A 57671-nucleotide genomic window follows, 5' to 3' on the forward strand; every position below is an offset into this window, starting at 1 on the left:
TGATTTATGGCAATAATTACCAATGATCATCATCTTACCGGCACCATGGGAAATATCACTGCTTATAAGATGAGAGGCTCGGATAAAATCATTGTTCGCCGGAAGGGAGGTGCTTCTAAGGAGCAGATGAAGCATTCCCCTGCCTTTGAACGTACTCGGGAAAACAATACGGAATTCGGTGGCTGCAGTAATGCCGGCAAGGTTATCCGACAAGTACTTTTCTCTGTAAAACATTTGGCCGATTATAATTTCTCATCGACGCTTAACAAATTGATGAAGAATATACAATTGCTGGATACTGTAGGGGAGCGTGGAAAAAGAAGCATACTTTTATCCCGTTACGCTTATTTGCTGGAAGGATTCCAGTTAAATAAAACAAATCCATTTGATAGTGTCATTCGTCATCCTGTAACTTGCTCCATTGAAAGGAAAAAGGGGTGGGCCACTATTGCGCTTCCCGAACTGGTGCGGGGAATAAATTTTATGGTACCCTGGAAATGCGCCTTTTTCCGATTTATTATTACCATGGGGCTGGTTCGCGATATTGTATATAAAGAAGGCAGTTATAGCAGCAGCGAGCAAATACCCCCACCGGAAACTATGTTTACCGATTGGCAGCCCTTGAAGCAAACTTTTGCGGCACAAAACATTTCGTTGCAATTCAATGTGCCGGGTGTAGTTGGCGATACTAGAGCGATTATAGTGGGTATTGGTATTGAAATGGGAGACCCTATTACCAACCTGGTGATAGAACGGGTAAAATATGCCGGTAGTGCGAAGATACTAGCAATAGGATGAGCAGAGAAAGCCTCTGTAAACGAAATGATGTATTATTTTAAGTGTATTCGGACCAATACCTAAGCTTATTGTGCATGCCTTAGGTTTAGCTTGATAGTGCGGATCAAAGAAATGTTAACCTAGGAATGACTCCAAGCCTCAATCTGCTCCTTGATATAGCTTTTTGAGTTCATCCATATTTCTGGAATAAGTATTTTTTATGCCTTGTGAATGTGGTAATATTTCACCCGACTCGCCATAGAAAGTACATAAAAAGTATATGTTGGTATGGGAGAGCGATCTATATTAAAGAATATACATCGGTTGAAAAAAGGTATATCATCCCTGTCAAGCGGTTGATCTCATTATGGACGAGCGATGCGCCAATAGCTTTTAATACCTTCAAGTCATTTAAAAGAATTGAACGGGCAAGTTGCCTTTGTTCACTCAGCTGAAGCTCGCAAAGGTTTTCTTATTCAATTCCGTTATAATCGCTTAGCGCTATCTTTTTAACCATCTAAGGAAATTACCTGCTAGTTTCCGAAGCCGGCAAATCACATTAACTGCTCCATTAAATGGCGTAGAAACAAGGTCTTTAAATTCATGACGCAATGAATTTGATTCTCGGTATGAGACGAATCTATCATGCTGTAAACAATATAAATCATTTGACAATGAAATATGGGAATAATAGCTGGTCAGCCAGGACAAATGCTGATTGAAAAACTGTTGATAAAGACAATAACGAAAGCTAACAGATCAGGCCCACTGGCAATGCAGGCGCTATTTTTAGGTAAATCATCCAGACTGAATAAGAGGAATAATCTTGATAGTAATTACGTTACATATTTAGGATGCCAATTTAATAATCATTCCCTATATGCCTTTGAGCAGAAATAAAGTACTGCTGGCGGCATATCAATAATTTTCAATTCCGTAATAACGTCATCAAATATGCCCTTGAAATATCGTGGAAAGAACAAAAAAGATAATTGTTTATAGGTACCTTCCAATTTTAGGGCCCGATAACAATCGGTCAGCAGCTTTCCTCTTTCCTCCTTGTCAAAAAAAGATAGCGGTAAAGTCGATACAATTACATCCACGGAGTTTTTCTCCAAATGATTTAGAATATTAGCGGCCGAATCATTGATAAGGTGAAAACGCTTATCTTCTATTTTTTTTAGTTCTTCAATAAAGTGTGGCTGAATTTCAAAGCAGTATAAGGTTCCACTGCAACTCATCTTATCAAGAATTTTCCTTGTAATTTTTCCTGTTCCTCCTCCTAGTTCCACAATAATTTGAGGTTGGTCTGGAATGATTTCTTTAATTAGTTTATTTATTGCAGAAGTAGATGAACTCATAATAGTTCCGGATGCTGCGAAATTCCTGAGATAATTAAATAATTCCATTGCTAAATAATTTCTGATATTATCAAAAGCAGCCTTTAGGGGTTAAATTATAGTTAACATAAGATTGGATGGCTTTATTTAAGTCCAATAATGTATCTATTTCATACCAGTCCTCAGAACAGACTTCATGAATTTTAATAAAAAAGCTTTCCATATTCTCGTAAATTAAATAATCCCAGTATTGACATTCATATTGTTGGATTACAAATGTACTGTTCTGTCTTATTACTTTTTCAAGTAGTTTTTTAATAATGGCGGAATCGCTTTTGTTCCAAAATGAGAAGCCAGACATTATAAAGCCATCCAAGCTATCATTAGAGCTAAAATTTCTATTGTCACAAATTATAATTTTTTGTAAAATTTTATTTTCAAATTCAAGTATCCACTCATTCAAAATCCCATGTTTCTTACCCGTAAAATAAGTAGATTCGGTCGGTGATTCCAAGAAAAAATTCCTAGTGGGAAATGAATCACCTTCAATAATGTAACTATCATTAAGTATTTCTTTGCAAAGAAATAGAGAGAAAATATTATTATACTTTTCATAATATGGGTTATGAATTAATTGCACATCATGCTTTCTTGTTAAATATTCAAAGTATTCAGATTTGTATCCAACAACAACAAAAATTTCAGAAATTCCTTTTTCTTTTAGAAAAGATATTTGTTGTTCAATAATTGGGGTGCCATTTATTGATATTAAAGGTTTAGGAATATCTTTTGTTAGTTGGTGAAGCCTATTTCCCTTTCCTGCGGCAAGTATGATCGCGTTCATTTGATACGTTTTATTAACCTTGCATTAAAATAAATAATTGAATGTCTGTAATCCAATGGAACCTCTTTCGAAACGTCTTTTACCATACATGGAGAAATCAGTACCAAAGAAAGACTTTATCGAAGCCCAGAGGGACCATAATATATCTTGGGATATCTTATGTATAAGGAGCCTTTGCTCTATTAATGGATCGATCGCCCCCTGGTAATACAACGAAATGAAATATTGCTCTGAAATAGTATCGAAATTATTCTCAAGGCTAAATGCCGCTAAATCCCAAAGACAATCATTCATACCGGCGTATTCCCAATCAATTAAGTATGATCTGCCATGTATATCCAGTATAATATTTTCTGGAACCGGGTCATTATGACAAGGGACTGAACTAATTTTTCCTATTTGTTCTAGGTAACCGTTTAGAATTTGCAACCTTCGTTTTATAATCGAATAATCATTGTGAAAAGGAATTCGATTATTAATCATCAACGTTTCGTAGAAATCAATTTTTTCCATCACACAAAATTTATTCTCAAATATAATCCCCGAACCATGAAGCCGTTTAAGTAAATTACAGGCAATGATTGCTTTATGCCTGTTATCCGAGATGTCGCAATAATAGTTGTCTATTAGCTTAGTAATTTTCTCCCCCGACGCGAAATTGAAATAAATAGTATCAACATCAATATCGACGTCCCTTATTTTTTGTAATATAAGTCCCTCGTTATACCTGTTAACGAGTAAATTGGAGGCATTTCCTGGAAGTCTATAGACGTAACCGCAGTGATTCGTAAAAATTTTGTAGTTCCAATTAGTCATGCCACTGAGAATATTCTCAAATCTATTCACTTTTTCTCCAAGTATTTCCTCAACGTGAGATATGATATCAGTAGTGCTATATAAATCGGTATACATATTCATCAATTAGTGTTGCCATTAATAATACCTGCAACAGATCGCTTGGGAACTAAATGGATAACTGGATTGTACAGAAGGACATGCCAAATAGTAGTTAATTCGATTTCCAACCTAAAAGAAACCTTTCTATTTCTGATAATGGCGCGTTTTTAAACAAAATATTCCCTTCAGGATCCAATAGGAACGTTGAGGGAATGCTCTCCACATTCAGTAGTCGCGCTGCCTTGTTATTACTACCTTGTAGATCGGAGAGGTTAAGCCAGGCAATCTTATTTTTTTTAATGAATTCACGCCATAATTTTCCATCGGTATCCATTGAGATGCCCAATATTTGTAATCCCTTTGAGCTATAAAGGCTATCGATCTTTTTTAACTTTGGCATTTCATCTATGCAGGGGCCGCACCAGCTCGCCCAAAAATCAATCAGAATATATTTTCCCCGGAGTTCGGAAGTATTTATTATGATCCCAGCTGTATCTGGCATAGAAAAATTTGGCATTGGCTTTTTTAAGTGAATTAATTTAGTGTATTCAAAAAGCCTATATTTAAGCATTTTACCAAGTGATGTATTTTTCAGTTCCTCGGAGAATTTCAGGTAATACTTCCTTGTACTATCAATATTTATTAAGTCCGATATTTCTGATAATTCGTACAAGGCTCCATAATTGGTTGGATTTTCTTCGATGAACCGATATAAATTATCTTCGCTTTTTCTATTGTATGGGCCAAGGTATTTTTTTTCTAGTTGTGTGATCTCAATGGTATCATTCAATTTTGAGAGGCTATCAATAACCTTATAGATTATCCTCTTTTTCATCAATAGAGGATATTCTATTTTCGTCTTATAGGAATTATATACGTCGTTTTGTGGGGAGCCAGTTATTCTTGATCGATATATTGAATCTTTTATGCCAGTTATTTCTATTTTCTTGTTCTCAAGAATAATACTTATCCAGCCATTTGCGGAGTCTGGTACTTCAATTGAATAGAAGGCCAGCTCGTTGGTGTAACCTCGGAACGTGAAATGGTCATTCTTACTATAACATGAGTCGAAATATTGTACTTTGAATGCCGATGAATAGCCATTCTTTGGTTTATTTCCTAATAGTACCTTGGTATTGCCAATGCCATTAATTCTTCCTGAAATTATATATTCATTATTTTTTTGTGCCAATCCTGGTAGGCTAATTATTAGCATTAACGCTATAAAAAAATGTCTCAAATTCATAGCTTTAGTATTATTCAAACAAAAGGTAGGTTTGATTATTCTCATTGGTAAGCCAATAAGAATAATCAAACCTACAATACTAGCCTTGACATTGCTCTTTGTACTCTCCGTCTCCACATTTAATCTTTGTTCCACTTGTTTGGCATATTACATTATAACCACAATTTACAGTTTTGACCTCTTTGTTAGAACATGTAACACTACATGATGCAGCACCTGAACCATCAACCCCGCCGAAGACATTTTTCAATTGGGTACGTGTAAGAATTTCTTTCGCCCCAAAATCTAAGGCGGATAATTTTAATTTCTTCATAACTTGCTTTTAAGAGTTAAAAACATTTGGTTGTCGTAGGGTTTCCTGCTCCATCCGAGCATGTTACAGAATGACCATCTCGTCCATAACAATAGTCAACACCAGTGCAGCTGATGGTGCCTCGGGAGCCACCACAATCTGCTGAAGCGGAACAAGAAGTTCCGCCAGAACCGTCAACTCCGCCAAAGATGTTCTTAAGCTGGCTTCTGGAGAGTAATTCGTTTGCCCCAAAGCCTAGGGCTTTTAGTTTAAGTTTTTTCATTTTTCATTTTTTTTGTGAAAGATAAGCCAAAGAGTTTCTCTGGCTCCTGAATGACCTTCCCAGGTATCGTTTATCACCTGTTGCTCAGCCTTCAAGTAGTTTTTGAATATATGTAATATTATTTTTTAAGTAATATATATTTAGGCGATCAGAAAATTTCTCAGATCGTGTATGCTGTATATCTCCGGTATCTCATAGTCATTAATGAAAATTGTGGGAGTATGTAGTATGTCATTAACCTTACACCAGTTATGCATGGCCGCTATATTAAGATCATGTACAGATGGCTCTTCCTGCATTGGATATTTTAAAGCGAACGGCTCATAGTTTTTTTCCTCTGCTAAGTACCAATCAGAAAGTGCCTGTAGCAACGCGGATTCATCTTTGTTTGCGGCAATGGACAAAAAATGTCGGACGGGTAGACGCTTCTTGTCATTTTCTTCCGTGCTGGCTGTAAAAATTATTTGAAGCTGAATATCGGGATTCGCTTTTAATAACTCCTCAATTGGAGTGTGTGCTTTTGCACATGGGGCACAGTATGGGTTGCATACTTTTAGTATCTTATTCTTAGCATTGTGGTTCCCGATTGTGATCCCAATTCCGGTGGAGCTGTTATGTATGTTCTTTTGTTTCTTCAACAAGGCATCGAACACAATTGGGTCAAATTTTAAACGATTCAGGTCGCGACTATAACGTTTTGCATTTTTGGCAGTTCTCAGTACCGGTAAAAGCAAAATCAATGTAAGTAATGGTAAAGCATATACAGTAACTGCTAAAAAAAAGTATTCTAGTGTTAATCCATATGGAAAGTAATTCTGAATCCAGCCACCTAATAATGAGGTTAACAGCTGCGACAACAAAACCACCTGTACTAATAGACAAAGCATACACCATTGCCTAGCTACTTTCCATTGGTAGTACAGTGAGAAAAATACAAACGGTGACGCACATAAGCTCAACCAGCCTAAAATCATCATGGTACCTTTCTCAGTAAAGCCTTGTATAAGCATTAATAATGAAGTTCCAGTGAAATAGGACATACCAATTATACTTAGACTGACGCCACCTACCTTCGCTGCATCTGATTGCAGTATGGCATTACAATTAACATGTTTAGTAGCCTTGCAAATTTGCTGTATTACCGGATTGTAGCGGTCCAACTCGTACCAGACTAAAAGAATGCCTAAAAAGACTCCCACTATAGAAGTCAAGAAAAAAAGCACCGGGAAAAGAGCTGTCCATCCATGTCGAGCTAAGGACTTTTCAATAGAAAAAGCAAATATTGTCAATACAAGACTAGTCAACAGAAGCATTCCATATCGTGTAAGCTTTTCTTCTTGTCGTTTTTGTCTATAGTTTTGCTCACCTGCATCTGCCTTTGCTTCGGCAAAAAGAACTATGCCGCTACTTCTCTTTATCAATTCCTCGAACTGTATCCAATCCCATTTTTGCCTCTCAGGATCAAATATCTTTACACCTTCTCCTGAGACTTCAGCAATTACGGTAAAATAATCGATTTCGGTTCTTTTTCCCTTCAATTGGGTTATATAAGGCGAAGGGATATTTCTTAACTGATCGGGTTTAAAGCTTGCAGTTATATTTTCAATATTATATTTGCTGAGCACATCGCTAATGCTCAATATACTAGGATAGTTAGGGTGAGCTTCAATTTCATCCTGAAGAGTTGTAGCGGACAACTTTATGTCCATTAGTTTCATGAGTTTGTGTGCCATAAGAGGGCCATTAGGCTTAGGCTCAGATAATTTCCAAAACATATGGGAAATTTTTATTTTAGACTACATTATGGAATGATTAGTAATAACTTTTAATTGCCATTTTTCGTATTACATTATCAAATAGCAACTTAGTTGCCTTTATTGTTTGGGGCCTCTAAGAGATAATAAGATATTTAAAATACAACCAAGTCGATCTCAACACCTATATGTAATATTATTTATTCGCTCAAGAGTTTCTTTATTTATTGGTTTAGTTTCGCTAATTGATATGAAGGATCAAGTAATTCTTCCATTTTGGTCAACGGAAATTCCAGCAGATAAAGGAGCAAATGCTAGCTTTTCAAGTCTGTGGGACCATGGGTAGACCTGTATTTTGGTTTTCCATTCCGGGTAGCTGATATCAAGACAACTTATTGGGTCGCCTGGTATCTTCATCAAACTGCCTTCAAAAATCACATCTTTAAATGGATAATATAACTGCTTAGGATAGACAGTTCCACTATCAAAAATAATCAGATCCCTTTCCTCTTTATAAAACCAAATATCTACGAATGGGAATTTGTAAGAATAGCCGAGTATCTTTTCTCCATCCTTTAACCAGATTTTCGCATAACTAATTTCCTTCTCCCCCCAATTAAAGATGTCTATGCATAATGTATCATCCTTAAGTACAGCAGATCGTAGTTCTTCAAATTTATCACTCTTCAAAGCTATATCAATATCATCATCCCAAGGTATAATCCCACCATGTCTTATGTGACCAAGTAAGGAACCGTCGGACAGAACTAAATCAATTGAGTGGCTTGTTGCAATGTGGCTAATCCTGTGCAAAAGTGTTAACGCTTTTGCCCTATTTTCTAGTGACCATACTGTAGACTCAAAAATAGCCTTTCGGATGGCATTATCTCTGCTTCGATGGTGTAAATTATTCTCCGAGTACTCAAAAAAATTCATTTCGAGGTTGAAAACTTCTAATTGATTATTAAACGATAAAGTTAATATCTCCTCATCTAAAGGTTGTCTAATTTCTGAAATAGACAACAGTTTTTCGACTCCTTTCTTACTAAGAAAGTATGCTGCATTACCCCAATGGTAACCAAGTAGATAACCAGGATCTATGGGAGTTGCCCTATCCAAAATTTTCTGTTCAAAAGGAAAAAGAACATCCCATTCTCCATTGCATTCCAATAAATTTATTATTACATTAATGTCTTGAACCTCCGAAGGATTGAAATAAGTATTATGTTCAATAATTAAACAAAAAGCTGCGTCTGTTTGCTTGAATTGGGTCCAAATGTTATAATGTGTAATAAAGGCATTATAATCATATTCAGAGATGCGAAATCCATATTTACTTAGCATGAAATTATCGTCTAGCCGAACATTTTGTGTGCTGTCCGGTTCCTTCAATTGAATAGTTAATAGCTCCATACCTGGAATGAGATTTAGGTCTGGAACATTGGCCAATTTGGGAAGTACCCTATAAACAAGCATAATCGTTTAAAAATATAATTATAGAGATGATATCTTATTGGTATACGACATATATTTAGCACGAATTTCCATCATTGTATTTATCCGATTGGAGCATCTTTCAAAAATATCATGCTTTTCCTGATCACCTTGTTGGCAGGTATCTGAACTGCCAAAGCCCCTTGGAACAGAGATAAAAGGATAAATAATCATTTTATTGCTTATAATTTCGGAAAGAAAATCGTCAACTGAGAAACCATCATCAAACTTTTCCGATAGTATTTTATTAAAACATTTTTTATACAAGACAATAAATTGAGTATGAGAGAAAGAATCCATCCAAAACCGCTCCTCGGTCAGCGGAATGATTTGCGAGAAATGACCTATGCCTCCCGACAGAATATCGGCCCCTTGATAATGGGCTTCTATTATGTTTCGCATTAGGCGTACCTTGGAATATGATTCTGTAAACTGATGATCGTCTTTGCAGATTATGATAACATCATCATCATTATCAACAGCCAGCATTATTATTTTCCTAATGATATGCCATAGCCCTACTGGACCAATTTCCTGCTGGGATATTGGAACTATCGTAATTTCAAATTCAATTTTTCCTTCGAATTCCCTCTTAATATACTCAAGACAGTCAACCCTTGTTTCCAAATTAATTACATAAGTAGGTATCTTTGTCTGATCATAAATTTCAAAACTTAAATCATCAACTTTGACCGGATTTAACTTGTAGTGATGGATAACTTTATTTATCAAACGAATCTTCTCTAAACTGTTACTAAAGAGATGGTCAATTCTTCCAGGAACTTCGTTTTTCTTTGTAGCGTCCGAATATCCGAAATCCTTCTGAGTAGAGATAAAAGGATAGATAAGCATTTTATTACACGATAACTGAGATATCTTTTTGTCAGCTGCCTCATTTTCTAAGAACTCTGCTATTGCAATTGATTTAAAAAATTTCTTAAAAATGACTGTAAACTGCAATCCTGTGAATTTTTCCACCCAATATAAATTCTCAGATACTTGCATTATGTTTTCAAACCAACTAGGTCCTCCCACCAAAATATCCGCGCCTTTATCTTTGGCGACTTCGATACTTTTAAATAGATTTTGGGGCAAATATTCATATGTAAATTTGTGATCGTCTTCACATAGAATAATGTAATCCACTTCTTTATTTATCAAACTGTTGAGGATTTCTACAATCGTACTCCACAAACCGACAGCTCCTATCTCGCGCTCCTCTGCATTGACTATATTTATATCAAACTCACTTCTATCTTCAAATTCCTTTAAGATATAGTTCTTGCGATCAGTTCTTTTCTTTAAATTTATAATATACGTTGGTATTGATTGAAAATTATTCATTTTCTATCGGATTTAAAAGAAAGAGTAACTGCATTAATTTTCAGGCTAAAGATCATCACACTGTATCAACTGGTTTAAGCCAGTGCTCGTGAAATAGAAATTCCTCCAAAAAACTCAATTACAATTTTAGAATGACTAACGACAGTCTGAGCTAACAGAGGTGCTTTAGAGCGCTTATATAAAAGAATATTGCTAGGGTTACAGGGTTGAGGATTTTGCATATTAAATATTTAATATTGAAGATTAAAAGTTTAATAGTTATGAGAAAATAAGTATTTCAATTTGCCACTTACCATACTATTTATCTATTTAAAATTCACATAGGTAAACACACAGTTTTGTGAAAAAGAGAGAATAGAAGGGTTTAAAAACATTATGAAAATACTAAAATAAAATAAATACTCAAACTTTTTACATCTATTTTCAACTTACTTGCAAAAATGTACCCGTTTTGTTTTTTGATTATTATACTATACTGTCAATTAATGTAATAGATTAGGAGTTCCTTATCTATCTCTATTATAGAATTACAAGAGCATTCCTCAATCATATTAGATAGGTTCAACAAAATCTATAAGAATAGTAGATAACGCGGAAGCAATGTTATTATCTAGGTATGGAGTAGTGATCTATTTATAATTATGTGCCAAATAAGTAATTAAGAATCCTAATTTTTTAGTTCATTTATAATTCTTTTAATTTTGCTTATTCTATCATTGGTTTCGTTATAAGTATCAGGGATAACCTTTTTTGCTTGGGTATTTATTTTGCTGTATTCACTAGTGGTTCTCCACTTAGATATAAATGGATGTATAACTACTTTATTACTAGTAATTATTGAGAGGTATTCATCAATATGTTTATAGTCTTCAGTCGGTTCATTAAGTATTTTGGAGAACACATTTCTAAATAAAACGATAAATTGGGAGCCGTGGACCGAATCTATCCAGTATCTGCTCTCTGAGATTGGAACAAGTTGCTTAAAAAATGATATACCACCCATTAATATTTCTGTGCCATGAATATGTGCTTGTAATAGGTTTGATAAGAAAAATTCTTTGGAATAGTTTTCAGTAAACTCATGTTTGTCCCGGCATATAACAATTACATCTTCCTTATCAGCTATTGCTTTAATTATGATTTCGCGAAAATATTCCCAATGTCCTCGTAAATCATTGGAGCGTTCGCTCATATTTACAAATTTTACATCAAATTCTTTCTTTCCCCTGAATTGCTTAGTTATGTTTTCGAGCTCATTTCCTATGGTGTTTGTATAGAGCACAAAAGTAGTTAAAGTAATTTCATTAAGATTATATTGCTGAGAAGCATTTAACTTTTCTTTAGTCAGGGAATAAAATCTATTAACACTTTGGATATTTAGTAAATTTTCCTGGCTTTCCTTAAAGGCGAGTTGCATTCGGCCTGCTACATTATTGCCCTCTGTTACATCTGAATATCCAAAATCCCTTTGAATTGAAATAAAAGGAACCATGAGAAACTTATAATTAGAAATATCTGCAAATTTGAAATCTGCATTATCATAATCGTTGAAGTCTGTATTTAAGATAGTGTCAAAAAATTTCCTGAAAATTATGGTAAATTGTAATCCTGAGAATGTTTCTACCCAAAAAAGGTTGTTCGATAATTCTACTGCCCCAAAGAAACCGCTAACGCCACCAAGAAGTATGTCTGCTTTTGAGTTCTTTGCATTATTAATTGCTTTTACTAATGACTCTGCCGAATAGGCGTCTGTAAATTCATGATCATCTTCACAGAGAAGAATGAAGTTCTCCTCACCGGTTATTAGTTCGGTAATTATGTATTTTATAGTATTCCAAAGTCCTACTGCTCCTATTTCACATTCAATGGCAGTGACAATTTGCACAACAAACTCTTCCTTGTTTAAAAACTGGTTAAGTATATGCACTCTTCGGTCACTGCGGTTCCGCTTATTAATTATGAATGTAGATATGGGGTTTATTTCTGACATGGTTTGATAATGTTAGTAATATGGTAACCTAGCAGCAAAAATCTATAACCACCTGGACATTTTCTAGAAATTTAAACTTCGCAATTAAAATTTATTATTCTTAACTCTATTTTTGATGACACTTGAGATTAATAAATGGTTAAATATTTCTCACAAGATAATTCTATCCGAGTAGTATATGCCGATTATATAGTCAATAATTATCTAGCTAAATCGTTGGGTCATTCTACCCATTGCATCAGGTTTTAATAAATATGCATTAAGGTTTACTAATGGATTATATTAAATATATCTAATCATAGATTCCCTATCAAATGAAGTTAAGAAAAAACAATAATATTAATTGGAGTTCCTTTTTTAGAGTTCGGGAATTGGCGAATGTTTTTTGCCTCTGTACTTATATCCGTAAAGCTATCTAGTCCTGTATCTAAATATTAGTAATACTACAGATTCATTATTGATTGAGTCGATTTATAAGGCGGCCAGTAGTTAATCTCTTACATAAGCGATAGGCCTAGCGAGGATCGAATATCATGTCTATGGGCAAACTTTGTTTGATATGATCTACTTCTTTCCAAGTGAAGTTGACTTGTTTATTGTATACCAAAATCTTTTTAAAAGTCGCATATTCCGAGTAATAACAATTGCCTGCGCTTTCAGACCATTTTTATATGGGATGTGTATATTATTACTAGTTATCAATCCTTTATCCAGTCTAATCGTGGCTAAAAAGCCACTATCCGAAGCCACATTTGAGATATAATTAACTGTACCTTCTACATAGCCTGTCTCTTGATAGGGATAGGCATCAAAGCGAAGTTGAACTTTTAAACCCGTATCTATCTTGCCAAAATTAGTTTGTGGCAAGTAGGTCTCTGTATAAAAATGACTATCATCCGGATTAACATATCCAATTAAACTTCCCTGTTTCAGAAATTGATTTTCCTGTAGTGGAATAATAAAAAAAATCCTCCCGTCAATCGGCGCTCTTAGCATAAATTTATTCTTCCAATCATCGACTGTACTCTTCAATGATTGTAGTGCTTGTTCAAAAAGAGCGTGTTGTTGTGCCATATCATGCCTGATCTGTTCTATTTCTTTTAGTTTTTCCCTTTGTTCAGCCTCATTGGACAATAGAGCTGCATCTAATTGCGGGATAGCCATTTGTTTGTTAACAAATAAACTTTTCTCTTTTCTGAATTCATTCCTAGATAGAACCTTTTCATCTGACAATAATTTATTCATCTCATATGTTTCCCGGGCTAGTCCTACGTCTTCTGTAGTTAATCTCTTTTGAATTTGTATAATTTCGCCCGCCTGCTTTAGGGTTTCAAGGTCTTTCTCTAGCATCATTTTTTTCCTAGAGTAAAAACCTTGGGCTTGGTAGTCATTAAATAGTTGCATTGCGACAGTAAATACCTGGTATTGCTGCTGAATTTCACCTAGACTATAAAAATAGTTATCAAGTAAATAAGATATCCTATCATTTGACCCGTCTCTTAATAGAGCAATGCTACTATCAAGTCTTTGAGAAAGCTCTAATACCTCTTCATGATCAGCAGTACTTTCTATCCAGCCGATGACCTGATTCTTTCTAATCACGTCATTATTGTGAATAAATAACTTTACCAGGCGGCCATCTTGACGAGGAATAATTTCTTTAGGCGCATTTGCAGCCGTAAGTGATGCACGAGCTTCTACAATATCCGGATATTCAACAAACCAAGTAACTGCAAAAAGTATTAATACAATAGCGGCAAATATGAATATTGACCATCTTTCAGTAAAGTCCTGCTTATGTGATATAATCTCCTGTGCAATTTCTGATCGACTATTGTTCCTTATAACAGCAGTTCTGGATGCTATAAACTCTTCGTCGTTTTTTTTATTTACAGTTAAATCCTCCATGATAATGTTATTCTTATTGAAGTCATGAACCTAAGTCTAATTGATTCTTTACCAATTCGTAATACCGACCTTTAATGGACGCTAAATGAGAATGGGATCCCTCCTCTACTATTTTCCCTTCGTGTAATACCACGATTTTATCGGCATCTTTAACTGTGCTAAGCCTATGCGCAATCACAATTACTGTTCTGCCGCGAAAAAATTGCTCTAAATTTTGAATAATGCGTTTCTCATTATTAGCATCCAATGAGTTAGTCGCTTCATCAAAAAATAGATATTTTGGATTTTTGTATACGGCTCGCGCAATCATCAATCGTTGCTTCTGACCTTGGCTGATTCCAACCGCCTCTCCACCCATTCGCGTATTAAATCCATTGGGTAATGATTCTATAAACGTTAGAATATTAGCAATTTGGCAACTGTAAATTAGTCTTTCATGATTAATATACTCGTCTCCAACTGCGATATTTCTAGCGATAGTATCATTAAAGATATATCCATCCTGTAAAACAGCACCACATTGTTGTCTCCAAAATGAGGGACTTATATTCTTGAAATTAGTTTCACCGATTCTAATTTCACCTTCATATTCTGTATAGATCTTTAGTAGCAATTTTAGAAGTGTTGTTTTGCCACTCCCACTTACGCCAACAATTGCCGTGACCTTCCCCTCAGCTGCCTCTAGGGAAATATTCTCAAGGACTGGATCATTGCCAATTCCTGGATATGTAAATGAAATGTTATTAAATTTGATGCCCTTTTGCTCAGGTAAATAAGATAATAAGCTTTTATCAATTGGCTCTTCATCTTTCATAACATGAATTTCATTTAATCGCTCCATACTTATTTTAGCGTCTTGAACACTTTGCGATAATCCTACAAATTGAGTAACTGGACCACTCAATTGCCCGATAATATATTGTATAGCTAACATGGCACCAAAGGAAAGCTGTCCTTGGATAACTAACTTCGCTACCAAAAAACTAATTAGAATATCCTTACCTTGATTAATAAATAAAGCCCCAGCAGACTGCCATTGTTCATAGTTTAGACTTTTAAAATTTAATTTAAATACATTGGCTTGTATATTTTCCCATTCCCAACGCTTCAATTGTTCTGCATTGTTCAATCTTATTTCTTGCATGCCTTGAATCAATTCAAGTGTCGCATTATTTTCTTTAGCGGAGATGTGGAAGGTTTCGTAATTCAGCTTTCTTCTAATACTGAGAAATACACGTACCCAGGCCCAATAGAGAATATTTCCTACCACAAATACGAAAAATACTTGAACATTATATGAAATAAGGATTACTGCATAAAGAAAAAAATTAAGCAAGGAAAAAAGAGTAGTTATAGTTTGGCCAGTAAGGAAAGCCTGTATCTGTTTGTTGTCACCAATTCTTTGTAAAGTGTCTCCTGTTTGATGTGTCTCGAAGTAAGATACTGGCAAACGTGTTAACTTTATTAAGAAATCCGACAATACAGCCATATTAATACTATTAGAGATTCTAAGCTGTAATCGACTTCTAATAAATGCTACAATAGAGCCGCTGAAGGTCAACATTAATTGCGCAAATAAGACAATAGTAACATAGTGTAAATTCTGCGTATTTATCCCAGTATCTACCATACTTTGTGTAAGGAAAGGCAAAATCAATTGAAAGATAGAGGTAACTCCCAAAGAGATAAAAACTCTAAATAATTGTCCTTTACTGTTATGTAGATATTGCAATATTATCCCCCAGTTGAGTTTATGCTCTTTTTCGCCCTCATTCTGATAAAATAACGGTGTGGGCTCTAAAAGCAAAACTGTTCCAATATCTCCTATTGTGTCCGATTTGTTTGAAATCCAATATTTTAAAAACTCATCTTTATTGTATGTAACAATTCCTTTAGCAGGATCAGCAATCTCTATGTATTTTTCTTTTATTGAAATTAATACTACAAAGTGATTCTGATTCCAATGTAAGATAGCGGGGCATTTTACTGTACTTAGCATTCTAAAATTAATTTGCACTCCCCTTGTGCGAAATCCAATACTTTCAGCAGTTTCACTTATAGCCAAAAGTGACACTCCTTGTTTATTAAATCCAGACTTCAGACGCAACGTATCCGCGCTATATTGCTTCCCATAATTTTTAGCAACCATTCGTAAACAGGTTACTCCACAATCCATTGCATTCAATTGTCTATAGAACGTAAAAGCCATAAATTTGACCTCAGCAATTAATTATTAAAAAAGTTTAAGTAATTATCTGGAAATTACATCGATTAATAGGATTTTGAAATTAAGATATATTTCTTACTTATAATGAAATAATCAATATCGTCCGGCAGAATAGCTCTGTAAAATATACATTGAGCATGCGTCTTAATTACTTTTATATTCGATTTACTGGCTATTAAGAAACATCCGTGGACCTTGACAATTAGAAGGCAGGCTTAGATATTATTAAGTCTGAAACATTAAACTGTTTTACAGTATGAAAGAATTTATCTTGCAAATTCAAACGGAAATACATGAATAAACTGACGAAACTATCTGTATTGCTATTGTTTTCTTTTCAGCCGGCTTTGTATGCCCAGCATATTAAAAAGACTGTTTTTGTAATTGCTGATGGAATCCCTGCTGATGTGATTGAGCGTTTAGATCTTCCCAACTTTAAAAAGGTCATAAACAAAGGTAGTTATACCCGCATGCACGTTGGCGGTGATAAAGGCACCTATAACGAAACTCCAACCATTTCGGCCGTTGGGTACAATAGCCTGCTCACAGGTACCTGGGTTAATAAGCATAATGTGCCGGATAACGATATTAAAGCGCCTAACTACAACTATCAGAATATATTCCGCTTGTTCAAAGCACAGTATCCCAATAAAAAAACAGCCATTTTCTCGAGCTGGCAGGATAACCGTACAAAGTTGCTGGGACATGAACTGCCGGCTGCCGGCAATCTGAAAGTTGACTGGTATTACGATGGATACGAGCTGGATACCATTAACTATAAACATGACAGGGAACGTCAGTATATGCATAAGATAGATGAGAAAGTGATAGATGAAGCTTCGGCAACAATCAGGAAGAATGCACCTGATCTGTCATGGGTCTATCTTGAATATACAGACGATATGGGGCACATGCATGGCGACAGCCCGGAATTTGAAAGGGCGGTTAAAATGCTGGATGACCAGATAGGCCGGCTGAATGCAGCGATTGAATACCGGGAAAATAAATTCAAGGAAGACTGGTTGCTGGTTATCACCACTGATCATGGAAGGGATGAAAAGTCCGGAAAGGGGCATGGAGGCCAGTCGTTAAGACAGCGTACCACATGGATGGTAACCAATTACAAACCGCTGAATGCCTACTCAAAACGTTATTACCCGGCCATTGTTGACATCATGCCGATGATCAGCCGGTTCATGGATATAAAGATTCCCCTGGAAGTTCAGCGGGAGCTGGATGGAACGCCTTTGATCGGTAACGTATCCATTGCCCGGGCTGTAGTTAACTATGTGCAGGGGCACCTTGATATCACCTGGAAAGCGCTGGAACCAACTGGTAAGGTTAAAATATGGCTGGCTACCACCAATGATTTTAAAGAGGGAACTGCAGACAAATATCAACTGGTGGGAGATGTACCGGTAGCAGATCAGCATGCCTGGATCGATATTAAGGGATATCCTTTCAACTTTTACAAGGTAGTGCTTGAGGCGCCGGACAATATGCTTAATCAGTGGTTGATGCCGGACGATAAATCCAGGCACTGAAATACCCTGTCAATACACTGATGGCAGAACAAACCAGCGCGCAGCGGCCTGTTGAAGCTCACCGTAATCCGCGCCGTCACCGGAAGCCCAGGCGATAATGCCATCAGGGCGTATCAGTGCGGCGCTTACACCCAGCTGGTTTTTGGCTGCGCCTGAAACATACCTGATTTGGCCGCCATAATCACCAGCCAGGGTTTTAAGTGAATCATTCCCGTCAAAATCAAGCAGTATTCCCTGGCCATCGTGCATCAACTCACCGATTGTTGTACCGTCCAGGAACTCAAAGTTGGGAACGCTGTGGCCTGTTAGAGGGTGTGCACCACCAAGATTGTAGTGTGTGAATATGCCCCATACTCTTCCAGCAATATAAGTGGCGCCATCGCGTGTATTGATAAGGTCGCGGAAAATGGCATTCAGTGCGCGGGCGTGCGGATCCGGGTTCATGATGGCAACCTGGGCGCGGGACCAATCAAGTACCTGTGCGCCAACCGGATGGCGCTCGGTGTAATAGCTGTCCAGCAGTCCTTCCGGAGCTTTCTCCCGGATGGTTGCAGCGAGTTTCCAGCCGAGGTTCATGGCATCGCCTAATCCAAGGTTAAGGCCCTGACCTCCTAAGGGGGAATGAATATGTGCGGCGTCTCCGGCCAGGAGCACCCGTCCGTTACGATAGGAGGAAGCCTGCCGCGCACGGTCGGTCCAGGTGGTAGCTATATGCAGGGCGCTAAGTGTAACATCGGTACCGGATATCCGGCGTAATACTTCCTGCACATGTTCCAGTGTGATGGGCTGGTCTGAGCCATGAAATGCCCCACCATCAAAATCCTGTATTGCCAGGTAGCCTGGCTGGGATTGGAGGTACATACCTCTGGAAGTGACGTTTCTTCCCGGCTTAAGTTTCCCGGGATCTATAATATCGACCTGGACAGAGTAGCCGGTAAATTCCGGTTCCGTACCGGCAAATTCAAAACCTGCTGTTTTGCGGACAATACTGCGGGCTCCATCACAACCCACCAGCCATTTACTTTTAAAAGACCGGTCGCCCGCCTGTACAGTTACCTCATCAGCTGTCTGATGAAAACCGGTAATGGCAAGCCCACGCTTGATTTCAACTCCAAGCGCTACTGCGCGGCGGGTCAGTATGGATTCGATTTCTCCCATTTCAGAAATTAAACTCGGGTCTGTAGAACCGGGCAGGCGATATATCCATTGCGAGGTGTCAATATTGCCTTCAAGAAATGGAATGCCGGCGAAGTGCCCTGCCTGGCGGCCCGGGCCCTGCACGGCATTTTGGTGGGGATTTTTAAGACGCTTATGTACTTCAAGCTCACCTAGCAACCCACGACGGTAAAGCGCTTCAATAGTAGGAGCTGAAAGGCCCCGTATTCCGAAAGGAAATTGTTTTAATGGTGATTGGGGATTATCCGCTTTTTCCAGTATCAGGACCGAACATCCGGTCAGGGCCAGTTCACAGGCAAGGAACAAACCTACAGGGCCTGCGCCGGAAATGATTGTATCGTAAATAGCGTGACTTTGTACGGAATTCTTACTTTCAGGTGTTACATTCATATCTGATGATTGAAACACAAAATTCCGCAATCTTCCAGCGTCAGGCTTGTATAAACGCGACAAAATCGCTGGTTACAGCCTGTTTGCCTTTTTTGGCTTTTCGTGCAAATGCTGCTGGCGTAGCGCCGCTGTAACGTTTGAATTCCCTGCTTAAATGGGCCTGGTCTGTATAGCCCAGCTCAATCGCCAAACCAGCAAGATTGGAATCCGGGGAATGCCATAATTTGTTTCTTACCTGCTCAAAGCGCATCAGGCCAGACACGTCTTTAACAGTGTAGCCGGAAGATTGTTTGAACTTTCTTTCCAGGGTGCGAACGGTTGCATGAGCTGCTGCCGCCACCTGGCTTACCGGGATAGTGCCATTCGTTTTTCTCATTGCAACTCCCGCTTTGAACAGCATACTGTCAATGGCAATCCGTGACCGTGCATCGAGGAAATACTGTTTTACCAGGGCTACCGCTTCTTCTATTTTACCCGCCTCAATCAACTTAGACAGCGGGGATTGAAGCTTGGCAATAGGGTGTTCAAATATGTGCACGCTATCTTTGCCGGATGGCAGTCCGAGTAAATCAAATACTGTCCAGGGAAAGCATCTGACAGCAATAATCTCCAGGCGCTTTTCCGTGTAAAAAACAACCGGCTGATTGAGCAATCCCATCATAAACGGTGATGGCAATGGCTGTAAATCTCCATTGGGGGAAATACTGCTGAGGCTTCCGAAGTAAAAAATAATCTCAGCATAACCATCAGGTATTACCTCAAAATCCGATTGCAGTTCCCCGACTTCTCTCCCGTTGTACCAGAAGCACTTTATGGTGTCCTGTAACTCTTCAGGGGGATCAAATTCCCTGTGCAGCATTTCGAAAGGTAGCATATTGGAGATGTATTGAATACAAGTATTTTGATTTTATAAAATTACAAAAAAGTAAAAGCCTATACACCCGGATATGAAGCTGATATTTCTGTAAGCTACCCTAAATCTGTAAAGTACGTTTGAAATTTATAAATGATCAGATACAAAAAACCTCTTCAAACTATGCTTCCAAAAAGTGCCCGTGCTTTTTGGTGCATTACATTGAGGAGGTTTTTTGTGTTGGGTAGTGGTTAAAATACCCAAATCATGTTTAGCAGAGATGGCTCCCTATATTTTTGCTCCGGTCCTTTCTTTGGCCTCCTGTGTTACAGGCGTAAAGAAGTTAACCAGGTTACCATCTGTGTCCCTGAATAACAGGGAACGATTGCCCCAGGGCATAGTGGTTGGCTTCTGAACCACTTTTTCGCCAAGTATGCCGGTGAGCTGCTGATACGTGCTGTCAACGTCAGCAACCTGGAATTCAATGATAACAGACCTGTTGCTGGCGGCAGCAGCTATTTCCTCGCCTCCAAAGAGGGCTAAGGTACGCGTACTACCTATAGCCAGTGTCCCGAGAGGCGTTCGCAGTTCTGCAAAATCATCAGTATACCATTTGAACGGAGTTCCGGTAACGTTCTCATAAAAGGGAACGAGCTGTTTGATATCAGCTGTAATAATCCGGATAGAAGAAAAATTCATATCAATTGTATTTGTTTAGAATAATCCAAAGCTATTCTGCCCAAGTGACAACCCTATGTCAGCAGTAAAACCGTAAATTTTAAAGTAGTATGTTTTTTGTTAATGCCCGATTACCTGGTGGCGCCAAACTGCAATTACATTTGTATCCGCGTGTTCTTCGTAGGGATTGTTCTGGTAAAGTTTTTCCTTTATTTCATAGGCTTTTTTGTAATCCTCAATAAGGCCAAGGTTATTCAGATCGGCCGGCAAAAAGGTTTCATCAAAACCTCCACAGTTTGTCAAAGCGCTGGTACAATAATATTGATCGAGAAGGTCGTAACCAATAAAACTGAAGTTGTTTAAATTGATAAGTGCGCAGTCATGTTCAGGCTCAACCACCACCGCCAATAAATTCAATCTTATTTTTTCTTTTGTTCTTTTCAATACATAGTCCAGTGTTGAAAAGAAGCCTGTTTCGTAACAACCATTAAAAATGATATGTTTCCAGTCATCCTCATTGTTACGGTCAGGCTCAACTAAAACTTCATTCAGGCCGATGTCAAGTGAAAACCAGTTCTGTTAAATGGGTTAGCCGGCTCCACTCGATATATTCGTCCCATCCCATTTGATCTCCATTACTCTGTTTGTCGTACTTTGCCCGTGCGGTATACAAAAATGTTATCTGACGATTATTCATATTGCAAGTCCGTTATGATCCTTTCGCTAAGTTACGGATGATCCGGGGCATTTACTTCAATCGCCGGATTCCCGCAATTTAAATGCGCCCTGATAGACCAGTACAAAGGTATAACTCAATCACCATGCTCACCAACCGGAGGAGCAATTTTTCTGATCAGTAAAATTACTCCCCATGTGCCTGCAATAAACGCAATGATGGAGAAGAATAATATTGGTTGTTCCCTTAAAGTATTCAAACGGTAAAGGAACAAAAGATGCAGAAGGACAAGCAGGCCCAGGATAAATTTGCCCAGCCATGTTTCAGCTTTAAAGGCCTTAGCAGCCTTGTTCCTTTGTTGCTGAACCACCGCATGTACCAGTTTGTTGGAAAAAAAGTCTGTTGGCTTTATTATTCCTTCTTCTTTTAGAATCTCCCTGAGTTTATCTTCCGGCTCTTTATTGTGTTTCATAGTAAATTCCTTGTTTCCTTGTTTAACAATAGCGCTAATTCCGTTTCCAGTTGTTTCCGTCCTCTTAACAGGCGCATTTTGATAGCAGATTTTCCGGCGCCGAGTATTTCACCTATCTCAGTAATATTCTTTTCTTCAATATAGTGGAGTGTGAGCACCAGCCGGTCCTCTGCTGATAACCTTCCCAGCGCCAGGGCTATATATTTTTTCCTTTCTGTATCTTTCAATAAGTCCCAACCCTGATTTTCGGTGGTTGCATTCTCTTCTGCCACCGACGATTGTTCCATACTAATGGTAGGCATTCTCCTGCTTTTAAGCTTAGTTAAAGCGGTGTTATAAACGATGCGGTATAACCAGGTGGAGAATTTGGAGGCCTGCCTGAATTTATCCAGTGAAGCAAATGCTTTCAGGAAAGCGTCCTGTACCACCTCTTCGGCGTCCTCGTTATTTGCAACAACCGACATGGCAATAGTAAAGGAGAAGTCCTTATAAGTATTAACCAGTTGGGCAATACTGTTTATCTCGCCACGTATGGCTTTGTTCCATAAATCCTGTGCCTGTTTATTTTCTCTCTGGGTTGCCATGTAATGATTTAGACTACATGTGAGTGAAAGTGGTCACATTCCGGTGACCACTTTCACTTTTTTGGAGTCTTATTATAGGAACTCAAAAATATTTAAAAAAGTAATCATGGAAATAACGTCCGCCTCCTTGTTCATTGCCATAGCACTTGTTGTTTTTGGAATAAGTTATTACTATTTCACAACAAGATATAAAGAACGAATGACCATTATTGAAAAGGGGCTGCCTCCCGATTTTTTTAGAGGAAGTACCAATTACCTTTTATTTATTCTGTTGCTTGGTATTGTGAGTATCGGGATCGCAGTGGGAGTAGTAGCAGGAACCTTTTTGAGATCGTTGGAGATCAGGGGGATAAAGGATTTTATATTACCCGCTTCCATACTCCTTTTTCTGGGCCTCAGTCTATTAATCTCCTATTTTGTTCTCAGAAGCATCGTGAGAAAAAAATAGATCTCCTTTAGGACTTTCTCTGGTTTAATGTGGCCGCATAAATTAACGGGTTTAAACCCGTTAAGGGAATCTTTATGCCCATAGTTGCCAATAAATTTAAATGTCATGAAAAAAATATTGATAGCAATCTCATTTTCTATACTGACCGGCATTTGCTTTGGGCAAAACCTGGAAAAAGAACTGGATGCTGTATTAATCCGCAGATTTCCCGCCCAGGGACCCGGGGCAGCTGTGCTGGTGGCTAAGGCAAACAGGGTTCTTTATAAAAAGGCGTTTGGCAAGGCTAACCTCGAGTTGAACGTAGCTTTAAAGCCCGGTTATATATTCCGGATTGGTTCTATCACCAAGCAATTTACCGCCTGCGCTATTCTGAAGCTTGCGGAGGAAGGAAAATTGTCACTGCAGAGTGAGGTAACTGAATTTATCAGGGATTATCCCATACATGGTATTACTATTGAACGTTTACTTACACATACCTCGGGAATCAATACGGGGGCCGGAGCATGGACGCCGGAAACAAGAAAGAAAGATTTTACACCACAGGCATTGATAGATTCTTTTAAGCTCCGTCCGCCGGACTTTTTACCCGGCGCCAGCTTCCGTTACAATAACAACGGGTATGTACTATTGGGCTATATTGTTGAGCTGGTTTCCGGTATGCCCTATGAAGAATATATCAGCAGGTATTTCTTTAAGCCCCTTGGGATGAAGAATTCAGGTTACGACAATAGCTCTTTGGTGATCCCCGGCCGAGTCAGCGGATATCAGCGGGATAATGAGCTATACACGAATGCCGACTATTTAAGTATGACCCAGCCCTATTCAGCCGGCTCCCTTTTTTCTACTGTTGAAGATCTTTATACCTGGAACGAGGCGCTAACAGCCGGAAAAGTTATTAATAAAGAAAGTCTCCGCAAAGCCCAAACCTCCTATAAACTGGATAACGGTAAGCTTACCGGTTACGGATACGGCTGGTGGCTGGGAAATATCCAGGGAAGCCCATGTATAAAACACGACGGTCTGATTAACGGGTTCTCCACATTCGCTCTCTATCTTCCGCAGGAAAAAATTTTTGTGGCCGTTTTTACAAATTGTGAAAATAACAACCCTGAGGTCATAGGGTCTGAAATTGCAGGAATAACCATTGGTAAACCCTATCACACAAATGAGATCGGGTTACCTATGGAACAGTTGAAATCGTATGCAGCTGTTTATGAATCAGCAACAGAGGGACAAAGAACGGTATCTTATGAGGACGGACGGCTCCTGTATTTTGTAAAGGGCGGCTCCAAAGCGCGCCTGATCCCTTTTGAAACGGACAGGTTCTATTTTGAAAACAGCCTGGATATCATAGAGTTTTTAAGAAAGAAAGATGGCAGGATAACCGGGATGACTTTAGAAACAGCCGGAAAAATAAATACATTTATCCGTACAGGTATTAAGCCGGATAACCTGTACGCAATAGATATTTCAACGCAGCTGCTTGAAAAATATGTTGGAAAATACCAATTCCCGGATAATTTTATCCTGATAATTACCAGGGACGGAAACCGGCTGTATGGAAAAGGAACGGGACCGCGGCAAATAAGACAGGAAATAGTACCCTACGATACATGCAGTTTTTTTGCCAGGAATTTGGATGCCCGGTTGATGTTTCACCTGGATGAAAAAGATACTGTTATAGGACTAACAAAAATTCAGAATGGTGAATCTGTGGCGAAGAAAATTGAATGACCTGGATGATGTGTAGGATATTGTAATACCGGTTGTAACACTGTGCTATTGGTTGTAATCATGCCAGCGGCTGTAACATGCTGCCAGCTATACTATCACGCTACTGGCTGTAACATGGCGCAATTAGCTGCGGCATCAATATAATTGGTTGCGCAATATCCTTTTGATCATTTGTATAGTGGAACGGCTGATCTGCCCTTTATACTTCTGAAGGATAGTACTTTCACTAACGCCATCGCTTAACTCATTCACCACCCGCAACCATTTGCCGAGGAATTCGGAATTGGGAGTACGGTAGCGCATCAGTCTCCTGACGGTCTCAATAACAGATTTGCTAACGGTGCCTTCATGCAGTTCAAAAACTTCGTCGTTGTTAAGGCCCAGTTTGATATCATCAGCAATCCTGGAATAATCCTGCAGGTATTTTTCATTAGCCTCCATTACCTGTAACAGGGGATTGTCGCTGAAAGCAATATCTGTATTTTTCCGGTGCTGCTTTTGTAAGGCATGCAGGGCATAGTTCCGGGCAATATTGTCGCAAATAATAAGATCGTCTTTGTTAAGCTCAAACCATTCGCCTTTTACCCGCTTGTGCTGGAATACGATATGCAGGCTTTCTTCCAGGGCAGTCATATTCATCGCTTCATATTGCCTGATAACACGGAACATTACGGGCAGGTGAGTATGGTAAGCCGCCAGACGCTTATGCAGGTCCTGCGTTTTACCGATCTTATACAGGTTTTTACCCGTGTTCAGAATGTACACACACTTTCCAATTTGTACTTGCTCCATGAGGGTGTTTTCGCGCTTGCTGGTGATAATTAAGTTATCAATTTACGACTATGATTTTTATATACAAAATGGAATAATCAGGCTGAATGGTAATACGAGGAGAAAGAGCAACATACGGCCGGTTATCAGGTAGCGGTGACGGGTGTCCGTTAAGCTTTTACACTAATGGTTATGGGTAGCCAATATTCGGCAGAATCGGCGGATTTGTTTTTCGGCGCATCTGGCAGTGAATAACTTTGGGTTGTGTTTTGAAGTACAACCCTGTCTGATCAGACGGAAAGTTTAACAGGCATAGCTATAGAAATTGCCTGGTCTTTCAGAAAAAACACTTTGAGAAGATTAACTTTTATAGTAAGATGAATAATGAGCAGTTCCCGGATAACAGGACGAAGCTATCCGGGAAACTGCGTTATCCATAAATAATAAATCCTTTCTCAATAGAATTTATTTTCCTGAACGTTATCCGGAATACCCCGATGCCATTGCTGCTGCCGTTGGGATTGCTATTGCCTTCAATGGTTTCGATGAAGCCGCCGTTGACGGCGGTAACAATGCCGGTATGACCAAACCCGCCGCCATGGCTTTTAATGAAGATGCTGCCCGGAACCACCAGTGAAGGATTATTGACAGCCTTTGCGGTAGTGATTTTTACTGCGTTGGTCCGGTTCCAGTGGTCAAGGCAGCCTGCTGTTTTTACAACGGGGTTAGGGATGCCCAGTTCTGCAGCAGCTTTTTTAAAGCACCAGTATACAAATGCGGCGCACCAGTAGTTGCCCGGAGGAGTATTGGTACTGGCAAGATAGGCTTCTACCTGTGGCCCGCGGTTGCTGCCTGGCGGCACCTCCATTACGCCAATCTGGCTTTTGGCAACTTCAATGGCTTTTGCAAGTAAGGGGGCAGGCGCTTCATGTTGCTCGGGCACGCCATCGTCAAACAGTACTTCCCAGGTAATGGCGCCTACTTCACCATCCACAATAAGGGGATTGCCAAACCGGTCGCGGTGCATGGCCTGGAACTGCTTTACGGCCGACACGGTTTTAGGGCCAAACGTACCTGTGCCCTGCAGGGCGCCGATACCCAGCTCAATAAGTCGCTGCTGAATAGCTTTTACGATCTGGCTGTTTTTTTCTCCAGCCTTAATTACTTTGTTGGGGTAGTTCATAACAATTGATTTTTAAAAAGTTGGGGTAAGAAAGAATTATATACAATGGTTTAAAAATCTTATTGGTATAACAGGGTTATCTAAAGATAACAATTTCCCGGCATTTTAAAGATTAAAGAGGGCGCTTCATTCCAGATGAAGCGCCCTCTTTTTTATTTATGGAAGCGGTTTTTAGAAGTTGGTATTAACAATCAGCGTATTCCTGTCGGATGCCGCAAAATCCATGGGGATAATACCGTACCTGCCATGTGTATTATTGGTGAAGTAGGTATTGATCTGTGGATTAATGGCATTGGATACCGTGGTAATGCTTGGAATGCCGAAGATGAGCGATTTGTAACCGCTGGTGAAATTGATATACAGCACGGATTGGCTGCCATTTTTTGCTTCTGTGAAAAGATTGGTGATACTGGTCCATTTCCCGTTATTATCGGGCACTACGTACTGGTCCTGCACACGGAGGGAGGAATTGGCGTTATTAATGGAAAAAGTGGTGTTATCGGCCCAATTGGTGGCCTCAATGCCTTTGGGGGTACCTGAGGCTCCAAACCGTCTCAGCAGCACAATTTTGCCCCTTACCTGGCCGAGATTGGGCACGGCGTCGCCCAGGTACCATCTGGATGGCTGCAGTTGGGTATAGCTGTCGAAAGTTTGTTCGAAGGAACGGGTGTTGTTGGTAGGGTCATACTCTTCCTTTACGCACATAATGATGGTTTCTGTAGGATTTGCCGCCAGGAAATCGTAACAGGCGGTAGTTACGTCCGTAAAGTTCAGGTTCTGGTAAATAGAGCCATGATGAATAGCGAAGGCATCCCCGATATGCCTGCACCGGATATCCAGGAAGCGGGTACCTGCATCCAGCTGCTCGCGGATGCTGAGGTTCTGGCATTTGGCAGTACCGCCAACAGGTTCCACCCGGGCGCCGCTATCGTGCGTACCTGGAATGGAAAGGCTGGTAAGACTGGTATTGTCTGCAATAGCGCCCATCCATCCTGTAAGGGTTACGTTTAGGGTGTTGGTAAGAGCGGTGTTGTTCGCTGTTTCAATGCCGGCTAAAGCATTGGGATTTGCCAGGTCTTTTTTACAGCCAAAAAGAGAACATACGGCTAAAGCCAGGGAGAGGGTTTTTAGGTTCATAGTGAAAGTATTTATCTTAAAAATACAGGACAATACCGTTTGGTTCATTGCAGTGGAAATTAATTGTGAGTTAACATTCTTTGATATGGAATTAACAAATCCTGCAGGTAACGAAAACGTGTGATTTTTTATCAGCACAGGAATGTCTATCTTTATACCACGTAGTACCACATCAACCAGATTCGCTTGTTATAGGAAGTGTCCAAATTTATTTTGAATACCGTGCAATTAAATAGTGAACCGGATTTACTATTAAAAGTGTCGCAGGGCGATGAAGCTGCCTTTGCACACCTGTTCCACACCTACCAAAACAGGCTGGGAGCCTTTGTTATGCAGCTTACGGGATCCAGGCCGCTCGCAGAAGAAATTGTACAGGAAATATTTATCAGGATATGGGAAAAGCGGGAAAAGCTAAGCCAGGTGGAACATTTTCATCCCTATTTATATACGGTAGCCAGGAACTATAGCTTGTCTTTCCTTAAAAAGCTGGGGCGGGAACTGGCTCAGAAGCAGGCATGGGAAATGAGCATGGCCACACGGGGGGAAGAGGAAGATACTGTTATCAGGAATTACCGGCGCATAATAGACCAGGCCATCTCTGAATTGCCTGCGCAGCGGCAGAAGGTATACCTTTTAAGCAGGGACGAAGGACTCCGCCAGGCTGAAATTGCAGAACGTATGGCAATTTCACTGGAAACAGTAAAAAAGCATATGGTACTTGCGCTCCGCTCTATCAGGAGCTACGCAATGGCTCACCCGGAAATCAATATACTGATACTTGTTCTGACTGCGCCTTTCAGGATTTGAAAAAAAATTTCTCATCCATTACCTCTTTTTAGTACCTCCTGCTGTCTTATAGTATAGAATCAATCTATGCTAATGGACAATACCCGGTTGCGATACCTGCTTAGCCAATACGCGGGCAAAACGATCACACAGGCGGAAGAATCCGAATTGAGTGATTTTTTAAATGCGGCAGATAATCAAACGCAGCTGGAATTGCTGATAGAGGAAGCCTGGATAAAGTCTGGTGAGGAAGATGAAAACATTTTTCCCTCGCCCGAACTGAACCAGGGATCGTTACCCGCTCCGTTAAGACCGGTTCGCTGGCTGCGTTGGGCCGCTGCGATATTGTTGCTGATTGCCGGCGCCGGTGCATGGCTGCTGGCTGCAAGGAGGGGGAAAATGGAAAAAGAACCGCCTGCCATAGCTGTAAACACAAAAAAAGATGTAGGGCCGGGCGGGTCGAAGGCGATGCTTACGCTGGCTAATGGTAAGGAAATAGCGCTCGACAGTACCCTTAAAGGTACATTAGCCAAACAAGGGGAGGCAAACCTGCACGTGAGCCCCGGAATGCTTAAATACGACCAAAACAGGCAGTCATCTGTCAATACAATAGCCTATAATATATTAAAAACGCCCAAAGGAGGGCAGTACCAGCTGGAATTGCCCGACGGCTCAAAAGTATGGCTCAATGCGGCATCTTCCCTGAAATTCCCTACCGCCTTTCGTGGAAAAGAAAGACGGGTGGAACTAAGTGGAGAAGCTTATTTCGAAGTGGCCCGGAATGCCAGTCAGCCTTTTTTTGTATCGGTAAATAACGCCAGCATCGCGGTACTGGGTACCAGTTTCAATGTAATGGCCTATGCGGACGAGGCGGCCATGAGAACCACCCTGCTGGAAGGCGCCGTAAAAGTAAGCCAGGCAAGTACTTCCAGCTTGTTGAAGCCGGGAGAACAATCACTACTGGAGCCTAACGGCCGGATGGAAGTAATAGAAAAAGCCGATGTAAACCTGGCAGTTGCCTGGAAAAACGGCCTTACCTCTTTTAAAAGCGCAGATATCAAAACAATCATGCGACAGGTGGAACGCTGGTATGATGTGGAGGTGGTATATAACGGAACTATACCCTCCCGAAGGTTCACAGGAGATATTCCACGCGATGCCAACCTGTCTGAATTATTACGGTTACTGGAAATAAGCAGGATCCATTTTAAAATGGAACAACGGAAGCTGATCGTTATGCCGTAAGCAACTGAATCTAATTATTATATCAACCAAATCACTATTACCATGAATAACGGTCCCTGAACGACGTGTGGTAAGAACCGGGGCATAAAAAACCAGGAGCGATCTCACCCGCCCCTGGTAAAAAAGCCTGGGTCTGATACCTGACATCAATACTTAGCAGAAATCAAGAATTATCTCAACCCAAACACTACAAATGTATGCAATCTAATTGTCATGCAAAGCCCGTCTATATACCCGGGCTATTATCAACCATCAAAGATCGTGTCCTGACATTCCGGAAATCAGGTGCCCATCTGAGGATAAAAAAACAACTGATTAAGCAAATGAAAATTACAGCTATCCTCTTAACGGTAGTTTGTTTGCAGATCAGCGCAAAAAGTCTGTCGCAACAGATCACTTTGTCGCAAAAGAACGCTCCGATCCAGAAGGTATTTGAAGAAATAAAAAAACAATCAGGCTATAAATTCTGGTATGAAGATGCCATGCTTACGAAAAGTAAGCCGGTAGACATTTCCATCCGGAACGGATCCCTGGAGGAAGTACTGGCATTGCTGTTTAAAAATCAGCCTTTCAGCTATGAGGTGATAGGAAAGATCATCGCTGTAAAAGAAAAGGATATACAACTGCAGCATGCTTTACCCTATATGATGATACCTGAAGTCGTGCTTCGTAAAATAAGCGGCCTGGTAAAGGACAGCACAGGGGCTCCCATTCCGGGAGTCACTATCCTCATAAAAGGTACCAAAACCGGTGTTACTACGGATGTGCAGGGCCGGTTCAGTATCGATGTGCCGGATGGCAACGTGGTACTGGTTTTTACCTCGGTTGGGTTTGAACCCAGGTCTGTCACACTGGGTACTTCCACTTTCCTGAACGTAACACTTACTACTGCCTCCAGCGGGCTGAATGAAATGGTGGTAACGGCCCTCGGTATCAAACGCCCGAAGGGTACACTGGGATATGCTATCAGCACCATTAAAGCAGATGAGCTTACAAAGGCCGGTACTACCATGAACCCCTTCCTGGCTTTGTACGGTAAGGCGGCAGGTGTTGGCGTAAATGTTGGCACCTCCGGTCCGCAGGGTGGCGTAAGGATCAATATCCGAGGTGCAGCCAGTATGAACCCGGACCAGAATGTACGTCCCCTGTTTGTGGTAGACGGCGTTATCCTCAGCGACCGTAAAACACAGATAGGCGGCGACGTTGGACAGGGTTTCGACTATGGCGCCGGTATCAACGATATCAACCCCGACGATATCGAATCGATCGATATCCTCAAAGGCGCAAAAGCTACCGTATTGTATGGTAGCGATGCAGCGAACGGTGTAATGATCATTACTACTAAAAATGGCCGCAATGTGAAAGGCTTCGGTATGACGGCCAACGTGCAGCACACCATTGAACAACCGGTATCTTACCTGAAATTGCAAACCAAATACGGCCTGGGAGATAACCTTTACGATACCACTTATGCCACTATTAATGGTGTACAAACCAGGATGCTGCCCAATAAACGCTTCAGTTTCGGCCCCGCCTTCGATGGCGCCGATGTGATGTTCTACGATAGCTCCATCGTGAAAAATTCGCCACACGCGAATAACTTTATGTCCCTTTTCCAGAATGGTCGTTCCACTTCTGCTAACGTAGCTATTGCCGGTAGCAACGAAAAAGGCAGTATCAGGGCTTCTTATACCAACTATAACTACCAGGATATTTCCGGCGATAACTCCTGGCAAAAAAGAAACTCTTTCAGCTTTAATGGAAATATCAAGGCCTCTGAACTGGCTTCCTTTGAAGTGATCTCCAACATTTACAGCATCTCTACACAAAACCGCCGTTCACAAAACGATGGCCCTGTGGCATGGGGATACCCGGTGGATTATGATTATAACCTTATATACCCTTATTATACAGATGCTACCGGTTATAAAAGAGACCTTTCCAATGCCCGCGTATCTGATGCGTTTACAAGGCTGGGCAGCTACCTGTGGAATACCAAAATGAACCGTTATAAGGATGAGAATATACACATGATCACCTCTGCCAAGGTAACGCTGAACTTCACGAAAGAGCTGTTCCTCGTAGGTCAGGCAGGACTGGATTATGATAACACTAACTACAACACGGAAGTAAGCGTAACAAGGGTGCTCCCAACGGTTGCAGGGGGAAGCTTTGGCGTGGCAAAGGAAAATTCCACCACTCAAACCTACCAGGCATTATTGAACTATAATAAAACCTTCCTGAACAACGATCTCCGCTTGTTTGCATTCGGAGGTGGCGTATACCGCCTGCGTAATGTGGATTATCTTGGTACAAACACAGTTGGCGGGCTTACCTTTCCCGACTGGTATTCGTTTTCCAACCAGCTGGGTACACCTAATGCAGACAATGCCTACCTGCTGAGGAATTACACCAGGGGATCTGATGTATTATATAGTTTGCTGGCATCTGCAGCTCTGTCATGGAAGAATGAGTTTACATTGGAATTGCAGGGACGCCAGGACTGGAACTCTACGCTGCCTCCTGAAAACAATAAGTACTTTTATCCCGGTGCAGCGCTTACCTGGAACTATACCGAACGTTTCCCGCTTGCCGGCGTAAATACAGGGCAGTTCAGATTATCCTGGGCAGATGTGGGTAACGGTACCACCCGTTATTTTGCCAATAACCTGTATGGATACAACCGTCTCCCAAGCACCGGCGCCAATTCCGTTTCACCACCGGATAAGCTGTTGCCGGGCGCGCTGAAGCCTGAGCGCAAAAGAGAGTTTGAAGTAGGTGTCAACAATACTTTCCTGCCTCAGGACAGGATCATCCTCGACTTCTCCTTCTATACTAATCACCGTTATAACCAGATCATCAGTCTGCCTATTTCTTCTGCCTCCAGTTCTACCGGTATGATCGTAAACGCCGGAGACGTAAAAGCCTGGGGCTTTGAGCTGGCGTTAACAGGCGTACCGCTGGTTGGTAAAAATTACCGCTGGAGCCTTACACTGAATGCCGCCAGCCAGGGATCAAAAGTAATAGACCTGTACCAGGGTGTTACCAATTATCCTTTCAGTAACCTGATCAATGGCGCCGCTGCATCTATTCATGCAGATGAAGGCCGCCCTTATGGCGAAATTGTTATGCTGGACTATAAACGTGATGAAGCAGGTAACAAAGTAGTCAACAACCAGGGTATCTATATCCTTGATGATCAGAAAACAACAGTGGCCGGTAACGTAATGCCAAAAGTTTACGGCGGGTTCATTTCCGACTTCATGTATAAGAATTTCAATTTCCGCATAGGATTGGATTATAAATACGGCGGTACCATTTTCAGTTATACGAATAACCGCTTAACAGGTGTAGGCCAGCTGGAAAATACCATGCAATACCGTGATGAAGAAAACGGAGGCCTGGCTTATTACATCAATAGCAGCGACCAGAAAGTGCCCTGGCAGCATTCACAGCCAGCTCCTGCCCAGTCTAAAGATGGTAAGGTGTATCATGATGGACTTGTTCTTCCGGGTATGAAAGTGGACGACAATGGTAAATACGTAACCAACGATATTATCACCAGCGCCGCTACTTATTATGGAAGCTATGCCAACGACCTGGCCACCTCTTTCCCACCCGACCGGTTGTTCAAAAACAATTATATCAAGGTGAGGGAAGTAGCGCTTTCCTATACATTACCTGCGGATATTTCCAAAAGGATAAAGATGCAAAGGCTCACGATTACAGCGGCCGCCCGTAACCTGTTCTATCTTTATAAATCTATTCCCAATATTGATCCGGAAGGAGCGTTGGGCGCAGATGTTTTCGTGGAAAATACCATCTACCCTTCCCAAAGGACTTACTCCCTGGGGTTAAATGTTGCTTTCTAATGTATAAACTGAAAAAAATGAAAAAAGCTTATTTATATATTTTCCTGCTCTCGGCCTCCTTCCTGGGAGCCTGTAAAAAGGACCTGGAAGATCGCTTCTACGATAAAGATAAACTCACTACCGGTAGCGATATTGATGTAGTACCGGGAATGTTTACCGCCCTGCTTACAAATAATAAAATATTTGCGCAGGATTATGGAGAATGGTACTACCTGCTCAATGGAGGTACCAGTATTACGGGTTATGAGCAGGTGGCACAGCGTTTTGTGTCTTACCGTTACGATTGGTTCTCTACCTATAATGATTTAACCACGGGTAATGGCTTTGACGATTCTCCTATCAACGGGCAGTCTTTTTTTCAGCATAGTTATACCCGGTTGAAGAATTATGAAGTGATCCGCGATTCCGTGGAGGCACGTACCGGTCAGCTGAAACTGGATGGAGATGTGTACCTGAAACTGGTGAGTTTTATTAAATGTTACCAGAGTGCAAAGCTGGTGGATTTCTTTAATTCAGTACCTTATTCAGACGCTTTCCAGGGCGCTAAAAAAGAACCGAAGTATCTTTTCCCAAAGTATGATGATCCGAAGGAAATATATCAATCTATCATACAGGAACTGGGAACAATTGTAGACGGTTTGCCAGGTGCATATTCGCAGATGTCGGCTGCAGCTCAAACTGTTTTTACAGAGCAGGACCTTGCTTTCCATGGAGATATCAATAAGTGGGTATCCCTGATCAATTTTACCCGTCTGAAATTACTGGTAAGAATTGCCGGTGTAGAAGAAGCATATGCCAAACCACTGATCCAGGCAACGTTGGCAAAGCCTTTGCCGCAATCAGACCTTTATTGGTTCTACTGGTTTGATATAGATCCAACCGGTGGCGGAACATGGATCCGTGGTGTGTATGAAAATACTTTTGCCTCTTTCATTCCGAATATCATTATGAAAAGGCTGAACTATGGTACACCTGCCTATCAGCAGGGAATTGATGATCCACGCTTACCGGTACTGGCTATGCCAACAAAGTATATGGATTACCGTGGTGTGTCTGCCAATATTGAAGAACAAACTGCATTGTACAACAGTGGAGAAAGATATTATCCCTATGCAGATAATATTGCTTCCACTTTTTCTACCAACGCTAAATCCACTTACAATCACGCTACATTCCACCGCAATTCAAAAATGCCGGTGTATATGAGCACTCTGGGAGAACTGGATCTGCTGCTGGCCGAAATTGCATTGAAAGGATTGGCAAACACAGGTAAATCAGCAGAAGAGCATATTAAGGATGAAGTAACGCATTCCGTTGCCTTCTGGTATACAATTAACCAGCTGAGCAGCTATGCTAAAACCCAGATGACACCAGAACAAACAGCGATGGTATATCCTACCAAACCATCTGATGCAGTGATAAGCGCATGGGGAGATGTAATTAAAGCCAAATTCGCTGCCGCGCCCACACAGGACGATAAAATGGAGATCCTGATGCAGCAGAAATATATCCACCTGAACCTCTACCAGCCGTATGAGCTCTGGGCAGAGCTGAGAAGGACCCGTCATCCGAAACTGGAACCATTTACCTGGCATTCTTCTGTATGGAAGCCAATGCCGGAAAGAGTGCGTTATCCAACCATCGAGTTGACCAATAACCCGGATAATTTCAAAAAAGTGGCCGGTGAAAATAATTTAACCAGCCCTATTTTCTGGGTACCTGCTGCGGCAAGAACAAAGAATCCCTACTGGGATAATTATAATTACCAATAGCAGAGAGCAATGATGTCGGAAGAGAGCTGGCTTATTTAGCCGGCTCTCTTTTTTAGTGCCATATTGCGATGCACGCCGCCGCCAGTGTTAACCCTATCAGTGCATAGTAAGCAGCTTTGGTAAACGGTTTATTGGTAAAGCGTATATTGATCAACGTTACCAGCAGGAACATACCGGTTTTGGGAACCACTTTATAATAATTAATATGCGGATATTTCAATGCTACCAGTATTATACCTGTTACCAGCAGCGCGATACCCAGCAGCAATCCTTTATGGTCGCGGATCTTTGTGTGATAATCGGATCGTTGCGTTACCAATATAGCGAGATATCCCAGAAAACATCCGAAGTGAAGTAGTAAAATAAGACTAAAGAGCATGGGATGTTTTTTTGGCGGTGAAAGTAAGATAGTATCCTCCCAGTCCCGATGCCATCACAATGGCCACCAGGTGAGGGATCAGTTTATCAATTGTATGTGCAGGGTTGTTCAGCACCAGGCAAAAATCCATTACTGGAACAATGGTGCCTGCCAGCAGTAATATGCCAAGTGCGCGGCGCTCCCCGGTCCATAGTATGCCCAGTATAGCGATACCGGTGAACAGGTCGCGGATGCCTTTGATATAATGAAAGGAAAAATTACCATTTTCAGGGACGCTGATACCAAAGTCGGCTTCTGCTACTAATGGGCTAAAGAGAAAACGAAGGCCGATAAATACCAGCAAAGCTCCCATTGATAAGGTGGCATAGAAGGCGGTTTTTTCAGAGATGTTTTTCATTTGTTGCTTTTTTATGATGATGCAACAAAGGTATATACCGCTTTCCGCCGGTTCGTTCACCCAGGTTAATAAATTCAGGTCATCAGCCGTTTCCTGATCCTGCTTAGCGACGGTGGTTTTACACCCACGAAAGAGGAAATGTGGTACTGGGGGATACGCTGCTGCAGGTCGGGGTAGTTGTTTATAAAATGCAGGTAACGCTGTTCTGGCTGGTCTTCATAAAAAGAGGTGGCCTTTTTCAGTGCATATACATACAACTGTTCGCAAATTAGGCGGCCAAACTTTTCACCTTCTTTTACTTTACTGTAAATAAGTTGAAGGTTTTCATATGAAGCGCATAAAATTTCTGTTGGTTCAATGCACTGGATACTGCGCCGGGAAACCGAGTGATCAAGAAAGCTTTCATAGTTACAGGTAAAATCATTTTCCTTTCCAAAATCAAATGTCAGTTCTTCACCGGAATCTTTGATACTGTAGTAACGGATCAACCCCTTCACAATAAATCCTGCTTCGCGGCATACCTGTCCCTGCCGCAGGAAATAATCATTTTTCCGGAACTGCCGGCTTACGAACAAAGAAGAGATAAACTGTTTTTCGTCTTCATCCATGCGGATAAAATGCCCAATGGCGTTGATCAGGTTAGTGTGTATGCTCATCTGTAAAACGGTTTAACTGGGCTTGTATACCTTGTTTTTCGGTATCAGTTTTAGCCAGCTGGAAGGCTTTTTCGAAGCTTGCTTTTGCTTTTTTATTGTCGATATTCTTATACAGTTCTCCCAGCAGAACATAGTAAAAGTGATTATTCTCCAGCTTTAATTTTTCTGCTTCAGCCAGCGCTTCGCGCTGCCCGTTTGCCTTATACAATGCAAAGGTACGGTTCAGGGCTACACTGGGAGAGTAATTGATCATTAAGAGGGCATTGTATAACTGGAGGATCTCGTTCCATTTTTCAGGCGTATCTTCCTTTATGCAGTGCCAGTAAGCAATACGGGCTTCCAGGTGGTAGGAGCTTACTTCATTTCCTTCGGCAGAAAGCTGCAGGAAATGGATGCCCTGGTTAATTAGTGAATAGTCCCACAGCGATTCATTCTGCGCCTCGTACAATACTACCTCGCCTTCGCCTGCCTGCCTGGCATTGAAGCGGGACGCGTGAAAGCACATCAGGGCAATAAGCGCGTTTGTTTTGGGCAGATTGGTTTTGTCGTACGCAGTGAGCATCAGCCCCAGGCGCAGCGCTTCCAGGCAAAGATCCTGCTGCAGTATCTGGTTTTGTGTCTGCGAATAATACCCTTCGCTGAAAAGCAGGTAAATAATATGCAGCACATTGTCCAGCCGTTGGGGGATATCGTTTTCCGGCGGAAGCTCCATTTTGATCTTTTCCGCACGCAATTTTTCTTTGGCCCTGAATAATCTTTTATTAATGGTTTCCTTGTTAGATAGGAAAGCTTCTGCAATTTCATCGATCCCAAAACCGCAAAGGATACGCAGTGCCAGGCCTATTTGTGCTTCGCTGGCAATAGCGGGGTTACACACGGCAAAAAGCATTTGCAGCTGACTGTCCTGGATATTTTCCTGGGAAAAGCTCAGCGCCTCTGCCTCATCGGTCTGCTCCTGCCGGGCTGTTATTTCAGGCAATACTTTTCTGTCAAATATTTTATTTCTTCTGAAATGATGTATCGCTTTTTGTTTGGCTACGGTATAAAGCCAGGCGGTTGGATTGGGAGGAAGCCCTTTCATACCCCACGTTTCAGAGGCCAGCAAAAATGTTTCACTCACAATATCTTCCGCAATTTCAATATGCTGTAACCCGAAAAGCTTGCTGATCACAGCCACCATCTTAGAGAATTCCTGCTTAAATAAATGCTTCAGTGATTCGAGCTCCTTTTCCATATTAAAACAGTAAAAACCACTCTAACGAAAGAGTGGTTTTTTTATTTTTCGCTGATTACCGGTTACAAAACAATTTCCCTGATCTCAACACTGCCTCCGGTTTCCAGTACCGGGCAGCCGTGCGCCAGTGTGGTAGCCTCTTCCAGTGTATCAGACTTTACTACCAGGAACCCGCCCAGTCTTTCCCTGATCTCAACAAACGGGCCGTCTGTAATCACACCTCCCGGTTTCAGTACTTTTCCCTCCTGGGCAAGACGGCTGCCCTTGTTCCCCAGTTTGCCCTCTGCGGCAATACCGCCCGCCCAGTCCTGCCACTTCTTTGTCAGCGCCCGGAAATCTTCTGCAGACAGGTCGCGATAGGCGAAGTCAGCCTGGCGGAATAGCAATAAGAATTCTTTCATCTCTTCATAATTTAAATCACGGTGAAATATATGAATTAATTAGCTTTCACCTTGAATAATCCCGGTGTATAACTTCCCGCAGCAGTACGGAAGGCGATATTAAGACGGTTATAGCTGTTAATGGTGGTAATAGCTATGGTCAGGTCTACAATTTCTTCTTCTGAGAACTGCTGGCGCACCTGGTTGTATACATCGTCCGGTACATCGCTGTTGGTGATCCTGGTTACTGCTTCTGCCCAGGCAAAGGCTGCCCGTTCACGGTCGGTATATACAGTAGCTTCTCTCCAGCCTGCCAGCATATAAAGGCGCTGTTCTGTTTCTCCTTCTTCCCTTGCGTCTTTGGAGTGCATATCCAGGCAAAACCCGCAACCATTCATTTCTGATACCCGGAAATAAATTAAATGCTGCAGTGATCTTTCAATGGATGATGCCGCAAGGTATTTACTTACTCCGGATAATGCTTTCACTGCGTTAGCGCCATTGGTCAGAAGATTAATTCTCTGTTTCATGTTTATAAGTTTTATTGGTGAATATTTGTTTGTTTATACACCAATAAGGATCGGTAAAAAGGAAATTGGACATCTGCCCGGAAATTTTTTTATATTTTTTTTTCGGGCGGATGAATAAAGGCCCTCAGCGCCTGTGCCTGGCAGAAATATGAATTAATCATTTGTTAATCACCCCGCTTTCACAATTGTAAAACACTTTGGCGGACCGTAATTTTTTCTTTTGACGGATGATTGCACAAACTTATCCGCGTACCGGGAAAATGCTGGCCTTTTTTATTTTTACATGGTCGTTTACAGTTATATCCGCTAAAGCTCAGGAGGTAAGGCCCCTCTATAAGGACTCTGTTCCTAACAGTATTGGTAAAACCGCCCCGGCAGATGCCCCCACCATCACCATCTATAAGCCTGAAAAGCCTAACGGCGCAGCGGTGATCATCTTCCCCGGCGGCGCATACGCGTTCCTGGCCTTTGCGGAGGAAGGCACCAAAATAGCCGAAGCATTTATTACCAAAGGAGTTACTGCTTTCGTGGTAAAATACCGCCTGCCTTCAGATGCTACCATGCGGGATAAAAGCATGGGGCCTTTGCAGGATGCGCAGCAAGCCATTAAGCTGGTACGCATGAATGCGGCAGAATGGGGGCTGGATCCGCATAAGATCGGTATTGCAGGTTATTCTGCCGGTGGCCATGTGGCGTCTACGCTGGGTACGCACAGTGGCCGCAGCTATGTACCCAATAAGGAAAACACGGACCTGCGCCCCGATTTTATGATCCTCGTATATCCCGTGATCAGCATGAATAAAGACCTGGCCCACCAGGGCTCAAGCATTAACCTGCTGGGAAATGAACCATCCAAAGAAAAGATCGCCTTCTTTTCCAATGAAGAGTGGGTGAACAACAATACGCCGCCGGCTTATATCACACATACCAGCGATGATGCCGTAGTGAATGTAAATAACAGTATTGCCTTTTACCAGGCCATGCTGAGAGGAGGTATCCCTGCCGAGCTGCATCTCTATCCTACCGGCAACCATGGCTTCACCCAACGGATACCGGTCAACGAATGGCTCGATCCTATGTTGTGGTGGATGAAAAGAGGGGGCTGGATCCCCAACACCCCCTGATCTGATATTAAATCATGGCATAGCCGTATGAACAGGTCGCACAGCAGGCTTTGAGTGCAGCAGCTTTATCAGCGGCCGCTCTACCTTGTAGTAGAAGAAAATGCCCACTGCCACCGCCAGTACCATATGCACAATAACCGAAAGGTCTGCATTCAGGAAGTAACCGGTGGAAGCATATATCTGCGCGATAAAATAATAGAAAGTATAGTGGGTAAGATAAATGGAATAAGAAGCGTCACCTATCAGTAAGCCCAGCCTGTTGTTCCAGAGTTTTGTCCATATACCCTGCTGTTCAAGGAAAATGCATCCGGCCAGGATACACGCACTGGGCAGGCCCCATAATAATACCCGTTTTAAACTGCCGGTACCGCTGGTAACACTGCTCAGCTCAGATATATTTCCAAAGCCATAAACAACATTATAAACATAACCGCCTATTCCCAGCAAAAGTAATAACCCGGCTATGCCGGTAGCTACCTTTACATGCCGGTACAGCCAGAAAATGACCACACCAAAAAGGAATTCCAGCATAATAGGGTTGGTGTAAAATATCAACCGGAAATCGGCTGGCTTGAGCAGCTGGCCTATAGTCACCAGCACGGGGATAACAAGTAACAGCAATAAGGTTTTATATCTTGTACGGAATAAGATCAGGAAGAAAAAAAGACAATAGAACCACCACTCAAAACTAAGCGACCAGCCTACTACCAGAATTGGCGCCAGCCACTTCTGCGAGTTCAGTACAGGTAACATAAACACTGTGTCCCTCCATCCGTAAAGGATAGCCGTAACAGGGTACATCCGGTCAAAAAAACAAAAGAATACCATATAGCAAACACTTGCTACATAGTAAATAGGATTGATCCGCAGGAAACGTTTTTTCAGGAAATCCATTCCATCACGCGCACCAAAATAATTACTGGCCACATAACTGATAATAAATCCTGAGATACCAAAGAAGAGGTCTACACCAATAGCGCCGAAGTTTTCAAGGAAATAGAATTTTTGCTGATGGGAAACGGTAAATGCTTCCTGCAGATCTATGGCATGCACATGTACCACAAGGATAACTGCTACTGCCCTTAATAACTGTATGCTGTTAATCTTCATAAATGGGATACTGATTGAGGGTAAAGGATGGCAACACCGGTCACTTTTGTGTAAAGCAAGTTAAGCCGGGCTGCTGTAATTACACCTCAGTCGGTATCGTGTGCTCAGCCATGCAACGATTGCCAGGTTTCCCTGCTGATGGTAAACCAGTTATGCAGTATTTCTTCTTCGTAAAAAGTACCATCCGGCCTGAAGCCGGCTTTTTCTAAAACACGTTTCGATGCAGCATTGCCTGCATCTGCCATGGCATAAATATTTTCCAGGTGAAGCCGGTTAAAGCCATAGTCCAGGCAGGCCTGTGCACACTCTGTAGCATATCCTTTCCCCCAGTATTCCTGGATGAACCGGTAGCCAAGATCATAATAATTAACATGGCCATTGGTAGGCTTTTTCACCAGCTTTAATCCAGCCCATCCCACAAACCGGTTGCTCTCTTTTTCCACCACTGCCCATCTGCCAATACCATTCTCCCGGTATTGTTGCCGGATAAACCGGATCACTTCCCGCGATTCTTCAATAGTGCTTAAGGGCTTATTTCCCAGGTATAAGTGCACGGCCTTGTCTGAATCCAGTTCAAACACGCCGGCCGCATCAGCCGGTATCAGTTCCCTTAAGATCAACCGGGGCGTGGATGCAAAGATCTCCATACACATGTTATTTGGCGCCCAATTTAAAGGAACTATCTTAAACAGGAACAATAAAAAAGGAATTTTATTTAGGCATCAGCAGGAAATTAGTGCCCGCTTCCGCTTTGGTGGATTTTTTCTGGTACTGGTAAGGGGAGAAACCGGCAAATTCTTTGAAAGCCCGGATGTAATGGGACTGATCGGCATAGTCGTGCTCAAAAGCAATATCAGACAGCTTACTGTAATTATTGCTTTTTAACTGCTTTAATGAATTCTGAAAACGGCATATCCGGGAAAATAATTTCGGGGAGATGCCAACGCCCTGTTTAAACCGGCGCTCAAAACTTCTTTCCGTTAACTGCAACTGCTGCTGCAGGTCTTTTAATGCAATACTCCCGCCCGATTCAATGATCTGTGACAACGCAAAATGCGTGATCTCATCGGCCGATGCACTGTTTTTATTGATCTGGTTAAATAAAAATGTGGAAATGATATCTATCTTCCCTGTTAAAGAAGGTGCATTGCTTAGCCTTTCTGCCAGGTAAAAATCTTTGGTAACTGCCAGTATATCCAGGTCCATACAGGAATTGGTTAACTCATCGGCATTCAAACCAAAAATGGATTTCAACGCATGCGGGTAACAAATTACCCCTATTGAACAAATGCTGCCCGTTACATGCAGCTCCGTATATCTGGTGGTTTGGCCGTACAACAGCAAGTCGGGTAACTCTTTGTTTTCCTGGTAGAAAATACCATCCGCCGATTGCTGGATAATCAGGCCGGGACAACCATCTGCCATTGGCCCCAGAATTTTAGGCTCATGAACAACGCCGTTACTCTCCAGCGTCCAGAAATAACGAACGTGGCTTTTAAGATAGGATGGCGGTGGCAACTCCTGGTACCTCATTTTATGGCAGGTGAATTACTTTCAAGGTAAGATTTTTTAATGATTTCATGATAACCCTTAGTTTTGCAAACTAATTAACTCGCCCCATGAGAATTGCATTATTCCGTTTTATCAGCAGCCTGTTGATCACAATATCGACCAGCTTTGCATTTGCACAAAATAAGATCGTTGTTTTTCAGTCTGATTTTGGTTTGAAAGACGGGGCCGTTTCGGCCATGAAGGGCGTAGCCAACGGGGTATCGACCGATCTGAAGCTGTATGACCTTACCCACGAAATCCCCGCGTATAATATATGGGAAGCTGCCTACCGGCTGGAACAAACAGTTCCTTACTGGCCCAAAGGTACGGTGTTTGTATCCGTAGTGGATCCTGGTGTGGGCACCAGCCGCAAATCGGTAGTGCTTAAAACAAATAATGGCCACTTTGTGGTAACGCCCGATAATGGTACGCTTACCCTTATTGCAGCCTCGGAAGGCATTGCAGCAATACGTGAAATAAATGAAGCCGTAAACCGCCGTAAAGATTCTCAAAAATCCTATACTTTCCATGGCAGGGATGTATATGCCTATACCGGCGCGCGACTGGCATCCGGCGCCATTACCTTTGAAGAAGTAGGACCGTTGTTACCCAGTGAAGTAGTGAAGATTCCCTACCAGGCGGCGGTACTGGAAGGCGGAAAACTGAAAGGAAACATCTCTGTACTGGATGTGCAGTATGGTAACATATGGACCAACATCAGCGCCGACCTGCTTAACCAGCTGCATCCGCAATACGGCGATATCCTGCAGGTAACATTCTTCCACAACGGGAAAAAAGTACATCAAACCGCTGCGCCTTACAGTCAAACCTTTGGTGCGGTACCGGAAGGTAAGCCACTGGGCTACCTGAACAGCTTAATGCAATTATCGTTTGCACTTAACATGGGTAATTTTGCGGCTGCCTATCACATAGGAAGCGGTAGTGAGTGGAGTGTGGAAGTAATATTATCTCCCAAAAAATAATTATAAGCCGATGGGATTACCGTGGCGGCCTAGTTTCGGAAGTATATACAATACACTGATACCGTAAATATCAGGCTGCCGCTTCGCCAGGCTCTTCATAAAAGAGCCCTTCACCTCAATGGCCCCGTTCTGTTTTTTACCAAGCCCTATCCGCATACCGATGTTTCCTACCGGCCCAAAGGAATGCTGGGTAATGGAATCTGTAAGGGTGCCACCGTTAACGTCTTTGTACTTAACATTTACAGGACCGTAATGATAGGCAAATCCTCCGCCTGCAAAGAATCCCACAGCCTTTTTATTATCAAACGATGAAAACGAGCCGAAATTGAAGTTGATAATAACCGGTATATCTACCATAGAACGGAACTTCTTCACCGGCCCATCTTTTCGTTCACCGGTGTAATAATATATGATATTACCGTCGGCATCGTAATACCAGTCCATCTCTTCTCCTTCTCCAGACCCGCCGGAGCCGCCTGCCGTCAGAGGGATGCCTACAGATATCGTCATTTTATCCGTTTCCATTACGTTATAACGGATAGCATAGGTTAAACCGAAGCTTGGAATGCTTCCGCCCCGGGATGTATGATCAATGGAAGTAGTGAACCCGATACCATGCATAAAACGCTGTGAGAAAACCGGTAGGCCGGCAATACAGGCAATTGCTAACAGTACAATTTTTTTCATGTGGCAACGGTGGGATTAAGGATACAGTATAAAGTTAAAGTAAAAAGCTATTGAAACGGAAAACCGCCCCAATAGCTTTTTACAAACTTCTCTTGTGTTATTGTAATACGTCCAGTATGGCGTGATCAATGCCCTGCAGGGTATTTGCAGCAGGTTTGATCAGTTCCAGTACGGTGATCTTATTGTTGCCTTTTTTCAGCCACTCAGCGGGTACATACAAGGTTTGCTGCGGACCTACCTGCCAGTACCTGCCCAGGTGATGGCCATTGATCCATACCACTCCTTTGCCCCATTGCGTCATATCCAGGTAGGTATCGCCGGTGGCGGTAAGCGTGAAACTACCTTCTTTCAGCACGGGTACATCTGCAGCAGTAGCAGAAGGTGTAACTGCTGGCTGTACATCAAAAGGAAATTTAAACTGCTGCCACTGGTGTATGGCCTGGCCGTTAAATAATACTTCTCCCACAATTCCCTTCTTATTTTTCAGCAGGTAGGGACCAAAGTTGATGCGTCCAAGATTCTCCACGAGTATATCCAGGGTTACCGTACCGGCAGGAAGCGTTACTTCCACGCTGTCCTGCGCCAGGCGGCGGTCAAGGATAGCTAGTCTTTTTCCGTTAACGAATATAAGGCCGTAATCGCGGAGGTCTTTTATTTTCAGCAAACCGCTATGTCCTCCCGGAATAGAAGTACGGTATAGTACAAATCCATAAGCCTGGTTCAGATCTTCAAACGTCAACGGATCTACGCTTTTGATGGCGGCAGGCAGTTTGCTGAAAACAGCAGCACTGCGCTTGAAATTGATCACCGGTGTGGTGATCACTGGTTTCTTCGCGGGCACTTCCGGCAGGGTTACACCGGCAGGAAGATGACGTGCAATCACTTCCCTGAACTTCATGAATTTAGGCGTAGCATTCCCCGCTTCATCCAGTGGCGCATCATAGTCGTAGCTGCTGATCTGTGGTTCGTAAGGGCTCTTGTCGTTGTAGTTGGCACCGTTCATATAACCGCGGGTAGTACCACCGTGAAACATGTACATATTAATGGAAATACCAGCTGCCAGTACACGGTCCAACCGGTCGAGGAAATTTTCGTAAGGGATGGTGTGATGCTTCTGCCCCCACGAGTCGAACCATGCAGGATACCATTCAGCAATATAAAAAGGGCCTTTGCCGTTATGGTTTTCCCTTACCAGTTGTTTTACTTTTTGCGGGTCATCTATACCGTTTACTGCAGGCAGTAAGCCTGGCAAATGCCCTTTGGCCACGTCTGCGGCGGGATCGCAGGTATACAGTAACCCATCGAATCCTGCATCAATAAACATCTTCCGGTTAATATCCAGGTAACTTTTATCATTGGAATAAGAACCATATTCGTTTTCTATCTGCACCATCAGGATATTACCGCCATGGTTGATCTGCAACCCTGATAATTGTTTTCCTACAGCTTTGATATAGTTGTGGTAAGCCGCAAGATATTGTGGTTCTTTACTGCGCACTTCAAGGCCTTTTATATTCTGCAGCCAATAAGGATATCCGCCAAACTCCCATTCTGCGCAGGCATATGGGCTGGGACGGAGCACTACCCATAGTCCTTCTTCCTGGGCTATTTTTACAAAGGCAGCAACGTCGTTGTTACCGGAAAAATCATAATGCCCTTTTTGCGGTTCGTGCATATTCCAGAATACATAGGTGCCTATGGTGTTCAGTCCCATAGCCTTTGCCATTTTCAGGCGGTCGCGCCAGCTTTCCCGCGGTACGCGCAGGTAATGGATCTCCCCGGAAATCATCTGGAAGGGCTTCCCGTCCAGCAGAAAGGTGGAGTCGCCCAGCTGGAATGTATGTTGTGCGGATAGCTGGAAGCTGCACAATATCATTAAAATAACAACGCTTAATTTTTTCATTGTCTACAGTTTATTGCTTAATGTTACCTGTCAATGTAACTACTGACCGTGGCGGAATAACGACTGTGTTTCCCGGAACATCGCCTGGCTGCAGGTTACCTGCTGCGCTGGTGGTGTAGCTGCGCATACTGCCTGGTTTCAGGCCTTTGCAATGTATATTGGCAGTGGCTGCAGTGCTGCCATTATTGATGACTACTATCCGGAGGGTATTGTCTTTGTTCTTATAGGCAGACAGATAGAGGTCCCTTGAAGCAGCGCCATTGCTCATATCTGCCTGGACCCTTTTTGCGCCGGGTCTTATAAACCGGCTATAGTTGCCCAGCACCCACATCATTTTGCTATCGCGGGGCTGTCCGTCTGTTTTATTTTTATCGATATAAATCAACCCGTCTTTATAATTATAAGGGGAGATAGCCAGCCACCATTGCCAGGCAGCGGCATTGGCAATGGTAAGATCCGAGTGGATAACACGCGCCATATACAATGCGGCATCCATGCCCAGGTCTGCGCCGGAGCCGTTTATTTCCCCGGCATTATCGCCCAGGATGCAGTATTCCGATTGCCAGAACTCCAGCCCGTTCAGCGCTGTATGCAGCCGTTTTCGTATAGCGATGGCCGTATCTTCAGGTGAAGTGGTGAAATAACTGTGTGCGGCAATACCTTTATATACATTGGGAAGGTTGCCTATATAGGCGGCGCTGTGGGGAGCAAAGAAGGCGTTTATCTGTGAGCCTCTGTCCGGCTTGTCTTCCGGCGCATACAGGTAATTGATTTTACCAGCCTCTGTTACCAGGATTTTCGTTGGTAGTTTTGCTTCGCTGAAAGTTTTGCTGATAGCTTTGGTGAAGCCGGCAATCTGTTCGTTGTTATAAGGGCAGCCTTCCTGTCCGCCGTCGCTCCAATCCCACTGTGGCTCATTCACCGGGCTGATATAATTGAGCTGAACGCCTGTGGCTGAGTGGATGCCTTGTATTACATCTTTCAAAAAAAGAGCAACAGCAGTATAATTTTTTTGGGGAAGATTGCTCAGTCCTTTATCGGCAAATGCTTTACCATTGAGGGTATATGCCACCGGTGGGCTATTCAGGAAACCCAGGAACTGGGTAACGCCTCGTTGCTTCGCGGCCTGTAAGAACCATAACTGCCCGGATTGTTTTTTCCAGTTGTAGGTATTGTTTTCCTGCAGGAATGACTCCGCCCGGCGCCATTCGTCTTTTATACCACTGTTGTTACCCTGTTCAGCGCTGCCTGCACCAATATTAAAGCGCCACATGGACAAGCCTATACCTTTAGGCTGGCCACCGGCGGTTGTATCGGTACTGAACAGCCAGTCGGCGATCTGGTTACGCTTGCTGTCCGGCCAGTTACCGGTAAACTGACCGGCCCACGCATCGGAGGCCGCAAAATTGCGGATCGTCTGCGCAGTTTTTTGTAGGTCGATGTTTACCTGGATAATGTTGCTGTTGCTTTGCTGCGATGATGCAGTATGCAGCGCAAGGCACAGTGGCAGCAGGCAGAAGATTTTTTTCATGTTCCTAAAACGCTTTGCTTCACACAAAGCCGCCGGAAAATAGTAAAATGGCTGTTAAATATTTTTCAATTATGACAACCGGCAAGTCAACGCGGCGACTTTGTGTGAAGCGGATGAGGATTTAATAGCCTTTGTTCTGCTCCAGTTGCCCGTTGGAGGCCAGTATATCAGCTCTCGGAATAGGCAGCCAGTAATTTTTTTCACTGAACAGGCGATCCTTCAGCGCTATTTTTCTCGTATAGGTATATACACCACCACTAACGGCAACGTCTACACCGTAAGCGGGTACGTTTTCTGTTACGATCGCAGTTTTCCACCGCCGTACATCATAAAAGCGATGTTCTTCAAATGCCAGTTCAACCTGTCTTTCATGTTGAATAGCGGTCCGCATCTGGTCTTTGCTTAAGCCAGGCGTAAGTGCGGGTTGCTGCACGCTGCTGCGTTGGCGGATCTGGTTTACGGCTGCATATACACTGGCATCAGGGCCTGTGGCTTCATTTTGCGCTTCTGCATAGTTCAGCAGTATCTCTGCATACCGGATGTAGATCCAGGGCTGTAACCCGGCTACGTTCCAGGGATTGTCTATAGGGTTGTTATCGTCCATGAATTTGCGGAGATAGTAACCCGTTTTGGTAGAGTTCCAGTTGGAAGGGCCATCTTTTCCGTCTTTTCCACCGGGGGAAAATGTTTGTATAGTAGATCCCCGGTAAGAAGCGCCATTATAGAGGATGGTAGCATAGAACCGCGCATCCCTGTTCGCATAAGGGTTTTGCGGATTGTAGCCGGAGGTAGGATCGGTAATCTGCTTACCGTTCTTCATTTCATAAGCGTCTACGAGGTTCTGCAGCGGCGTGTTACCGGCCCATCCGCCATAGCCATTAGGGCCATTGGATATTTCCAGGCACACGTGGCGCGCGCCCACGGCATAACGCCGGCCAAAAATAATTTCGTTGTTATCCGGCTTTATGAACAACTGGCTGTAATCTGCCGCCAGGGTGTATTGCGACAGGTCCATCACTGCTTTTGCGGCGTCGGCTGCTGCCTGCCAGGTGCCAACATTGTAAAGAGGACTGGCGGCATACAACAGCAGGCGTGCTTTCAGCGCCAGTGCGGCGCCTTTGGTGGCTCTGCCAAGTTTCCAGCTATCATCGTTGGTGAGCGGCAGGTCTGCGGCTGCGGCGGTAAGCTCGCTCACGGCATAATCCATGGATTCTTTCAGGGTTGCTCTTTTAAATAATGCCGGGTCGGTGAGGTTGTCGGTGAGCTGGTATTCTTTATCGCCCATCATCACTACGCCGCCATAGTTGCGGATCAGGTCGTGGTACCGGTAGGCACGGATAAAACGCAGTTCAGCGGTTAGCTTTTTACGGAGGGCAACGCTCATTTCCACGCTGTCGATGTTATTCAGTGCGTAGTTACATTCCCGGATACTACGATAGCTTCTTCCCCAGATCGTACCTGCAATACCGGTATTTTCCGGCGCTACCTGTCCCTGCTGGATAACCCAGGTATTATCATCATTATTATAAATAGATTCGTCGGTAATGGAGCTCCACAGCCCGTATTCAAAACCTCTTCCGAAACCTGGATTAGTACCTTCTCCTTCCTTGTCCTGCAGTTTGATGCTCAGGTACCGGTTGATCACATAATTCTGGAACAGGGCGGAATCGGCCAGTACGGCCTCGCCCAGGATACGGTCTGTTGGCGTAATGTTCAGGTAATCCTGCTTGCAGGATGCCAGTAATCCTGTGGCGGCTAAAGCTAAGCTGTATATAAAGTGCGTTGTTTTCATGACTTTTTTTTTCTGGTTTAGAATCTAACATTTACACCCAAATTGATAATCCGCTGTTGGGGGTAAAACTGCCCGCTGCTGCTGGTTCCTTCGGGATCATAATCTTTTACCCTGGTAAGGGTGAAAAGGTTAAATGCGTTGGCATATACTCTCAGGCTACCGATTTTGATACGTGATAAAACCCCGGAGCTGAAAGTATAGCCCAGCGATACGTTTTTCAAACGAAGGAAGGAAGCGTCGTTGAGCCAGAAGGTGTTGGCAAAGCGGCCGCCGCTGATGGAAGAGGAAGCGCGTTCATCTACCCTCGGGTAAGAGCCGTTGGGATTGGAAGGGCTCCAGCGGTTGTCTGCCCAGCTGCTGTAGTAATTACCGATGGTGCCGGATTCGGGGAGCACATACTGGCTCACGTTTGCCTGCCCGGCAAATAACAGCGACAAATCAAATCCTTTGTAATCACCGCCTAATATAATACCGTAGGTGATCTCAGGAATATTGCCATACTTTGTTCTTACCTGGTCGTCTGCATTGATTTGTCCGTCGTTGTTCACATCCCTGTAAATCAGGTCGCCCAGTTGTGTGCCCGCCGGGTGGGGATACTTATTCAGCTCGTCGGCTGTACGGAATATACCGATGGCATCATACAGCAGGGAGGTATTCATCGGGCCGCCGGTTTGTCTTTGATAAGGCAAGGTGCCGGGAGCCTCATCTATAAAGATGATCTTATTTTTGGCATAGGTGATGTTACCTGATACGTTGTAGTGAAAACCGCCTCCGGTTGTATTGTCATATCCCAGGGTAGCTTCAATACCGTTGCTGTTCACCTTACCGATATTTTCGGCAGGCACCAGTGGTGTATTCGGATCAAACGGATTCACGATACCGGAAGTTTGCGGCAGCGATGCATTACGCTGGGTAAGGATCTTGGAACGCTTCTGCTGGAAGTAAATAAACTCCAGGTTAAAGTGTTGGAGGAAGGCCATGTTGAGGCCAAGGTCCATTTTCCGGGCAATTTCCCAGGTAATGAACGGGTTGCCCAGTTTGGTAAGATCGATACCTGGTATGATCTGGCCGCCTACTACGTATTGGTTAACGAAAGAGTAGTTATCAAAATACTGGAACAATCCCACGTTGTCGTTACCCAATGTACCATAGGAACCACGTAGTTTCAGATCATTGATGAAGCTTATGTTTTTAAACCACTCTTCTTTTGAAACGCGCCATCCGGCAGATACTGACGGGAAGAAACCATATTGCTCACCTTTAGGGAAGGTAGAGGAGCCGTCGTAGCGGGCCTGTACTTCCAGCAGGTATTTTTCCATATAGTCGTAGGCAATTCTTCCGAAATAACTTTTCCTGGTGAAGCTGTAGCTGGTACCGGAATTGTCTTTATCGGTAGCGGCAGATCCTCCCTGCGACATTTCCGGTGTCTGAGGCGTCGGGAAATTCAGGCGCGATGCACCCAGGGTATCCCTGTTGGTTTGGCTTTGCTCATAACCCACCAGGGCGGTTATATTGTGCTGGCCAAAACGGCGGGTAAAGTTCAGTTTAATATTGGAAGTGATCAGCGACATGTTCCGCTGTTGCTGGGCAAGGGATGCCAGCCCGTTGGAACCGCCTACTACGGTTTTGTCGTACGACTGTGTAGCGGCATTAAACGTGTATACTTTATAAGGTGTGCTGAAAACTTTATTGGAGCTCCAGGATTTGTCGGCCGATAAGAATCCGTCCAGGGATAACCCTTCCACACCAGGGATGGCATACGATCCTTTCAGGATACCGTTAAATACCTGTGTGGGGTTGCGGGCAGTTCCACCGGCGTCGGTTACCTGCATGATGGGGTTATTGTTCTCAATACCGGTGGTAGGCAAACCGTTGGGATACCTGTCCAGCACTGTTGGGTAGGCGCGGTAAATACCCCGGAAAATGTCACCGGCACTGGTAGTAGGATACAGGCGGTCTTCCTGGCGGCCGGATAAATACAGGCTTACCTTTAACCGCTTGGTTACATCAGCATCTATATTAGACCGGAAGTTATACTGGTTGTATTTGGTCACCCCGCTTTTATACAACCCATCCTGGTTGATCATACCGAGAGACACATAGTACCGTACATTTTCACCGCCACCGTTTACAGATAAACTATGCTGGTTCTGGGTAGCTGTTTTTTTCAGCGTAGCCTTCTGCCAGTCGGTGTTAGGATAATTTACCGGGTCTGAACCGTCGCGGAATTTCTGGATCTGCTCATCGGTATAAAACTGGTTCATACCACCGGCAGGGTTGTTATAATACTGGATCTCATTCCTGATCTGCGCATAAGTGGCGGCATCGGCCATTTTAGGCAGGCGGCTGGGGGAGGAAAATCCCTGGTTAAAGCTGTAATTGATCACAGGTTTACCGGTTTTACCTCTCTTGGTAGTAATGAGCATAACGCCATTGGCCGCCCTGCTGCCATATACGGCGGCAGATGCGTCTTTGAGTATGGAGATGCTTTCAATATCATTAGGGTCCAGGCGCTCCAAACCGCCTATCTGCCCGGGTACCCCGTCCACTACCATCAGCACATCGTTATTGCCGGTGGTGGCCAATCCGCGGATGGTGATGCGGGACCCATCGTATCCCGGCTCACCGGAACGGTTGTTGGCAATGATCCCGGAAAAGCGCCCTGTGAGGGCATTCGATACGTTAGGTTGGGGGCTCTGCACAATGTCTGCTCCTTTAACCACGGAAATAGACCCGGTTAGTGTGGCCTTTTTCTGGGTGCCATATCCCACTACCACCACTTCATTCACACTTTTGCTCAGTGGCGTCAGTGATATTGTTAAGGGAGACAGGTTCCTCACCGGCACAGTCAGCGCCTCGTAGGAGATATGGTTGAATATCAGGGTGTCGCCTGGCGCAGCGTTGAGAGAAAATTTGCCGGTAGCATCTGTAAGTGTGCCGGCCGCCTTATTTTTCACACGTACTGTAACACCGGGCACCGGTTCGCTGGCGTCAGATACTTTTCCTGTAACAGTGCCTTGTTGCGCCTGCACTTTCATTCCCATCAGCAATAAAGTGAATGCCAGCAAAAGGCAAGGGAAAGGTTGGCTCCGCAAAAGGACAAACTTCTGATAGTCCGTTCCGGATAACAATTTTTTCATAACGTAATAGTTTAATGAATTGGAAGAGTGGAAAACCCGTTTTGGCTGCATGAAGGATACACACATCCTTATCATGATACCTGCAATGTACTATGCCTGCCAGAGATCATAGAGGGGGTAAATCATTTAAAAAAGGGGGTAAAATCGTAAAATATAGCAGGGGGTATTTCCTGGTACATCTCTTCTAAGTACATTTTAAAGCCTTAACCATGGCTGATTCAGTAGTTTTACCCCTCACTTTCTGTAACATTGAAGTCCCGGTTAAATGAATGCCGGTATTTTTTTACATAATCGGAGGGGTTCATTCCGAACAGTTTTACAAACTGTTCGCGGAAGTACTTCACATCACCAATGCCCACCTGCATGGCGGCCTGCGTTATGGTATAGTTCTCCTTGAGTAACAGTACAGCGGCTTTCCGGAGGCGGATAGACCGGATGAAGGAATTTATGGTTTGCCCGGAAATGGATTTCACCTTTTTATACAAACTGGAATGGCTCATCCCTATTTCAAGGGTGAATTTTTTAATGGAGAATTCCTCGTTTTCCAGGTTGTCTTCAATAATTTCGATGCACCGCTTCAGGAAATCCTGGTATTCGGCAGGTACTTTAATATTGCTGTTTTTCAGGGTAATACGGTCAAAGAAATACTGCTGGAGCAGGTTGCGGTTCTTAATGATGTTATTCACTTTGGCCATCAGCAGGTCTTTGTCGAATGGCTTGGTGATATAGTCATCTGCACCGCCTTCAAGTCCCCGAAGCCTTGTATCGGATGCCGACGACCCGGTAAGCAGGATCACCGGGATATGACTCACGGTATCTGTTTGTTTGATCTTGGTACAAAGCTCCACTCCATCCATCCCCTGCATCTGTATGTCGCTGATCACCAGGTCGGGCATAAATTTCTGGACGGCGGCAAACCCGCTGGTCCCATTGTCGGCTTCATATACAATGAACCGGTCCTGGAACAGCTGCTGGAGGTATTGCCGTATTTCATCATGATCGTCGATCAGCAGGATGGATTTCTTCTCGGTAATGGTAGTAGTGGCGGGGGCAGCTTCCGCTTCCCGGTGATCCGGTTTGGGTAAAGCAGCCACCGTGGCTAGTTCTTCCAGGAAAGCGGATTTTTGCGGAGCATCTTCCCTTAGTAAGATGCCCTCAAAATGCCGGTTCCCTTTCTTCAGGGTAATATGAAAAGAAGTGCCTTTGTTTATTTCGCTCTGGTAGGTAATAGTGCCATGGTGACTGTCAATAAAATGTTTCACCAGGTACAATCCAATCCCAAAGCCAGTTTGCAGCGACTCTTTCCGGTCCTGCGCCCGCCGGAACTTTTCGAAGATCCGGTTGCCCGCGCTGCCGTCTATGCCACAACCGCTGTCTGTTATAATAATACCAATATCTGTTTCATTGCCGGACACCTCAAAAGTGATACTTCCGTTTTCAGGAGTAAACTTAAAGGCATTGGACAGGAGGTTGAAAATAGCGATTTCCAGTTTTTCACTGTCGCCATATATTTCCAGTTGCGTATACTGGCACAGGAAGCGGTAATCGATCTGTTTTATCCTGGCCTGTTCGGAAAAGCACAGGTATACTTCTTTACAAAGGTGTACAATATCAAGCCTGGAAAGATTCAGCTGATCAGCCTCCCGGTCGGCCTTACGGAATAGCAGGAGCTGATCCACCAGGCTAAGCAGGCGCCGGGCATTGCGATACACCACACTCAGATCGGGGTAGTCCCTGTTTTGCAGCAGCTCTTTCAGCGGGTTGATGATCAGCGTAAGAGGCGTCCGGAATTCGTGGGAAATATTAGTGAAGAAAGAGAGCTTCTTCTCATTCAGTTCTTTTTCCTTCTCATTTTCAAGATGGGCCAGCTTTATTTCATATTTTAATCTCTCTTCCCGTGCTTTATACTTTATATACCCGTAAATAGCGGCCATAATGCTGCTTATGTAAAGGAGGTAAGCCCACCAGGTTCTGTACCATGGGGGCAATACCACTACAGATACGGTATGTATGGCATGGCCCCACAACCCGTCGGCATTGCTGGCTTTCAGCTCAAAAATGTAGCTTCCTTCCTGCAGATGGGTATAGTTGGCAGTCCTGGTTTGCCCCACGTAGTTCCAGTTGTTGTCCCATCCCTTCAGGCGGTAGGCGTAGCTGATCTTGTCCGGCAGGGTATATTCCAGCGCCACAAAGTCAAATGCAATGGTGGCTTTATCGTAGGGCACAGTTATTTCCCGGATCTCTTCCTGGCTCCGTTCAGACACATACTGGTCCTGCTCCGTAACAGAGGTATTATTAATCCTCACGGCGGTTAACAGTACCGGTGGGATAGTAGTTTGAGGGTAGATACTATCTGGATAAAATATATTGAACCCTTTGATACCGCCAAACAGCATCTCGCCGGATTGTAATTTCAGGGCGGCGTTAAAACTGAACTGGTTACTCTGGAGCCCATCGGAAGCGGAAAAATTACGGAAGCTCTTTTTCTGTGGGTCAAACCTTGATAACCCGTTAAAAGTGCTGAGCCAAAGGTTGCCGCTTTTGTCTTCAAGCATCCGCAGGATGGAGTTGCTGGGAAGTCCTTCTGAGGTGGTGAATCGTGTATAATTTCCGTTTTTCCGGTCAAAACGTAATAGTCCGCCACCGTCGGTGCCTATCCAAAATGCTCCGTTCCGGTCCTGGTGGATGGAGCGCACAGTATACCCTATGTTAAAACGCTGGTGCTGTTTCCGTTCCTGGTCTATCCGGATAAGAGTGGAATAGTTGCCTCCCCACAGTTGTCCGTCCTTGTCTTCTGCCAGGCATTGCAGGTTCACCAGGCTGCTGTCAAAAAGCTCGAAGCGGTTTTGCTGCCGGTTAAACCGGTACAGGGTACCATTGTTGGTAGTGCTGGCCCAAACCTGTTGCTGCCGGTCTTCGTATACCAGCCATACGTTATTTTCGGCTGCCCGGGTGTAGGGGTTAAAACATACAAAATGCTCAAAGGAACGGGTGGCCGGGTTATAGCGGTTTACGCCTCCGAACCAGGTGGAGATCCACAGGTCCTGCCGGGCATCCTGTACAATGGAGGTTATAAAATTACTGCTGATACCTGTTTTGTTGTTCCCGGTATGGCTGTAGGTGGTCCAGCTGTTATGCTCCCGGTTCCAGTATTTAAGCCCCCCACCATCGGTACCTATCCAGATATTCTGGTATTTGTCTTCACAAAAAGAGAAGATAAAATTTTCCACCGCCCTGGCCACAGGGTCGTTGTTGGGGATATTTAGTTCAAAAGGGTTGGGTTTGGGTTCCACGATATTGATACCGCCGCGCAGGGTGCCAATCCACTTCCGGCCCTGGCGGTCCTCATAAATGGAGTACACTGCGTTGCTGCTCAGTTGTTGTTCGCCGGCAGAGGTAAATGAACTGGCGGTACCGTTTAATGTATTTACCAGGTAAATACCGTTGCCATCGGAGGCGCTCCACATTATGCCGTCGTTACCAATGTAGAGGTTCACCATTTTGCTGTTTACAGGTAACACATTCCCGGTGTATTTGCCGGTAGATGGAACATAACGGAATATACCGGTATCTGTTCCCAGCCAGATATTGCCTGCCTTGTCGGCAGTAAGGCAGTTGCCCCTGGTAATATCCCTGTTGATGATGGTTAACTGCTGCCTGGTTATATCGTACCGGCATAAGCCTATATCCTGTACAAATACCCAGGCGGCAGTGCCGCTGAATTCAATGGCGGTTACTTCATAACCGGTAATACCGCCACGGTTTGTTGTTAAAGGAATCTGTTTGCCGGTGGTCTGCTGGTTATTGAACAGCAGCAACCCGCTTTTTTCTGTGCCTATCAGAATGTTGCCGGCTTCATCTGATTTAATGGTATGGGTATTTTCGCTGATGATACGCGCCCCTTTGCTGTTAAGGGGGGTATAACGGGGCAATGAGAATTTTTCGTTTACCGGGTTGAATACACAAACGCCTCTGCGGCCGCCCACCCAAAGCTGGTGATGGGTATCGTCTGCCAGGGTGTATACGCCGTTATCCAGGAGAGAAGTGCTGTCGTTGATCTTATTCCGGTAGATCCTGAATTTGTATCCGTCAAACCTGTTCAGCCCATCATAAGTGCCAAACCACATAAACCCTTTGTGGTCCTGGTATACGCTGAGAACGGCATTGTTCGAAAGACCGTCTTCTATACCCAGGTACCTGATGGGATAGTTGATAGCGAAGCTATCTCCCGTTATAATGCTCAACAATAATATGATAAAACAGATTTTCCTCACACCGTGCATAGGCTCATTTTAACAGCTATAAAGCTATTATTTCTGCCAGAGATTACCACCAATAAAATCTGTTTATGGGTTTAATTCGTCTATTGTTTGCTTCACCCGGTAAATCCTTCCTGCCCATATTTTCCATTGGAAATACGCCTGTGCCGCAATAACAAGGATGAGCAGGATCATCAGGAGGGACTTATATTGTGTCCAGCGGACACTTAAAATGAAGAAGGCAAAGATACCGGCAAAGGCAAGGATTTTTGTGAAGATAGAAACCAGGGCATATTTC

47 protein-coding genes (1 of these 47 cut by a window edge) are annotated in these 57671 nt (G+C 43.1%); 10 read left to right on the forward strand and 37 right to left on the reverse strand.

The window, feature by feature from the left end; all coding sequences use genetic code 11:
* The first annotated feature begins 6 nt into the window (after window positions 1–6).
* Window positions 7–798, forward strand: a complete 792-nt coding sequence (locus ABIE50_RS06140; protein WP_209866497.1) for a hypothetical protein — start codon at window positions 7–9, stop codon at window positions 796–798.
* 848 nt (window positions 799–1646) lie between these two features.
* Here the strand turns inward: ABIE50_RS06140 and ABIE50_RS06145 are convergent.
* The 12 genes from ABIE50_RS06145 to ABIE50_RS06200 form a co-directional block, all read right to left on the reverse strand.
* Window positions 1647–2186, reverse strand: coding sequence for a class I SAM-dependent methyltransferase (locus tag ABIE50_RS06145; RefSeq protein ID WP_209866499.1), 540 nt, complete (start codon window positions 2184–2186; stop codon window positions 1647–1649).
* A 22-nt stretch (window positions 2187–2208) separates the two neighbouring features.
* The gene (locus tag ABIE50_RS06150; RefSeq protein WP_209866501.1) at window positions 2209–2961 is read right to left on the reverse strand and encodes a sugar phosphate nucleotidyltransferase; all 753 of its coding nucleotides are present in this window, start codon (window positions 2959–2961) and stop codon (window positions 2209–2211) included.
* A 24-nt stretch (window positions 2962–2985) separates the two neighbouring features.
* Window positions 2986–3879 (reverse strand): choline kinase family protein, encoded by an 894-nt coding sequence (locus ABIE50_RS06155; protein WP_354027891.1) that lies wholly within the window; start codon window positions 3877–3879, stop codon window positions 2986–2988.
* A gap of 91 nt (window positions 3880–3970) precedes the next feature.
* Window positions 3971–5104, reverse strand: coding sequence for a redoxin domain-containing protein (locus tag ABIE50_RS06160; protein WP_209866504.1), 1134 nt, complete (start codon window positions 5102–5104; stop codon window positions 3971–3973).
* A gap of 79 nt (window positions 5105–5183) precedes the next feature.
* Window positions 5184–5417, reverse strand: a complete 234-nt coding sequence (locus ABIE50_RS06165; protein ID WP_209866506.1) for a hypothetical protein — start codon at window positions 5415–5417, stop codon at window positions 5184–5186.
* A gap of 63 nt (window positions 5418–5480) precedes the next feature.
* On the reverse strand, window positions 5481–5648 hold the full coding sequence (locus ABIE50_RS06170; protein ID WP_209866508.1) for a hypothetical protein: 168 nt from the start codon (window positions 5646–5648) through the stop codon (window positions 5481–5483).
* 171 nt (window positions 5649–5819) lie between these two features.
* Complete coding sequence (locus ABIE50_RS06175) at window positions 5820–7454, reverse strand: vitamin K epoxide reductase family protein (protein ID WP_209866510.1); 1635 nt, start codon at window positions 7452–7454, stop codon at window positions 5820–5822.
* Window positions 7455–7691: 237 nt separating this feature from the next.
* Window positions 7692–8846, reverse strand: coding sequence for a LicD family protein (locus ABIE50_RS06180; protein ID WP_209866511.1), 1155 nt, complete (start codon window positions 8844–8846; stop codon window positions 7692–7694).
* 81 nt (window positions 8847–8927) lie between these two features.
* The gene (locus ABIE50_RS06185; RefSeq protein ID WP_209866513.1) at window positions 8928–10271 is read right to left on the reverse strand and encodes a glycosyltransferase family protein; all 1344 of its coding nucleotides are present in this window, start codon (window positions 10269–10271) and stop codon (window positions 8928–8930) included.
* A 667-nt stretch (window positions 10272–10938) separates the two neighbouring features.
* Complete coding sequence (locus tag ABIE50_RS06190; protein ID WP_209866515.1) at window positions 10939–12261, reverse strand: hypothetical protein; 1323 nt, start codon at window positions 12259–12261, stop codon at window positions 10939–10941.
* A 564-nt stretch (window positions 12262–12825) separates the two neighbouring features.
* Complete coding sequence (locus ABIE50_RS06195) at window positions 12826–14169, reverse strand: HlyD family secretion protein (RefSeq protein WP_209866517.1); 1344 nt, start codon at window positions 14167–14169, stop codon at window positions 12826–12828.
* A gap of 22 nt (window positions 14170–14191) precedes the next feature.
* The gene (locus ABIE50_RS06200; protein WP_209866518.1) at window positions 14192–16378 is read right to left on the reverse strand and encodes a peptidase domain-containing ABC transporter; all 2187 of its coding nucleotides are present in this window, start codon (window positions 16376–16378) and stop codon (window positions 14192–14194) included.
* A gap of 311 nt (window positions 16379–16689) precedes the next feature.
* Here ABIE50_RS06200 and ABIE50_RS06205 point away from each other — a divergent pair, with 311 nt between their 5' ends.
* Window positions 16690–17940: an alkaline phosphatase family protein gene (locus ABIE50_RS06205; protein ID WP_209866520.1), complete on the forward strand. Its 1251-nt coding sequence runs from the start codon at window positions 16690–16692 to the stop codon at window positions 17938–17940.
* Between the two features lie 9 nt (window positions 17941–17949).
* On the opposite strand, the gene ABIE50_RS06210 is transcribed toward ABIE50_RS06205, so the two are convergent.
* The 6 genes from ABIE50_RS06210 to ABIE50_RS06235 all read right to left on the reverse strand — a co-directional run bounded on the left by ABIE50_RS06210 (window position 17950) and on the right by ABIE50_RS06235 (window position 22769).
* The gene (locus ABIE50_RS06210) at window positions 17950–19506 is read right to left on the reverse strand and encodes an FAD-dependent monooxygenase (protein WP_209866522.1); all 1557 of its coding nucleotides are present in this window, start codon (window positions 19504–19506) and stop codon (window positions 17950–17952) included.
* Window positions 19507–19546: 40 nt separating this feature from the next.
* The gene (locus ABIE50_RS06215) at window positions 19547–20380 is read right to left on the reverse strand and encodes an AraC family transcriptional regulator (protein ID WP_354027892.1); all 834 of its coding nucleotides are present in this window, start codon (window positions 20378–20380) and stop codon (window positions 19547–19549) included.
* 267 nt (window positions 20381–20647) lie between these two features.
* Window positions 20648–21058, reverse strand: coding sequence for a VOC family protein (locus ABIE50_RS06220; RefSeq protein WP_209866524.1), 411 nt, complete (start codon window positions 21056–21058; stop codon window positions 20648–20650).
* A 99-nt stretch (window positions 21059–21157) separates the two neighbouring features.
* Window positions 21158–21481, reverse strand: coding sequence for a hypothetical protein (locus ABIE50_RS06225; RefSeq protein ID WP_354027893.1), 324 nt, complete (start codon window positions 21479–21481; stop codon window positions 21158–21160).
* A gap of 368 nt (window positions 21482–21849) precedes the next feature.
* Window positions 21850–22185 carry a hypothetical protein gene (locus tag ABIE50_RS06230; protein WP_209866528.1) on the reverse strand — a complete coding sequence of 112 codons (336 nt, stop codon included), beginning with the start codon at window positions 22183–22185 and terminating at the stop codon, window positions 21850–21852.
* Window positions 22182–22769, reverse strand: a complete 588-nt coding sequence (locus ABIE50_RS06235) for an RNA polymerase sigma factor (RefSeq protein ID WP_209866530.1) — start codon at window positions 22767–22769, stop codon at window positions 22182–22184. The genes ABIE50_RS06230 and ABIE50_RS06235 overlap by 4 nt, the downstream gene beginning before the upstream one ends.
* A gap of 106 nt (window positions 22770–22875) precedes the next feature.
* Between ABIE50_RS06235 and ABIE50_RS06240 the strand changes: the two genes are divergently transcribed.
* Both ABIE50_RS06240 and ABIE50_RS06245 read left to right on the forward strand, forming a co-directional pair.
* Window positions 22876–23217 (forward strand): DUF6249 domain-containing protein, encoded by a 342-nt coding sequence (locus ABIE50_RS06240; RefSeq protein ID WP_209866531.1) that lies wholly within the window; start codon window positions 22876–22878, stop codon window positions 23215–23217.
* A gap of 105 nt (window positions 23218–23322) precedes the next feature.
* Window positions 23323–24951 (forward strand): serine hydrolase, encoded by a 1629-nt coding sequence (locus ABIE50_RS06245; RefSeq protein ID WP_209866534.1) that lies wholly within the window; start codon window positions 23323–23325, stop codon window positions 24949–24951.
* 135 nt (window positions 24952–25086) lie between these two features.
* Here the strand turns inward: ABIE50_RS06245 and ABIE50_RS06250 are convergent, their stop codons facing one another.
* The 3 genes from ABIE50_RS06250 to ABIE50_RS06260 form a co-directional block, all read right to left on the reverse strand.
* Entirely contained in the window at window positions 25087–25743 is a 657-nt protein-coding gene (locus ABIE50_RS06250) for a GIY-YIG nuclease family protein (RefSeq protein WP_209866536.1), read from the reverse strand.
* Window positions 25744–26152: 409 nt separating this feature from the next.
* Entirely contained in the window at window positions 26153–26905 is a 753-nt protein-coding gene (locus ABIE50_RS06255) for a CHAP domain-containing protein (RefSeq protein WP_209866538.1), read from the reverse strand.
* 171 nt (window positions 26906–27076) lie between these two features.
* Complete coding sequence (locus ABIE50_RS06260) at window positions 27077–28042, reverse strand: phosphatidylinositol-specific phospholipase C (protein WP_209866540.1); 966 nt, start codon at window positions 28040–28042, stop codon at window positions 27077–27079.
* Between the two features lie 222 nt (window positions 28043–28264).
* Between ABIE50_RS06260 and ABIE50_RS06265 the strand changes: the two genes are divergently transcribed.
* From ABIE50_RS06265 to ABIE50_RS06280, 4 genes are all read left to right on the forward strand, one after another.
* The gene (locus ABIE50_RS06265; RefSeq protein ID WP_209866542.1) at window positions 28265–28849 is read left to right on the forward strand and encodes an RNA polymerase sigma-70 factor; all 585 of its coding nucleotides are present in this window, start codon (window positions 28265–28267) and stop codon (window positions 28847–28849) included.
* A gap of 72 nt (window positions 28850–28921) precedes the next feature.
* Window positions 28922–30073 carry a FecR family protein gene (locus ABIE50_RS06270; RefSeq protein ID WP_209866543.1) on the forward strand — a complete coding sequence of 384 codons (1152 nt, stop codon included), beginning with the start codon at window positions 28922–28924 and terminating at the stop codon, window positions 30071–30073.
* 323 nt (window positions 30074–30396) lie between these two features.
* Entirely contained in the window at window positions 30397–33945 is a 3549-nt protein-coding gene (locus ABIE50_RS06275) for a SusC/RagA family TonB-linked outer membrane protein (protein WP_209866546.1), read from the forward strand.
* A gap of 17 nt (window positions 33946–33962) precedes the next feature.
* Window positions 33963–35717: a SusD/RagB family nutrient-binding outer membrane lipoprotein gene (locus ABIE50_RS06280; RefSeq protein ID WP_209866547.1), complete on the forward strand. Its 1755-nt coding sequence runs from the start codon at window positions 33963–33965 to the stop codon at window positions 35715–35717.
* A gap of 52 nt (window positions 35718–35769) precedes the next feature.
* Here the strand turns inward: ABIE50_RS06280 and ABIE50_RS06285 are convergent, their stop codons facing one another.
* The 6 genes from ABIE50_RS06285 to ABIE50_RS06310 form a co-directional block, all read right to left on the reverse strand.
* Window positions 35770–36096, reverse strand: coding sequence for a hypothetical protein (locus ABIE50_RS06285; RefSeq protein ID WP_209866549.1), 327 nt, complete (start codon window positions 36094–36096; stop codon window positions 35770–35772).
* Window positions 36086–36493 (reverse strand): DUF4267 domain-containing protein, encoded by a 408-nt coding sequence (locus tag ABIE50_RS06290; protein WP_209866551.1) that lies wholly within the window; start codon window positions 36491–36493, stop codon window positions 36086–36088. The genes ABIE50_RS06285 and ABIE50_RS06290 overlap by 11 nt, the downstream gene beginning before the upstream one ends.
* Window positions 36494–36567: 74 nt before the next feature.
* Entirely contained in the window at window positions 36568–37149 is a 582-nt protein-coding gene (locus tag ABIE50_RS06295) for a Crp/Fnr family transcriptional regulator (RefSeq protein WP_354027894.1), read from the reverse strand.
* On the reverse strand, window positions 37133–38383 hold the full coding sequence (locus tag ABIE50_RS06300; RefSeq protein ID WP_209866553.1) for an RNA polymerase sigma factor: 1251 nt from the start codon (window positions 38381–38383) through the stop codon (window positions 37133–37135). The genes ABIE50_RS06295 and ABIE50_RS06300 overlap by 17 nt, the downstream gene beginning before the upstream one ends.
* Window positions 38384–38445: 62 nt before the next feature.
* Window positions 38446–38784 carry a YciI family protein gene (locus ABIE50_RS06305; protein ID WP_142683967.1) on the reverse strand — a complete coding sequence of 113 codons (339 nt, stop codon included), beginning with the start codon at window positions 38782–38784 and terminating at the stop codon, window positions 38446–38448.
* A 35-nt stretch (window positions 38785–38819) separates the two neighbouring features.
* Window positions 38820–39293, reverse strand: coding sequence for a carboxymuconolactone decarboxylase family protein (locus tag ABIE50_RS06310; RefSeq protein ID WP_209866555.1), 474 nt, complete (start codon window positions 39291–39293; stop codon window positions 38820–38822).
* Window positions 39294–39520: 227 nt separating this feature from the next.
* Between ABIE50_RS06310 and ABIE50_RS06315 the strand changes: the two genes are divergently transcribed.
* Window positions 39521–40417 carry an alpha/beta hydrolase gene (locus ABIE50_RS06315; protein WP_354027895.1) on the forward strand — a complete coding sequence of 299 codons (897 nt, stop codon included), beginning with the start codon at window positions 39521–39523 and terminating at the stop codon, window positions 40415–40417.
* Between the two features lie 12 nt (window positions 40418–40429).
* On the opposite strand, the gene ABIE50_RS06320 is transcribed toward ABIE50_RS06315, so the two are convergent.
* The 3 genes from ABIE50_RS06320 to ABIE50_RS06330 all read right to left on the reverse strand — a co-directional run bounded on the left by ABIE50_RS06320 (window position 40430) and on the right by ABIE50_RS06330 (window position 43060).
* Complete coding sequence (locus ABIE50_RS06320) at window positions 40430–41527, reverse strand: acyltransferase family protein (RefSeq protein ID WP_209866557.1); 1098 nt, start codon at window positions 41525–41527, stop codon at window positions 40430–40432.
* Window positions 41528–41631: 104 nt separating this feature from the next.
* Entirely contained in the window at window positions 41632–42174 is a 543-nt protein-coding gene (locus ABIE50_RS06325; RefSeq protein ID WP_209866559.1) for a GNAT family N-acetyltransferase, read from the reverse strand.
* Between the two features lie 64 nt (window positions 42175–42238).
* On the reverse strand, window positions 42239–43060 hold the full coding sequence (locus tag ABIE50_RS06330) for a DUF6597 domain-containing transcriptional factor (protein ID WP_209866561.1): 822 nt from the start codon (window positions 43058–43060) through the stop codon (window positions 42239–42241).
* Between the two features lie 86 nt (window positions 43061–43146).
* Between ABIE50_RS06330 and ABIE50_RS06335 the strand changes: the two genes are divergently transcribed.
* Window positions 43147–44061, forward strand: coding sequence for an SAM hydrolase/SAM-dependent halogenase family protein (locus ABIE50_RS06335; protein WP_209866563.1), 915 nt, complete (start codon window positions 43147–43149; stop codon window positions 44059–44061).
* On the opposite strand, the gene ABIE50_RS06340 is transcribed toward ABIE50_RS06335, so the two are convergent.
* From ABIE50_RS06340 to ABIE50_RS06370, 7 genes are all read right to left on the reverse strand, one after another.
* Window positions 44062–44748, reverse strand: a complete 687-nt coding sequence (locus ABIE50_RS06340) for a hypothetical protein (RefSeq protein WP_209866564.1) — start codon at window positions 44746–44748, stop codon at window positions 44062–44064.
* Window positions 44749–44845: 97 nt separating this feature from the next.
* Window positions 44846–46651: a glycoside hydrolase family 35 protein gene (locus ABIE50_RS06345; RefSeq protein ID WP_209866566.1), complete on the reverse strand. Its 1806-nt coding sequence runs from the start codon at window positions 46649–46651 to the stop codon at window positions 44846–44848.
* A 10-nt stretch (window positions 46652–46661) separates the two neighbouring features.
* Window positions 46662–48182, reverse strand: a complete 1521-nt coding sequence (locus ABIE50_RS06350; protein ID WP_209866569.1) for a glycoside hydrolase — start codon at window positions 48180–48182, stop codon at window positions 46662–46664.
* Window positions 48183–48303: 121 nt separating this feature from the next.
* Window positions 48304–49974 (reverse strand): RagB/SusD family nutrient uptake outer membrane protein, encoded by a 1671-nt coding sequence (locus tag ABIE50_RS06355; protein WP_209866571.1) that lies wholly within the window; start codon window positions 49972–49974, stop codon window positions 48304–48306.
* 17 nt (window positions 49975–49991) lie between these two features.
* Window positions 49992–53114: a SusC/RagA family TonB-linked outer membrane protein gene (locus tag ABIE50_RS06360; protein ID WP_209866572.1), complete on the reverse strand. Its 3123-nt coding sequence runs from the start codon at window positions 53112–53114 to the stop codon at window positions 49992–49994.
* 227 nt (window positions 53115–53341) lie between these two features.
* Complete coding sequence (locus ABIE50_RS06365; protein ID WP_354027896.1) at window positions 53342–57358, reverse strand: hybrid sensor histidine kinase/response regulator; 4017 nt, start codon at window positions 57356–57358, stop codon at window positions 53342–53344.
* Between the two features lie 102 nt (window positions 57359–57460).
* A protein-coding gene (locus ABIE50_RS06370; protein WP_209866576.1) for a hypothetical protein crosses the window boundary here: on the reverse strand, window positions 57461–57671 show its 3' end. It continues 320 nt past the right edge of the window; only the last 211 of its 531 coding nucleotides appear in the window; its start codon lies beyond the right edge, outside the window — the gene reads right to left on this strand; the stop codon is at window positions 57461–57463.

Source organism: Chitinophaga sp. OAE865, assembly GCF_040546735.1.
In the GTDB taxonomy this organism is placed as follows: domain Bacteria; phylum Bacteroidota; class Bacteroidia; order Chitinophagales; family Chitinophagaceae; genus Chitinophaga; species Chitinophaga polysaccharea_A.

Coding starts and splice junctions, on each gene's coding strand:
- ABIE50_RS06290 (WP_209866551.1), bottom strand. CDS start 36,493: ATGAAAAACATCTCTGAAAAAACCGCCTTCTATGCCACCTTATCAATG.
- ABIE50_RS06245 (WP_209866534.1), top strand. CDS start 23,323: ATGAAAAAAATATTGATAGCAATCTCATTTTCTATACTGACCGGCATT.
- ABIE50_RS06275 (WP_209866546.1), top strand. CDS start 30,397: ATGAAAATTACAGCTATCCTCTTAACGGTAGTTTGTTTGCAGATCAGC.
- ABIE50_RS06325 (WP_209866559.1), bottom strand. CDS start 42,174: ATGGAGATCTTTGCATCCACGCCCCGGTTGATCTTAAGGGAACTGATA.
- ABIE50_RS06360 (WP_209866572.1), bottom strand. CDS start 53,114: ATGAAAAAATTGTTATCCGGAACGGACTATCAGAAGTTTGTCCTTTTG.
- ABIE50_RS06350 (WP_209866569.1), bottom strand. CDS start 48,182: ATGAAAAAAATCTTCTGCCTGCTGCCACTGTGCCTTGCGCTGCATACT.
- ABIE50_RS06140 (WP_209866497.1), top strand. CDS start 7: ATGGCAATAATTACCAATGATCATCATCTTACCGGCACCATGGGAAAT.
- ABIE50_RS06355 (WP_209866571.1), bottom strand. CDS start 49,974: ATGAAAACAACGCACTTTATATACAGCTTAGCTTTAGCCGCCACAGGA.
- ABIE50_RS06215 (WP_354027892.1), bottom strand. CDS start 20,380: ATGCTACCTTTCGAAATGCTGCACAGGGAATTTGATCCCCCTGAAGAG.
- ABIE50_RS06305 (WP_142683967.1), bottom strand. CDS start 38,784: ATGAAAGAATTCTTATTGCTATTCCGCCAGGCTGACTTCGCCTATCGC.
- ABIE50_RS06250 (WP_209866536.1), bottom strand. CDS start 25,743: ATGGAGCAAGTACAAATTGGAAAGTGTGTGTACATTCTGAACACGGGT.
- ABIE50_RS06335 (WP_209866563.1), top strand. CDS start 43,147: ATGAGAATTGCATTATTCCGTTTTATCAGCAGCCTGTTGATCACAATA.
- ABIE50_RS06195 (WP_209866517.1), bottom strand. CDS start 14,169: ATGGAGGATTTAACTGTAAATAAAAAAAACGACGAAGAGTTTATAGCA.
- ABIE50_RS06235 (WP_209866530.1), bottom strand. CDS start 22,769: ATGGCAACCCAGAGAGAAAATAAACAGGCACAGGATTTATGGAACAAA.
- ABIE50_RS06295 (WP_354027894.1), bottom strand. CDS start 37,149: ATGAGCATACACACTAACCTGATCAACGCCATTGGGCATTTTATCCGC.
- ABIE50_RS06145 (WP_209866499.1), bottom strand. CDS start 2,186: ATGGAATTATTTAATTATCTCAGGAATTTCGCAGCATCCGGAACTATT.
- ABIE50_RS06230 (WP_209866528.1), bottom strand. CDS start 22,185: ATGAAACACAATAAAGAGCCGGAAGATAAACTCAGGGAGATTCTAAAA.
- ABIE50_RS06165 (WP_209866506.1), bottom strand. CDS start 5,417: ATGAAGAAATTAAAATTATCCGCCTTAGATTTTGGGGCGAAAGAAATT.
- ABIE50_RS06160 (WP_209866504.1), bottom strand. CDS start 5,104: ATGAATTTGAGACATTTTTTTATAGCGTTAATGCTAATAATTAGCCTA.
- ABIE50_RS06255 (WP_209866538.1), bottom strand. CDS start 26,905: ATGAACTACCCCAACAAAGTAATTAAGGCTGGAGAAAAAAACAGCCAG.
- ABIE50_RS06345 (WP_209866566.1), bottom strand. CDS start 46,651: ATGAAAAAATTAAGCGTTGTTATTTTAATGATATTGTGCAGCTTCCAG.
- ABIE50_RS06330 (WP_209866561.1), bottom strand. CDS start 43,060: ATGAGGTACCAGGAGTTGCCACCGCCATCCTATCTTAAAAGCCACGTT.
- ABIE50_RS06185 (WP_209866513.1), bottom strand. CDS start 10,271: ATGAATAATTTTCAATCAATACCAACGTATATTATAAATTTAAAGAAA.
- ABIE50_RS06220 (WP_209866524.1), bottom strand. CDS start 21,058: ATGAATTTTTCTTCTATCCGGATTATTACAGCTGATATCAAACAGCTC.
- ABIE50_RS06285 (WP_209866549.1), bottom strand. CDS start 36,096: ATGCTCTTTAGTCTTATTTTACTACTTCACTTCGGATGTTTTCTGGGA.
- ABIE50_RS06190 (WP_209866515.1), bottom strand. CDS start 12,261: ATGTCAGAAATAAACCCCATATCTACATTCATAATTAATAAGCGGAAC.
- ABIE50_RS06150 (WP_209866501.1), bottom strand. CDS start 2,961: ATGAACGCGATCATACTTGCCGCAGGAAAGGGAAATAGGCTTCACCAA.
- ABIE50_RS06340 (WP_209866564.1), bottom strand. CDS start 44,748: ATGAAAAAAATTGTACTGTTAGCAATTGCCTGTATTGCCGGCCTACCG.
- ABIE50_RS06155 (WP_354027891.1), bottom strand. CDS start 3,879: ATGAATATGTATACCGATTTATATAGCACTACTGATATCATATCTCAC.
- ABIE50_RS06240 (WP_209866531.1), top strand. CDS start 22,876: ATGGAAATAACGTCCGCCTCCTTGTTCATTGCCATAGCACTTGTTGTT.
- ABIE50_RS06180 (WP_209866511.1), bottom strand. CDS start 8,846: ATGGAGCTATTAACTATTCAATTGAAGGAACCGGACAGCACACAAAAT.
- ABIE50_RS06270 (WP_209866543.1), top strand. CDS start 28,922: ATGGACAATACCCGGTTGCGATACCTGCTTAGCCAATACGCGGGCAAA.
- ABIE50_RS06320 (WP_209866557.1), bottom strand. CDS start 41,527: ATGAAGATTAACAGCATACAGTTATTAAGGGCAGTAGCAGTTATCCTT.
- ABIE50_RS06280 (WP_209866547.1), top strand. CDS start 33,963: ATGAAAAAAGCTTATTTATATATTTTCCTGCTCTCGGCCTCCTTCCTG.
- ABIE50_RS06260 (WP_209866540.1), bottom strand. CDS start 28,042: ATGAACCTAAAAACCCTCTCCCTGGCTTTAGCCGTATGTTCTCTTTTT.
- ABIE50_RS06200 (WP_209866518.1), bottom strand. CDS start 16,378: ATGGCTTTTACGTTCTATAGACAATTGAATGCAATGGATTGTGGAGTA.
- ABIE50_RS06310 (WP_209866555.1), bottom strand. CDS start 39,293: ATGAAACAGAGAATTAATCTTCTGACCAATGGCGCTAACGCAGTGAAA.
- ABIE50_RS06175 (WP_209866510.1), bottom strand. CDS start 7,454: ATGTTTTGGAAATTATCTGAGCCTAAGCCTAATGGCCCTCTTATGGCA.
- ABIE50_RS06315 (WP_354027895.1), top strand. CDS start 39,521: ATGATTGCACAAACTTATCCGCGTACCGGGAAAATGCTGGCCTTTTTT.
- ABIE50_RS06300 (WP_209866553.1), bottom strand. CDS start 38,383: ATGGAAAAGGAGCTCGAATCACTGAAGCATTTATTTAAGCAGGAATTC.
- ABIE50_RS06205 (WP_209866520.1), top strand. CDS start 16,690: ATGAATAAACTGACGAAACTATCTGTATTGCTATTGTTTTCTTTTCAG.
- ABIE50_RS06210 (WP_209866522.1), bottom strand. CDS start 19,506: ATGAATGTAACACCTGAAAGTAAGAATTCCGTACAAAGTCACGCTATT.